At 59.8% G+C, this 55,806-nt stretch carries 53 protein-coding genes (2 of these 53 running past the window's edge); 25 read left to right on the top strand and 28 right to left on the bottom strand.

The features are described from left to right. Positions 1-745 carry the 3' portion of a uroporphyrinogen-III C-methyltransferase gene (gene cobA, locus HDF15_RS11985; protein WP_184255987.1) on the top strand. 59 nt of this gene lie to the left of the window's left edge, so only the last 745 of its 804 coding nucleotides appear in the window; the start codon falls outside the window, past its left edge; it ends in the stop codon at positions 743-745. A gap of 209 nt (positions 746-954) precedes the next feature. Here the strand turns inward: cobA and HDF15_RS11980 are convergent, their stop codons facing one another. Further along, the gene (locus HDF15_RS11980) at positions 955-2,847 is read right to left on the bottom strand and encodes a M61 family metallopeptidase (RefSeq protein ID WP_184255802.1); all 1,893 of its coding nucleotides are present in this window, start codon (positions 2,845-2,847) and stop codon (positions 955-957) included. An 88-nt stretch (positions 2,848-2,935) separates the two neighbouring features. Beyond that, positions 2,936-3,496, bottom strand: coding sequence for a glutathione peroxidase (locus tag HDF15_RS11975; RefSeq protein WP_184255800.1), 561 nt, complete (start codon positions 3,494-3,496; stop codon positions 2,936-2,938). Positions 3,497-3,683: 187 nt separating this feature from the next. Between HDF15_RS11975 and HDF15_RS11970 the strand changes: the two genes are divergently transcribed. Together HDF15_RS11970 and HDF15_RS11965 are read left to right on the top strand one after the other, a co-directional pair. Then, entirely contained in the window at positions 3,684-5,582 is a 1,899-nt protein-coding gene (locus HDF15_RS11970) for an APC family permease (RefSeq protein WP_184255798.1), read from the top strand. Positions 5,583-5,616: 34 nt separating this feature from the next. After that, positions 5,617-6,384, top strand: a complete 768-nt coding sequence (locus HDF15_RS11965) for a DNA polymerase beta superfamily protein (protein ID WP_184255796.1) — start codon at positions 5,617-5,619, stop codon at positions 6,382-6,384. A 395-nt stretch (positions 6,385-6,779) separates the two neighbouring features. Here the strand turns inward: HDF15_RS11965 and HDF15_RS11960 are convergent, their stop codons facing one another. The 3 genes from HDF15_RS11960 to HDF15_RS11950 are packed head-to-tail and all read right to left on the bottom strand — an operon-like array spanning position 6,780 to position 9,514. Next, a complete protein-coding gene (locus tag HDF15_RS11960; RefSeq protein WP_184255794.1) occupies positions 6,780-7,979 on the bottom strand; it encodes a cysteine desulfurase family protein in 1,200 nt (399 codons plus the stop codon). Positions 7,980-7,988: 9 nt separating this feature from the next. Next, positions 7,989-8,621: a hypothetical protein gene (locus HDF15_RS11955; protein WP_184255792.1), complete on the bottom strand. Its 633-nt coding sequence runs from the start codon at positions 8,619-8,621 to the stop codon at positions 7,989-7,991. Positions 8,622-8,653: 32 nt separating this feature from the next. Beyond that, the gene (locus HDF15_RS11950) at positions 8,654-9,514 is read right to left on the bottom strand and encodes a hypothetical protein (RefSeq protein ID WP_184255790.1); all 861 of its coding nucleotides are present in this window, start codon (positions 9,512-9,514) and stop codon (positions 8,654-8,656) included. Positions 9,515-9,682: 168 nt separating this feature from the next. On the opposite strand from HDF15_RS11950, the gene HDF15_RS11945 reads away from it, so the two are divergent. After that, positions 9,683-10,279, top strand: coding sequence for a DinB family protein (locus HDF15_RS11945; RefSeq protein ID WP_184255788.1), 597 nt, complete (start codon positions 9,683-9,685; stop codon positions 10,277-10,279). Between the two features lie 88 nt (positions 10,280-10,367). Here HDF15_RS11945 and HDF15_RS11940 read toward each other — a convergent pair whose 3' ends face one another. Then, positions 10,368-11,534 carry a citrate synthase gene (locus HDF15_RS11940; RefSeq protein WP_184255786.1) on the bottom strand — a complete coding sequence of 389 codons (1,167 nt, stop codon included), beginning with the start codon at positions 11,532-11,534 and terminating at the stop codon, positions 10,368-10,370. 103 nt (positions 11,535-11,637) lie between these two features. After that, positions 11,638-12,630 carry an FAD-binding oxidoreductase gene (locus HDF15_RS11935; protein WP_184255784.1) on the bottom strand — a complete coding sequence of 331 codons (993 nt, stop codon included), beginning with the start codon at positions 12,628-12,630 and terminating at the stop codon, positions 11,638-11,640. Positions 12,631-12,723: 93 nt separating this feature from the next. Between HDF15_RS11935 and HDF15_RS11930 the strand changes: the two genes are divergently transcribed. After that, positions 12,724-13,569, top strand: coding sequence for a hypothetical protein (locus HDF15_RS11930; RefSeq protein ID WP_184255782.1), 846 nt, complete (start codon positions 12,724-12,726; stop codon positions 13,567-13,569). Between the two features lie 120 nt (positions 13,570-13,689). Here the strand turns inward: HDF15_RS11930 and HDF15_RS11925 are convergent, their stop codons facing one another. The 4 genes from HDF15_RS11925 to HDF15_RS11910 all read right to left on the bottom strand — a co-directional run bounded on the left by HDF15_RS11925 (position 13,690) and on the right by HDF15_RS11910 (position 17,521). Continuing rightward, entirely contained in the window at positions 13,690-14,265 is a 576-nt protein-coding gene (locus HDF15_RS11925) for a hypothetical protein (protein ID WP_014265937.1), read from the bottom strand. A gap of 157 nt (positions 14,266-14,422) precedes the next feature. Beyond that, on the bottom strand, positions 14,423-16,261 hold the full coding sequence (locus tag HDF15_RS11920) for a PHP domain-containing protein (protein WP_184255780.1): 1,839 nt from the start codon (positions 16,259-16,261) through the stop codon (positions 14,423-14,425). A 140-nt stretch (positions 16,262-16,401) separates the two neighbouring features. Continuing rightward, the gene (locus tag HDF15_RS11915; protein WP_044178653.1) at positions 16,402-16,617 is read right to left on the bottom strand and encodes a cold shock domain-containing protein; all 216 of its coding nucleotides are present in this window, start codon (positions 16,615-16,617) and stop codon (positions 16,402-16,404) included. Positions 16,618-16,855: 238 nt separating this feature from the next. Further along, positions 16,856-17,521, bottom strand: a complete 666-nt coding sequence (locus HDF15_RS11910) for an NUDIX hydrolase (RefSeq protein WP_260331023.1) — start codon at positions 17,519-17,521, stop codon at positions 16,856-16,858. A 167-nt stretch (positions 17,522-17,688) separates the two neighbouring features. On the opposite strand from HDF15_RS11910, the gene bshC reads away from it, so the two are divergent. From bshC to HDF15_RS11890, 4 genes are all read left to right on the top strand, one after another. After that, positions 17,689-19,335: a bacillithiol biosynthesis cysteine-adding enzyme BshC gene (gene bshC, locus HDF15_RS11905; protein WP_184255776.1), complete on the top strand. Its 1,647-nt coding sequence runs from the start codon at positions 17,689-17,691 to the stop codon at positions 19,333-19,335. 193 nt (positions 19,336-19,528) lie between these two features. Beyond that, positions 19,529-19,753 (top strand): superinfection immunity protein, encoded by a 225-nt coding sequence (locus HDF15_RS11900; RefSeq protein WP_014265932.1) that lies wholly within the window; start codon positions 19,529-19,531, stop codon positions 19,751-19,753. 23 nt (positions 19,754-19,776) lie between these two features. Then, the gene (locus tag HDF15_RS11895) at positions 19,777-20,085 is read left to right on the top strand and encodes a hypothetical protein (RefSeq protein WP_184255774.1); all 309 of its coding nucleotides are present in this window, start codon (positions 19,777-19,779) and stop codon (positions 20,083-20,085) included. 50 nt (positions 20,086-20,135) lie between these two features. Continuing rightward, complete coding sequence (locus tag HDF15_RS11890) at positions 20,136-20,810, top strand: hypothetical protein (RefSeq protein WP_184255772.1); 675 nt, start codon at positions 20,136-20,138, stop codon at positions 20,808-20,810. 337 nt (positions 20,811-21,147) lie between these two features. Here the strand turns inward: HDF15_RS11890 and HDF15_RS11885 are convergent, their stop codons facing one another. Further along, positions 21,148-22,128: a phospholipase D-like domain-containing protein gene (locus HDF15_RS11885; protein WP_184255770.1), complete on the bottom strand. Its 981-nt coding sequence runs from the start codon at positions 22,126-22,128 to the stop codon at positions 21,148-21,150. Positions 22,129-22,275: 147 nt separating this feature from the next. Between HDF15_RS11885 and HDF15_RS11880 the strand changes: the two genes are divergently transcribed. Continuing rightward, entirely contained in the window at positions 22,276-24,102 is a 1,827-nt protein-coding gene (locus HDF15_RS11880) for an ABC-F family ATP-binding cassette domain-containing protein (protein ID WP_184255768.1), read from the top strand. A 311-nt stretch (positions 24,103-24,413) separates the two neighbouring features. Here HDF15_RS11880 and HDF15_RS11875 read toward each other — a convergent pair whose 3' ends face one another. Further along, a complete protein-coding gene (locus tag HDF15_RS11875) occupies positions 24,414-25,190 on the bottom strand; it encodes an enoyl-ACP reductase (protein WP_184255766.1) in 777 nt (258 codons plus the stop codon). 290 nt (positions 25,191-25,480) lie between these two features. Between HDF15_RS11875 and HDF15_RS11870 the strand changes: the two genes are divergently transcribed. Next, on the top strand, positions 25,481-27,796 hold the full coding sequence (locus tag HDF15_RS11870) for an isoamylase (RefSeq protein WP_184255764.1): 2,316 nt from the start codon (positions 25,481-25,483) through the stop codon (positions 27,794-27,796). Between the two features lie 272 nt (positions 27,797-28,068). Here the strand turns inward: HDF15_RS11870 and HDF15_RS11865 are convergent, their stop codons facing one another. The 4 genes from HDF15_RS11865 to HDF15_RS11850 form a co-directional block, all read right to left on the bottom strand. Then, a complete protein-coding gene (locus HDF15_RS11865; RefSeq protein WP_184255762.1) occupies positions 28,069-28,455 on the bottom strand; it encodes an EVE domain-containing protein in 387 nt (128 codons plus the stop codon). Positions 28,456-28,612: 157 nt separating this feature from the next. Continuing rightward, the gene (gene murI / locus HDF15_RS11860; protein ID WP_184255760.1) at positions 28,613-29,416 is read right to left on the bottom strand and encodes a glutamate racemase; all 804 of its coding nucleotides are present in this window, start codon (positions 29,414-29,416) and stop codon (positions 28,613-28,615) included. Positions 29,417-29,428: 12 nt separating this feature from the next. Continuing rightward, positions 29,429-30,106, bottom strand: coding sequence for a GerMN domain-containing protein (locus HDF15_RS11855; protein ID WP_184255758.1), 678 nt, complete (start codon positions 30,104-30,106; stop codon positions 29,429-29,431). After that, positions 30,103-30,912, bottom strand: a complete 810-nt coding sequence (locus tag HDF15_RS11850) for an N-acetylmuramoyl-L-alanine amidase (protein ID WP_184255756.1) — start codon at positions 30,910-30,912, stop codon at positions 30,103-30,105. The genes HDF15_RS11855 and HDF15_RS11850 overlap by 4 nt, the downstream gene beginning before the upstream one ends. Positions 30,913-31,014: 102 nt before the next feature. On the opposite strand from HDF15_RS11850, the gene ruvC reads away from it, so the two are divergent. Then, on the top strand, positions 31,015-31,518 hold the full coding sequence (gene ruvC, locus HDF15_RS11845) for a crossover junction endodeoxyribonuclease RuvC (protein ID WP_184255754.1): 504 nt from the start codon (positions 31,015-31,017) through the stop codon (positions 31,516-31,518). A gap of 226 nt (positions 31,519-31,744) precedes the next feature. Here the strand turns inward: ruvC and rsmA are convergent, their stop codons facing one another. The 3 genes from rsmA to HDF15_RS11830 are packed head-to-tail and all read right to left on the bottom strand — an operon-like array spanning position 31,745 to position 35,633. Then, entirely contained in the window at positions 31,745-32,620 is an 876-nt protein-coding gene (gene rsmA, locus HDF15_RS11840) for a 16S rRNA (adenine(1518)-N(6)/adenine(1519)-N(6))-dimethyltransferase RsmA (protein ID WP_184255752.1), read from the bottom strand. A 2-nt stretch (positions 32,621-32,622) separates the two neighbouring features. Continuing rightward, positions 32,623-33,987 (bottom strand): APC family permease, encoded by a 1,365-nt coding sequence (locus HDF15_RS11835; protein WP_184255750.1) that lies wholly within the window; start codon positions 33,985-33,987, stop codon positions 32,623-32,625. 44 nt (positions 33,988-34,031) lie between these two features. Further along, on the bottom strand, positions 34,032-35,633 hold the full coding sequence (locus HDF15_RS11830) for a glycosyltransferase family 39 protein (RefSeq protein WP_184255748.1): 1,602 nt from the start codon (positions 35,631-35,633) through the stop codon (positions 34,032-34,034). A gap of 120 nt (positions 35,634-35,753) precedes the next feature. On the opposite strand from HDF15_RS11830, the gene HDF15_RS11825 reads away from it, so the two are divergent. Beyond that, entirely contained in the window at positions 35,754-36,656 is a 903-nt protein-coding gene (locus HDF15_RS11825) for a neutral zinc metallopeptidase (RefSeq protein ID WP_184255746.1), read from the top strand. A 1-nt stretch (position 36,657) separates the two neighbouring features. Here the strand turns inward: HDF15_RS11825 and bla are convergent, their stop codons facing one another. Continuing rightward, complete coding sequence (gene bla / locus HDF15_RS11820; RefSeq protein WP_184255744.1) at positions 36,658-37,539, bottom strand: class A beta-lactamase; 882 nt, start codon at positions 37,537-37,539, stop codon at positions 36,658-36,660. A 172-nt stretch (positions 37,540-37,711) separates the two neighbouring features. On the opposite strand from bla, the gene HDF15_RS11815 reads away from it, so the two are divergent. After that, positions 37,712-37,933: a hypothetical protein gene (locus tag HDF15_RS11815; RefSeq protein ID WP_184255742.1), complete on the top strand. Its 222-nt coding sequence runs from the start codon at positions 37,712-37,714 to the stop codon at positions 37,931-37,933. Here HDF15_RS11815 and HDF15_RS11810 read toward each other — a convergent pair. The 3 genes from HDF15_RS11810 to HDF15_RS11800 form a co-directional block, all read right to left on the bottom strand. Next, complete coding sequence (locus HDF15_RS11810) at positions 37,911-38,498, bottom strand: hypothetical protein (protein ID WP_184255740.1); 588 nt, start codon at positions 38,496-38,498, stop codon at positions 37,911-37,913. The genes HDF15_RS11815 and HDF15_RS11810 overlap by 23 nt on opposite strands. Before the next feature lie 10 nt (positions 38,499-38,508). Further along, a complete protein-coding gene (uvrC, locus tag HDF15_RS11805; RefSeq protein WP_184255738.1) occupies positions 38,509-40,587 on the bottom strand; it encodes an excinuclease ABC subunit UvrC in 2,079 nt (692 codons plus the stop codon). An 83-nt stretch (positions 40,588-40,670) separates the two neighbouring features. Beyond that, positions 40,671-40,886, bottom strand: coding sequence for a DUF3311 domain-containing protein (locus tag HDF15_RS11800; RefSeq protein WP_184255736.1), 216 nt, complete (start codon positions 40,884-40,886; stop codon positions 40,671-40,673). Between the two features lie 7 nt (positions 40,887-40,893). On the opposite strand from HDF15_RS11800, the gene mazG reads away from it, so the two are divergent. The 3 genes from mazG to menC are packed head-to-tail and all read left to right on the top strand — an operon-like array spanning position 40,894 to position 43,694. Then, positions 40,894-41,778, top strand: a complete 885-nt coding sequence (mazG, locus tag HDF15_RS11795; protein ID WP_184255985.1) for a nucleoside triphosphate pyrophosphohydrolase — start codon at positions 40,894-40,896, stop codon at positions 41,776-41,778. Between the two features lie 20 nt (positions 41,779-41,798). Beyond that, positions 41,799-42,563: a GNAT family N-acetyltransferase gene (locus tag HDF15_RS11790; protein WP_311733085.1), complete on the top strand. Its 765-nt coding sequence runs from the start codon at positions 41,799-41,801 to the stop codon at positions 42,561-42,563. Between the two features lie 27 nt (positions 42,564-42,590). Then, complete coding sequence (menC, locus tag HDF15_RS11785; protein WP_184255732.1) at positions 42,591-43,694, top strand: o-succinylbenzoate synthase; 1,104 nt, start codon at positions 42,591-42,593, stop codon at positions 43,692-43,694. Between the two features lie 8 nt (positions 43,695-43,702). Here the strand turns inward: menC and HDF15_RS11780 are convergent, their stop codons facing one another. Continuing rightward, positions 43,703-44,620, bottom strand: coding sequence for a hypothetical protein (locus HDF15_RS11780; protein WP_184255730.1), 918 nt, complete (start codon positions 44,618-44,620; stop codon positions 43,703-43,705). A gap of 229 nt (positions 44,621-44,849) precedes the next feature. Between HDF15_RS11780 and HDF15_RS11775 the strand changes: the two genes are divergently transcribed. Then, positions 44,850-45,497 (top strand): class I SAM-dependent methyltransferase, encoded by a 648-nt coding sequence (locus HDF15_RS11775; RefSeq protein ID WP_184255729.1) that lies wholly within the window; start codon positions 44,850-44,852, stop codon positions 45,495-45,497. Between the two features lie 329 nt (positions 45,498-45,826). Here the strand turns inward: HDF15_RS11775 and HDF15_RS11770 are convergent, their stop codons facing one another. Then, positions 45,827-46,168 carry a hypothetical protein gene (locus tag HDF15_RS11770; RefSeq protein WP_184255728.1) on the bottom strand — a complete coding sequence of 114 codons (342 nt, stop codon included), beginning with the start codon at positions 46,166-46,168 and terminating at the stop codon, positions 45,827-45,829. A 250-nt stretch (positions 46,169-46,418) separates the two neighbouring features. On the opposite strand from HDF15_RS11770, the gene lnt reads away from it, so the two are divergent. From lnt to HDF15_RS11750, 4 genes are all read left to right on the top strand, one after another. Then, positions 46,419-48,017, top strand: a complete 1,599-nt coding sequence (gene lnt, locus HDF15_RS11765; protein ID WP_221314395.1) for an apolipoprotein N-acyltransferase — start codon at positions 46,419-46,421, stop codon at positions 48,015-48,017. 5 nt (positions 48,018-48,022) lie between these two features. Continuing rightward, a protein-coding gene (gene prfB, locus HDF15_RS11760; protein ID WP_184255726.1) for a peptide chain release factor 2 occupies positions 48,023-49,157 on the top strand; the annotation gives its coding sequence in 2 pieces (ribosomal slippage) (positions 48,023-48,091 and positions 48,093-49,157; 1,134 coding nt in all). 375 nt (positions 49,158-49,532) lie between these two features. Next, positions 49,533-49,724, top strand: coding sequence for a hypothetical protein (locus tag HDF15_RS11755; RefSeq protein ID WP_184255725.1), 192 nt, complete (start codon positions 49,533-49,535; stop codon positions 49,722-49,724). Between the two features lie 4 nt (positions 49,725-49,728). Beyond that, the gene (locus tag HDF15_RS11750; protein ID WP_184255724.1) at positions 49,729-50,451 is read left to right on the top strand and encodes a sterol desaturase family protein; all 723 of its coding nucleotides are present in this window, start codon (positions 49,729-49,731) and stop codon (positions 50,449-50,451) included. Positions 50,452-50,566: 115 nt separating this feature from the next. Here the strand turns inward: HDF15_RS11750 and HDF15_RS11745 are convergent, their stop codons facing one another. Beyond that, a complete protein-coding gene (locus HDF15_RS11745; RefSeq protein WP_184255723.1) occupies positions 50,567-51,235 on the bottom strand; it encodes a YdcF family protein in 669 nt (222 codons plus the stop codon). Between the two features lie 56 nt (positions 51,236-51,291). After that, positions 51,292-51,936 (bottom strand): L-threonylcarbamoyladenylate synthase, encoded by a 645-nt coding sequence (locus HDF15_RS11740; RefSeq protein ID WP_184255721.1) that lies wholly within the window; start codon positions 51,934-51,936, stop codon positions 51,292-51,294. Positions 51,937-52,034: 98 nt separating this feature from the next. Here HDF15_RS11740 and HDF15_RS11735 point away from each other — a divergent pair, with 98 nt between their 5' ends. The 3 genes from HDF15_RS11735 to HDF15_RS11725 all read left to right on the top strand — a co-directional run. Further along, positions 52,035-52,865: an RNA methyltransferase gene (locus HDF15_RS11735; RefSeq protein ID WP_184255719.1), complete on the top strand. Its 831-nt coding sequence runs from the start codon at positions 52,035-52,037 to the stop codon at positions 52,863-52,865. Then, the gene (locus tag HDF15_RS11730) at positions 52,865-54,208 is read left to right on the top strand and encodes a replication-associated recombination protein A (protein ID WP_184255717.1); all 1,344 of its coding nucleotides are present in this window, start codon (positions 52,865-52,867) and stop codon (positions 54,206-54,208) included. Before HDF15_RS11735 ends, HDF15_RS11730 begins: the two co-directional genes overlap by 1 nt. A 231-nt stretch (positions 54,209-54,439) precedes the next feature. Further along, positions 54,440-55,806, top strand: partial view of a Tex family protein gene (locus HDF15_RS11725; RefSeq protein ID WP_184255715.1) — the 5' portion only. It continues 892 nt past the right edge of the window; 1,367 of the gene's 2,259 nt are visible here — the first part of the coding sequence; it begins with the start codon at positions 54,440-54,442; the stop codon falls past the right edge of the window.

Raw genomic sequence — 55,806 nt, 5'->3', positions numbered from 1 at the left:
GCTTTTGACGCTGCGTGCGCTGCGACTGCTGGAGTCGGCAGATGTCGTCTTCCACGACGACCTTGTGCCGGATGAGGTGCTGGCGTTGGTTCATCGCCATGCGTTGATTACCAGTGTCGGCAAGCGTTGCGGACGGCCGCGCATTACGCAGGCGGGGATTCATGCGCTGATGATCGACTCCGCGAAGGCGGGGCAATCCGTGGTGCGGCTGAAGAGTGGCGACCCGCTGGTCTTTGGGCGTGCGGGAGAAGAGATTGCGGCGCTGCGGTCGGCGGGGATTCCTTTTGAGGTGGTGCCCGGCGTGACTGCGGCGTTTGCTGCGGGGGCCGCGCTATCGCTGCCGCTTACGGATCGCAAGAGTGCGTCCAAGCTGATCTTCTGCACCGGGCATCATGCGGCGGACAAGACGGAGGCTACGCCGATCTGGGCGGGGCCGCTGCCGGAGGACGCTACTCTGGTTCTCTACATGCCGGGTCGGGATACCGAACGGATCGCGCGGGAGCTTGCTGCCGCGGGTGTTTCGGGGAATACGCCGTGCTGTGCGATCTCGCAGGCGGCGACGCCGCGGCAGAGCTATGCTGCGTGCAGGCTGTCGGAATTGGCCGGGCTTACCTGTGGGCCTGCGCCGTTGCTGTTGCTGATTGGGCGGGCGATGGAGTCGTTGCTGGATTCGGGTGATGTGGGTGAGGCGGCGGATGGGGTGATCGCCGAGGCTGTGAGGGGCGTTGTGTCGGCGGGGGAGTAGGCTTCTTGCGCGCGTCGAAAGAACGGCCCGGGGCTAAAGCCCAATTCTTGCCTGGCTTTTATTCCGTAGCCTAAAGGCTACGGCTCCCTCTGACTCCGTGACGCTGAAGCGTCACGGAACGCGCTTCGCGCAGCCAGATGACGTGCGAAAGGGTGAGAGAGCATTAGCTCTCGCACCCTTTTCTTGTGCCTTGTTGTTCTTACAGGTTGTTACTTGCTGGCGGCATCGCCGGCAGGTGCTTTGGTTAGCGGCGAGGTGATCTCGTCGAGGTAGTCCTTTGTGCCGTCGACGCGGACCATCGCCGGGAAGCGTTCGCCGTCGTGGTAATCGACGTCGATCGGTTTGATGTAGCTCTCGGTCTGCATCAGGAAGTGGATCGGTTCCGTATTGGACTTGGCGGCTACGAGCGCCTCGTGCAGGCTGTCCGTGCTGAGGACGTGGCCGTTGACGGCGATCAGCTTCTGGCCGGGGGCCAGCTTGGCTTTGTCCGCGGGGCCTCCCCAGCGTACGTCGTAGATTACGCCTTCAGCATTCAGGCGCAGACCCAGCGAGTACCAGACATTGGGCCCTGAGAAGCGGCGGTTGCCGGCTCCCATGTGCTCCGTGTCGGAGGGGTGATCCTGGTAGACGATCTTGTAGCCGCCGCGCTCGATGCCGGCGAAGTCGGCGTGCTCGTTGGTCAGGTCGACATGTTCGTGCAGGAAGCCTGCCCAGTCGAACTTCACCACCTCGTTCAGGTCGGCGATGATCTCGGCCCGGTTGTAGGTCACGATCAGAGGACCGGTGTTGCCGCCCTTTGCGAGGAAGAGGTGGAAGAAGTCGGTGAGAGACTTCTGGTCGTTGGTAAGTTCGCGGATCTTCGTATCGGCGTCGAGCCAGAGCAGCTCGCCTTCCTGATAGTAGTCCTGTCCACGGCGCCAGTTGGACCATACGGGACTGTTGCTGCGCAGGACGCTGGCGGCGAGTGCGGTGTCGTCGGTAGAGCGCCAGTTGCGGCCGCTCTTGTAGTCGAGCGAGGCGGCCGAGGCGGCCAGGTTGTCGCGGTACTGTGCCTGGGATTTGAGGCCGGAACGTGCGGCGAGCACATTGCCCATGTACTGCGTCATACCCTCATAGACCCAGAGCAGCTCGCCGACTTCCGGGGCGGAGAAGTTGGTCTGGTAGAGCTTGTCGGGGCGACGATACTTGCCGTTCCAGGAGTGGGTGAACTCGTGGGCGAGCAGATCGGCATCCCCTGCTTGATGGTGTGCGTCGGAGTAGGCGAGCTCGTCGACTCCGTTGTCGGAGGACTGGCCGTGCTCCAGTCCCTCACCGCCGGCGACGTCGGAGAGCGTCAGCAGGAAGTGGTAGACGTTGTAGTGGCGTGAGTTGTAGGCAACTCCGGCCTCGCGGACGAGGTTGGAGACCTCCTGCAGGAACTCGGGGCGCAGGTTGGAGTCGTTGGGCTCGTCGGAGACGACGTCGAGGTAGTGCTTCGGCGTGACCTCGGGGGCGAGTGCGAACTCGTGGAAGTACTCACCCGCGATCACGGGGGAGTCTTCCAGCTGCTCTACCGTGGTGGCGTGGAACTCCGTGGTACCGCCGGCCTTGGCGTTGGGGTCGTAGTTACCGGTGGGCTGCAGTGCCGTACCGATGCCCCATCCGGCCGGGACGGTGACGCTGGGCTGAATGGCGATCTTGGCTACGGGAAGGTTGGCGGGGTAGAGCAGCAGCTTCTCCCACTCGAGGACGGCGATCTTGTCCGAGGCGCGAGCCAGCACGATGCAGTCGAGATGGGCGTGGAGGCTTGTCACTCCGGCGGGAATATCGAGATGGAACGCGTAGAGATCGACGTCATCGCGACGCCACTGCAGGGTCTTGCCGTTGGCGGTGAAGACGACGCCGGTGATGTCCTCGACCGGGCCGGTGGGGCGATGGTTGCCGGGAATCCACTGGGGGGTGGTGAGCGTGAGGTGTCCGGGCTTGACCGGGAGGTCAATCTCCGCGTGATAGAGCTTGCGTGGGGCTTCGGTAAGGTCGGCGGTGATACGGATGGGTGTCTGCGAGAACGCGGGCAGCATTACAGCGAAGACAGACGCAAAGAGCAAGGTCCTGGTGAGCATGGTGCAGGTGATCCTCTCTGAAGCAACAAATTTTCAGTGTTACTCAGAAGACGTAACTTGAGCACTCTGGGACGCAGCCTCCCCTGTCCTAATTGGACAGGGCTTGTTCGATAGCGCTGACGATGCGGGGATCGCTGGGGAGCATGTCGGGGGCAAAGCGGGCGATGACGGTGCCGTCGCGGCCTACGACAAACTTTTCGAAGTTCCAGAGGACGGCGGGCAGCGGTGCGGGCTCGGGGAGGCCCTGGGACTTGAGGTAACCGGAGATATTGCCGCGGAAGCCTGCGTCGTTGACGACATGCTCGGGTGCGGCCGAGGTAAGTTCGGCGTAGAGCGGGTGCTGGTCCGGGCCGGTGACGGTGATCTTGGCAAACACGGGGAAGGTGACGGGATAGTCAAGCGAGCAGAACTTGGCGATCTCCTGGTTGGAGCCGGGTTCCTGGCCTGCGAAGTCGTTGGCGGGGAAGCCGAGGATGACGAAACCCTGGTCCTTGAACTGCTGATAGAGGTTTTCGAGATCGGTGTACTGGGGGGTGAGTCCGCAGCGGGAGGCAACGTTGACGATCAGCAGGGCCTTGCCGGAGAAGTCGGCGAGGGTGGTGGGGGAGCCGGAGAGGGTCGTGAGCGGGAGGTCGTAGAGAGTCGGCATAGATAGGATTATCGCCGAACCGCTCGAAGGTTCAAAAAGACCTGGGTTTTGAAGAGAGTTGGGGGCTGCTGCGGGGCGGTCTGCAGAATAAAAGCCGATAAAAACTGTTCCCGTATGCAAGCGGTTTGACAACCTAGCGTAGGATATTTATCGGTGCGCCCTGCGGGTGCCCGAGGTTTAGCGAGGCATGAGCATTTTTGATGTTCTATTTGGAAAACCGATAGCGACCAGTGCCGAACACGACGAGCACATTGGCGTAGCGGCAGGAGTCCCGATCTTCGGGCTGGATGGACTTACCAGTGCAGCATATGGACCGGAAGCGGCCATGACCCTTCTGATTCCCCTGGGGTTCTACGGCGTCTACCACTATCTGCTGCCAATCTTTGCATGCATCCTGACCCTGTTGACGATTCTTTATCTCAGCTACCGGCAGACGATCCAGGCCTACCCCAATGGTGGCGGCTCGTTTACCGTTGCCAGTGAGAACCTGGGCGATCACGCGGGGTTATTTGCGGCTGCGGCTCTGATGATCGACTACATCCTGACGGCTGCGGTGGGCATTTCGGCCGGTGTAACGGCTTTGGTGAGCGCGGCTGAAGGCACGAAATACGGTCCGACGTTGCACCACTACCAACTGCTGATGTGTTTAACGATCCTGGCGGGGATTGCAATTGTTAATATGCGCGGTGTTAAGGAGACGGGCGCCGTCTTTATGACGCCAACATTCTTGTTTGTGGGGACGCTGCTTACGACCATCGGCGTGGGGGTGTATCACGCGCTGGCATCGGGTGGCCATCCACTGGCGCTGAGTGCGCCGCCGCCTCCGGTATCTAATCCGCTGCGTACGCTGACACCGCTGTTGATGATGTGGCTGCTGATGAAGGCGTTTTCCAACGGATGCGCGGCCATGACAGGCGTTGAGGCCGTGTCGAATGGTGTGACGGCGTTCAAGGAGCCGCGTGCGAAGAACGCCAATCACACGCTGACGGTAATTATCGGCATTCTGATCATCCTGCTGTTCGGGCTTTCGTTTGTAGCGCGAGCGTATCACGTGACGGCGATGGACCCGGATGCGACCAACTACCAGAGCGTGCTATCGATCGAAGTGGCGGCTGTGTTTGGGCGCGGGTGGTTCTACTTTTTGACGATGGGCGGCGTACTGGCGGCGCTGTCCTTCAGCGCCAACACGGCGTTTGCCGACTTTCCGCGTATGGCACGGGCGATTGCAGGAAAGGATTACCTGCCGCATGTGTTCCTGCTTAAGGGGCGCAGGCTGCTTTTCTCCCATGGCATCTACGCTCTGACCGGATTTACCGCGCTGATTCTTATTCTGTTCAGGGGCGTGACGGACAGACTGATTCCTCTCTATGCTATCGGCGCTTTTCTGGCGTTTACGCTGAGCCAGGCGGGCATGGTGAAGCACTGGCACAAGACGCTGGACGCTCCTCACCGGCATGTGAAGATGTTCGTCAATGGATTGGGTGCGGTGGCGACGGGAATTTCGCTCTGCATCATCCTGGTGACGAAGTTCATGTACGGCGCCTGGGTAACGGCTTTGCTGGTGCCTTTCCTGATCGGTCTCATGCTGATGGTAAAGCGGCACTATTCACGCGTGAAGCGCGAGACGGAAGATCCGACTCCGTTACGGCTCACGGGTCTGGAACCTCCTATCGTCGTGATCCCGATGGCACGGTGGGACAAGATCACGGAGAAGGCCATGCGCTTCGGCATGCTGATGAGCCCGATCGTGAAGGTCGTCCATGTGGATAGCGACGATTCGGATGCCCTGGGCTGTGTGTGGGACCAGATGGTGATCAAGCCGGTGCGCGAACACAATATGGCCGAGCCGGAGTTGATTACGGTGAAGAGCAGCTATCGCACGATCCTGTCTCCGCTGATGGACTATGTGCTGAAGCTGGAAGACGAGAACCCCGGACGCAAGATTGCGGTATTGCTGCCGGAGCTTGTCGTGCGGCATTGGTGGGAGAACCTGCTGCATAACCAGCGCGTGCAGTTGCTGAAGCTGATGCTGTTGCTGAAGGGCAATCAGCGGATTGTTGTGGTGAATATTCCGTGGTATCTGTGAGGTTGTGATGCTTGCGGGACGTCTGATGGAGGAGGTGCGTCGATCGGGATTCGACGCGCTCGAAGAGATCGTGCACCTCTTTATCGGCGGCTCGGAGCTACATGGCGCCAAGGTTGGCGCCACGGACGACCTTGATATCTATGGGGTATTTATTGAGCCGCCGAATGTGGCGCTTGGACTCAATCCCAGGGACCACTTTGTCTGGTCGACGGCGAGCGATGAACGCCGCAATGGACCTGAAGATGTTGACATTACCTTGTACTCGTTGCGACGGTGGGCGGAGCTGGCGGCGAAGGGCAATGCGACGGCGTTGCATTTTATCTTTGCTGACGCAACGGCTGTGAGTGATGTGTCGTGGTCACTTGTGCAGGGTCGTCGAGAGCTCTTTCTGTCGAAGCAGTCCGCGGAGCAGTTTCTCGGTTTTGCAAGCAATCAACTGCAGAGGATTACCGGCGAGAAGGGGCATGGCGCTAAAGGCCAGCGGCCGGAGTATATCGGCAGGTTCGGTTACGATACGAAGGCCGCCATGCATTGCCTGCGCCTGTACTTTGAGTGCATCGAGTTGATGGAGAAGGGAACCATCACATTGCCTCGCCCGGAAAAAGATCTGCTGATTGAAGTGAGAAGCGGTGCATGGACGTTGGAGAGGCTTCTCGAAGAGGCGCATTCGCTGCATCAGATTGCGGAACTGGCGGCAGAGAGATCTCATCTGCCAGCGATGGTCGATGCGTCTGCGATCTCAAGCCTGATTGCGGAGGTTCATTTGAGGCAGTGGGGGATGAGAGCGAGCGGCAATCGGTGAGAGACCGAGGGTGAAGATTCGAGCTTCCGTGGCGCGACCGATGAGTCGGGCTTTCAGCCCTCTACGTCTTTTTTGCCTGTAACCCAGGGCTACGCCCTGGGCTGGGATGAAGCGGGCCGTTAACCCTTACTGGTGGCTTCGGCTTTAGGGCTTGCAGGTGCGGGCGAAGAACGGGAGGAAGCAGGTTCCTCGGCTGCGCCTCGGAATGACAACCAGAAGAGCAAGAGCAAGAGCAAGAGCAAGAGCAAGAGCCAAAGCCAAAGCCAAAGCCAGAGCCAGAGCCAAAGCCAGAGCCAAAGCAGATTCCCCGCGGGAATGACAACTAGAACAGCAACAGCAACAGCAACAGCAACAGCCAAAGCCAAAGCCAAAGCCAAAGCCATTGCAACGCTGGCTTAGCTGAGTGAGCGCAGGCGTGCGACTACCGCTGGAATGATCTCGAGGGCGCGGTCGATCTCTTCGGCGGCGGTGAGGCGGGAGAGAGAGAGGCGCAGGCTGGAGCGGGCTTCCGCGGGGCTGAGGCCCATCGCCAGCAGGACGTGCGAGGGTTCTGTGGCCCCGGACTGGCAGGCTGCGCCGAAGCTCGCGGCGATGCCCTGGATGTCCAGCGCGATGAGCAGAGCTTCGGCGTCGACGCCGGTGATGCGCAAGTTGGTAGTGTTCGGGACGCGCGGTGCGCCTGAGGCGTTGAGGTATGCGTTGGGGATTGCGTTGAGCAGGCCTTGTTCGAGACGGTCGCGGAGGGTGGTGAGACTCGTGGGGTTCGGGGTTTCCGCTGCGAGGGTCGAGTTACGAGAGTCGAGTTGCGAGTTGAGCCACTCGTGGGCTAGCTCGGCGGCGCGGCCGAGACCGACGATGCCGGGGACGTTTTCTGTGCCGGCGCGGCGCTGGCGTTCGTGAGGGCCGCCGTGGAAGAGCGGTGCGAGCTGGACTCCCTTGCGCACGAAGAGGACGCCGGTGCCTTGCGGGGCGTACATCTTGTGGCCGGAGAGCGAGAGGAGGTCGACGTTCTTGAACTCGCCGGAGAGATCGAGGGGCAGCTTGGCAGCGGCTTGTACGGCGTCCGTGTGGACGAGTGTGCCGTGGGCCTTCGCGATGCGGGCGAGTTTGCCGACGGGCTGGACGGCGCCGGTCTCGTTGTTCGCCAGCATGATGGAGACGAGTTTGGTGTGCGGCTTCAGCGCGGCTTCGAGCGCGGAGGGGTCGATGACGCCATCGCGTGAGGGGGCGAGATAGGTTACTTCGATGCCGCGCCGTTCGAGCGATTCAGCGGTGTAGAGCACGGCATGGTGCTCGATGTTCGAGGTGATGAGGTGTGCAGGCTCGCCGGAGTCGAGATAGGGCTGCAGGACGCCCGAGAGCGCGAGGTTGTCACTCTCGGTGCCACCGGAGGTGAAGATGATCTCCTTCGAGGTGCAGTGGAGGAGCTTGGCGATAGCGCCGCGAGCGTGCTCTACGGCAGAACGCGTGCGCTGGCCGGACTGGTGCGCGGAGCTGGGGTTTCCGAAGCTCTCCAACCAGAAGGGGCGCATCGCCTCGACGATTTCGGGAAGGACTGGCGTTGTTGCGTTGGCGTCGAGATAGATGCGCTGCATGACTTGATTCTATTTCGGCGGAGTGGCGGCTGCACTGGCGACGCTGGCGGCGTCGAGTGTGAGCGGGCTTTGCAGCGTCATCTGAAACTGCCAGCCGGCGGCGATGAGAATCTTGGGCGGCTTCGAGCTGCTGTTGTGCGAAAAGAGGCGAGCGAAGAAGCCCTTGGGTTTGGGCGCAGGTGCAGGAGCCGCCGGCTGCATCGCGATCTCGCTTGGAGTCAGGGGAGCGACGATGCTGCTGGGAGAGAAGCCGGAAGCATCCGTGGCGTCCAGGTCTGAGGTGTAGCCGTTGGCGAAGACCAGACGCGTGAAGTGAATCTGGACGAAGGGCTGGCCCGTCTTCTTCGCCCTTTTGATGATGGCGGTGATCTGTCCTTCGGCGAGGGTTCCGACGGGGAGGGCAATCTGGTCGCCTACCGTGACCGGAAAGGCGATCGAGGCCGTAACGGTGTCGCCGGCCTTCATCCCCTTTTTCGCAATCGGGGTGACGAGCGTGAGCGGCGCGACGATCCCGGTGGGAATCGTGAGGCTGGATGAGGCTGCAGGCGATGTGTTGACTGCGGTCTGTTGTGCGGTAGCGGCCGGCAGGGCCAGGAGGAAGAGATTGGCGATCAGGAGTAAGGTGCGGAAGCGAAGCTGCATGATGGAGTCCCTTCGAGCTTCTGGTGCGGCGGTTATTTCTTGACGGTGATGGATGAAGAGGTAGCTCGGGTGTGGGCAGAATGGTCCGCAACACTGGAGATCACCACCGGCGGATCAGGACACACGGTTGGAGGAGTAGGCGGCGTCGGCGGTGTGGCGGGCATGCCTGGAATGACGGTATCGGGGGTTGCAGGAATGCCGGGGATCACGGTGTCGGGTGCTCCATCGGCGCCGGGGATGGTGATATCCGGCGTGCCGGGATTGCCGGGAATCGTGACATCGGGTGTGCCCGGAGAGCCCGGGTCGCCTGGGTAGCCGGGGCTGGGACGGCACAAGGTAGCCGGAACGAAGTCTCCTGGGGTGGGAGCCTGGGCGAGCGAGATGGCTTGAGTAATCTCGGTTGCGTTCAGGGCGAGGGATGACCGAAGCGGCATGGTGATCTGCGCGCCGTTATCGAGCAGGAGATCGTTGTTCGTACTGACCTTCACGGTTACAAGAGCACGGATCGATGGCTTCGTCAGAACGATCGTGTAGCCATTGGGGAAGATGATCTTGTCGAACTGCAGATGGAAGAGTGCCTGATTCGATTTCCTGACCGGGTTGGTGAAGGACGTGATGGTGCCTTCGACAAAGGTGCCGTAGGGAATGACCGTCTGGTTCCCGACGCTGACGGGAACAACCGTTTCAGCGTAGAAGAGGTCGCCGGGTTTGGCGCTGGCGGCCCAGACAGGGCGTGTAAGCTCCATCCCTATTTGGGTTCCAGCGGGGATGAGGAGGGTGGGCGCGGCATTCGAGGTCTGTGATGGGATGGGTGTGCTCTGCGGCGGCGCTGCGAAGCTGCTTTGAGCGGAGAGAAGAGTGGCAGTGAACATCAGTGAGAGTGCGAGACGCATAGAGTCCACCTGTAGGGAAAGTGCTTGTGTTGGAGTAGAGATGCCAACGCCCTACGCTCTGCTAGAACACGGACAGCCTGTAGTTGTTGCGTGAGATAAGCGCAAGTCTAACGGAGCATTTGTTAGCATGGTGTCGCTCCAAGAGCAGAATTTAACCGAGGTGAAGAGATGCAAGTAAGGATGATTGTGGCAGGAATTGTTCTGGGCACGTGTTGCCTGAGAGCGACGGCGCAGATGCCCATGGGATCGGCGGCAAAATCCGTTATCGGCGCGAAGGCGGAGCCCTCCAAGGCCCTGGATGACATGCTGAACCTTCTTGAAGATGAACTGATGGGAGCGGTGAAGGCGATGCCGGCGGAGAAGTATAGCTTTGCACCGAGTGCGGCGATCTTCGCTCCTTCCCAGACCGTAAAGTTCGATACGGTGCGTACGTTTGCGCAGCAGGCGACGCATCTGGCTCAAGCGAATTACTACTTCTACAGCACGGTAAGCGGTATGAAGCCGGAAGTCGACGTGAAGGCCATCGGCGAGATGACGAAGAAGGACGATATCGTCGCTGCACTGGCTGCGTCGTTTGTGTTCGCGCACAAGGCGCTCGCTACGATCACTCCGGAGAATGCGTTTGTAACGATCAAGGGCGCTGATGGGATGCAGACCCGCGCAACGGTAGCGGCCTTCGGAGTCGCACACGGATACGACCACTACGGGCAGATCGTGGAGTACCTGCGGATGAACGGGATCGTGCCGCCAGCAAGCGCGAAGTAAGACAGAGTGTAGAGAGTAGAGGATAGAGCGTAGAGAAAAAGGTGCTGCCTTCTCTACGCTCTATCCTCTATTGGTCTACGCTCTGCTTTTATGCGCTGGGCTTTGGTGGGTAGGGCTTGGTCTGTGAGCTGCGCTGTTCCATGGGGACGTAGGGTGCAGGCCACGCGGGGCCGGTGTAGTCGGCACGCGGACGGATGAGGCGGTTGTCGTCGTGCTGCTCGATCACGTGGGCGCACCAGCCGGAGATACGGCTGATGGCGAAGATCGGCGTGAAGAGATCGATGTCGATGCCCAGCGTCGTATAGGTGCTGGCGGAGTAGAAGTCGACGTTGGCGTTGAGCTTCTTCTCTTCCTTGATGAAGAGTTCGATCTGGCGCGACATCGTGTACCACTTGGGATTGGCGTCCTTGCCCAGGTCTTCGGACATCTTGCGAAGGTGCGTGGCGCGCGGGTCTTCGGTGGTGTAGACGCGGTGGCCGAAGCCGGAGATCTTCTCCTTGTTCGCCAGCATCTTGCGGACGTGCTCGACTGGATCTTCGCCGGCCTTGTCGATGTCGTAGAGCAGGTGCATCACGGCTTCATTCGCTCCGCCGTGCAGAGGTCCCTTGAGCGCGCCGATGGCGCCCGTAATGGCGGAGTGCAGATCGGACAAGGTGGCTGCGATCACGCGCGCGGCAAAGGTGCTGGCGTTGAGCTCGTGATCGGCGTGCAGGATCAGGGCGACATCGAGCGCCCTGATGGCCGTCTCGGAGGGCTTTTCGCCGTTGAGCATCCAGAGGAAGTTGGCTGCGTGAGAGAGCGAGGTGTCGGGTTTGACGATCTCCTTGCCCTTGCGGATGCGGTCGAAGATGGCAACGATCATCGCGATCTGTGCGGTCAGGCGAAAGCTCTTGCGGATGTTCGCGGTGTGCAGCGTGGACTTCTCATCGGCATCGTAGATGGAGAGCAGCGAGACCGTGGTGCGCAGGACTTCCATGGGAGAGGCCGTTTTGGGGACGTTGCGCAGGAAGGCGATCACGTCGTCGGGAATCTGGCGTGCGGCGGCGAGCTGGTGCGAGAAGTCGTTGAGCTCGGCAGCGGTTGGGAGTGCGCCGTTCCACAGGAGATAGGTGATCTCTTCAAAGCTGGACTTCTCCGCGAGCTCGTGGATGTCGATTCCGCGGTAGGAGAGGATGCCTTTGTCTCCATCGATAAAGCAGATGGAAGATTCATTGGCGACGACGTCTTGTAGACCTTTGGGTGCGGCGGTGGACATGAGAACGCTCTCCGAGCGGGAATTCAACAGCGTCACTGATTATCAAACCGCGTGGATTCGCTTGTCACGGAGGATGAGCGAATATCGGTAGTTGTGTTCGATTTTATCTATTGACTAAGCGAGAGGCCGCGAAGGGCGCGAGATCTATCGCAGGAGATTTGCCTTCGATGAGGTCGGCCATGACGGCTGCTGTTGCCGGAGCAAGCAGAATGCCGTTGCGGAAGTGGCCGATCGCAAGGAACTGGCAGGGTGTGTGGGCGTCGAGGATCGGGAGGCTGTCGGTGGTGGCTGGGCGCAGTCCTGCCCAGGCCTCCACCTGTGGGGCTGTGGCCTCATCGGCAAGCGAGGGAAGAAGCTGTGCGGCCAATGAGCGAAGGTGGTCGAGGCTCTCTGGATGGAGGGCCGTGTCGAAGCCGGCGTCTTCAAGGGTGGCTCCGATCAGTGCTGTTCCGGCTTGCGGGCCCTGGGTGCGCGGCACGATGTAGATGTGCTCGGTGCGGTGGACCTCGCGCAGTGGAAGTGTGGCAGGGAGCTGTACGCGAAGCATCTGGCCCTTGACGGGACGTACCTGCAGGCGAGCCCACGCGCCCTGGGTGTGGATGAGCTTCGCGGGAGAGAGTTCGCCGTTGCTCTCTACACGCAGCAGGCTTTGATGGGTCTCGGTGATGGAGAGAAGTTCGGTGTGCTCGCGAAGATCGATGGAGGTCGCGCGGACTGCCTCAAGCAGCGCGGGGGCGAGTTGACGTGGATCGAGTGAGTGCTCCACGAGCCTTTGGGTACTGCCGTCGGGCATGTACTGGATCGTTGTGTCGGTCTGGAAGGGGACCGCGAGGCCGGAGAGCGATTCGATTCGCTGCAGGAACGCTGGATACAGTGAGCGGCTGAGTTGGGAGAGCGGTAATAGCGCAGGAGGGTTATGCGGATCGTCTACCGCGAGCATGCCGGCGGCGGCGGTGGAGGCGTGCTGGAGTGCTGTAGATCGTTCCAGCACAGTCACTTGTGCTCCTCGAAAGTGGAGCTCGAGAGCGAGCGAAAGACCGATGATTCCGGCTCCGGCAATTAGAATGTCAGGGCTTGGCAGCGAATTCGCGTTCATTGGCATCCAACTGTGGTTGTAGCGCGTCCATACTCTCCCAAGCGTTGAGATAGAGAGACTTAGGACATAAGCGCGGGAAAAAAGGAGCGTCGAATGAACGATAACGATCGCGAGTACGTTGTAACGCCGTCTGTGCCGGGCTGGCTGACGGGCATAGCTGTTGCAGGTATTTTACTGGCTCTGGGAGCGCTTGCCTGGAGCTTCTCCCTACAGGCCACTTTAAAGGGCGAACAACAGAAATTGGATGCTTCCAGTCAGCAGAACACCGCTTTGTCGCAACGGCTGGATGAGACCAACGAACGGATGCGTGCGCAGGCCCAGACCCTGGGACAGAGCGTAGGCCTGACGCAAAAGCAATTGGAGGACAAGTCCAACGAGTTGATTGCGGCCCAACGAACGGTGACGGCTACAACCGCGCGGTTGCAGAGAGAACAGAATGCGACTTCCAAGCAGATAGGCGCTGTGCAGACAGATGTCTCGTCTGTGAAGTCTGATGTTGGCGGCGTGAAGACCGATGTTGCGACGACGCAGGCTGATCTCGCGCAGACCAAGACGCAGTTGACGCGAGTGATGGGTGATTCCGGTGTGATGAGCGGCTTGATTGCGACCAATCATGACGAGCTGGAAGAGCTGAAGCATCGTGGCGATCGTAATTACTATGAGTTCACGCTGCACAAGGGTGCTCCCGCACAGAACGTCGGAACCATCAAGGTGCAGTTGAAGAAGGTCGACCAGAAGCGCTCCAAGTACACGCTGGCAGTGAACTCGGATGACAGGAACATCGACAAGAAGGACAAGAACCTCGACGAACCCGTGCAGTTTTATTCAGGCAAGACGCCTGCGCTGTTCGAGATCGTCGTAAACAACATCAGCAAGAACGAGGTAACGGGTTATCTGAGCACGCCGAAGAGTGCGCCTGTTCCGATCTCTGTTCCCTAGCTTTTGAGAGGTTGCAAGGAACGCCGCGTATCCATTGGATGCGCGGCGTTTTTGCGTTTGCAGCTTTACGGCGGTACTAAAGTACCGCCCTTTCAAAGCCAGACACTTGCTCAAAGGTTCCTAGGGGATGGTGATGGTCTGCGGCGCTTGATGGGCGAGATTGACGGTGACGATTGCCGACTTGCGGGCCTTCCAGTCTGCTTCCGTCAGGCCGGGGAAGTGCAGCAGGACGGTGCCTTCGGCAGAGCCTCCGGGAGCGATCTGGGTCTGGCCATCGAGTGGTTGCGACATCATCGGCGTGAGGGCGGGGAAGCTCTCTTCGATGCGTGCAAGATCCGCGGCGCTGGGCGAGGTGGTGTCGAGCGTTTCGTCCTTTGGAGACGTATAGGTTGCGGTTATGGTGGTGATGAAGAGCGGGAGACGCAGCTTGTCGTCGATGTGCAGGGTCGCGACGACGTAGAGGTCGTTTTCGATGTGTGCGCTCTGGCCGATGACGTGCATGCCGCTGTTGCTGTCTTCGGCTTTGAAGGCTGTCTGTGCAGCGTAGAGCTGAACCTTGGGGACGCTGAGTTCGGCTGTCTTGCGGGGGTTGAGGTAGTAGACGGCGCCCGCGATGATGGCGAGAACGATCACTGCGATCAGGATTGACTTTGCGGGACTGCTGCTTTCTGCGGGGCCAAGGTTGAGGTCGGACATGGTGTGAACAGGATAGCGTGCCGGTGGTTTTTGTCGCCGCTGCGGTTCGTGCTTCGGCTTGAGGCCCCGTGGTGATTCCAGATGCGGGGGTCCTTCGGCTACGCCTCAGGATGACGACGAAAAACAAACAACGGCAACGACAAAAGCAGCTGCGAAATCAGGGCCGGGGCCGGAGGGTGGAGAGGAACTGGTCGACTGGCTGGGTGTTGATGAGGTCCTGCGCGGTCAGCCAGGCGCGACGGAGTTGTACGATGCCGTGGTCGATCTGGTCGAGGTCCGCGATGGAATGCGCGTCGGTGTTCACGATCAGCTTGCAGCCCAGCTCTTTGGCCTGGCGCAGGTGGAGGTCGGAGAGGTCCGAGCGTGCGGGTGCGGCGTTGTGTTCGACGGCGACGCCGAGCCGGGCGGCGACCGGAAGCAGTTGCGCGAGGTCGATCTTGTAGGGTTCGCGTTGCAGGACCTTGCGGCCGGTGGGGTGGCCGAGGATCTGCACATAGGGGTTCTCGGTGGCGCGAAGGACGCGGGCGGTCATCTCCTCCTGCGTCTGGTTGAAGCCGGAGTGGACGCTGGCAATCACGATGTCGAGTTGTGCGAGCGTCGCGTCTTCGAGGTCGAGGGTGCCGTCGAGCAGGATGTCGACTTCGACGCCGGTGAGGATGCGGAAGGAAATCGTGGGCTCCGTGGCATTTGGCTCTTTGTCCTTCAGGCGCCGTTCGTAGCGTGCCCACTGCGGGCCACGCCGGGCGACGAACTCCTCGGCAAGCTCGGCGGAGATCTCGCGAATGCGTTTGGCATGGGCGAGGGCTCGGGTGTCGTCCATGCCGTTGGTCATGGCGAGGTTCTTCGAGTGGTCGGTGATGGCGATGTACTCGAGGCCGCGTTCGATGGCGGCCTCCGCCATCTCGCGGATGCTGTTGCCGCCGTCGGACTCGGTGGTGTGCATATGCAGATCGCCGCGAAGATCGGAGCGGACGATGAGGTGGGGGAGCGTATGTTTCTCCGCGGCTTCCAGCTCGCCGCAGTTCTCGCGCAGCTCGGGTGCGATGTAGTCGAGGTCGAGCGCGTTGTAGATCTCCTGCTCGCTGGCAGCGGCGACGATGACGTTGTCTTCGAGTCTGAGCAGGGCGTATTCGCTGAGCGTGAGGCCGCGCTTAATGGCCCGCTGGCGCAGCGCGACGTTGTGATGCTTGGAGCCGGTGAAGTATTGCAGTGCGGCGCCGTAGCTGGCCCGCGGTAGCAGACGAACGTCGACCTGCAGGCCGTTGCGTAACGTGAAGCTGACCTTGTTCTGGCCCTTGGCGAGCAGCTTGTCGATGAGAGGCAAGCTGGCAACGTGCTCGACGGCTGCGGCTACGACATCGGCCTCGCAGGCCGGGCCGGTGACGAGCAGGTCGAGATCGCCGCAGGTCTCGCGACCGCGACGCAGACTGCCGGCGGGGGTGATGGTGTCGATGCCGGGGAACTGGCGAATGAGTTCGCTGATGCGTTCGGCGTGCTCGCGTGCGACGTCGATGCGGAAGCGCGAGGCGTTGCGGCGATGGTCTTCGATGCCCTTGATCAGCTTGTCGGTAAACTTCTGGCCCATGCGCGGCAGGGTGAGCAGGTCGCCGCGTTTAGCGGCTGCTTCGAGGGCGTCGATATCGGCGATCTGCAGCGCGGAGTGGAGCATCGCAACCGTCTTGGGGCCCATGCCGGGGAGGCGCAGGAGTTCGAGCATGGTGGGGCGATACTTCTGCAGCAGTTCTTCGCGCAGGGGCATGCTGCCGGTGGCGACCAGGTCGCGGATGTTCTGAGCCATGCCTTTGCCGATGCCGGGAATGGCGAGCAGGGCTTTGGGGTCGGCGTCGGGAGTCGCCAGGGTGGCGAGACGCGTGGTCTGCTGCTCGACGGCCTCTGCGGCGCGGCGGTAGGAGCGGACGCGAAAGGGGTCGGCTGCATCGATTTCAAGCAGCGCGGCGGTTTCATCGAGCAGACGGGCGAGAGTGATGTTGTCCATAGGTGATCCAAAGGCCCGGGGGCAGCATCGATTGTAGATGCCTACACCCGGGCCTCTGAAGTTACGGATAGATTGTGTGTGAAAAGCCTCGGAAAGTGGGCGGAGAACGAGAAGCTCAACGAGGTTTTAGACGCGACACGTTATATAGCCTTTGTGCGAACAACCTGGTCCGCTTGCGGACCTTTTGTTCCCTGGATGACGTCGAATTCAACCTCATCGCCTTCTTTCAGGCTCTTATAACCGTCAAGCTGGATGGCGCTGTAGTGGACAAACACATCCGGACCGCTATCCCGTGCTAAAAACCCAAAACCCTTTGCATTGTTAAACCACTTAACCGTGCCCTTGTACTGTGCCATGAGGCCCTTCCCAAAAACGGAAAATGGGCTCCCCGCGTGAGCGGAAAGCTCGTACTGGTTTATATGCAAAACCGGGCCTTTGGGATGCCTGACTGGAGGTTGGGGTTTTATTTCTAACTGATGGGAAACAGGACGTTTCGGATATCGGGCAAGTAATGTTTCGTGGTTTTCAATGTGAGGTGTGCGGATAGATCACGTGCTCGATATCCGCACACCTCTGCAGCAGTTTTTCTGCAGCTTATGCCTGCTGGGTGCGGCGCAGGGAGTCGTAGAACAGGACGCCGACCAACGTTTTGCCGTCGAGGATCTTGCCGTCGTGGATCAGGCGCAGGACCTCGGAGAGCGGAGTCATGTGGATCTCGATCCGTTCGTCGTCTTCGGGGGTCGCTTCGCCGAGCGTGAGGTCTTCCGCCAGCAGGATGTTCATGGCCTCGGACAGAAACCCAGGGCTGGCAAAGTAGCGGACGTACTTCGACCAGCGCCTGGCGCGGTAGCCGGTCTCTTCGATGAGCTCGCGCTTGCCTGCGGGGATGGGCTTTTCACCCAGCTCGATGCGTCCGGCCGGAAGCTCCAGGAGGAACTGGCCTGCGGCGTGGCGATACTGGCGGATGAGCAGAATGCTGGGATCGGCGGGGTTGGTCCTGGTGTCGACCGCGAGCACGACCACCGAGCCGTTGTGGCGGATGACGTCGCGCTTGGCGCGAACACCGCCTGGTTCTGCGACATCGTCGGCGGTGATGGAAAAGATTCTGCCCTTATACACAACCTTCGACGAGAGCGTGCGGCCCTTGCCGGAGAGTTTGAGGGGCTTGGCCGGTTTTGGCGATGCCGGCTTGGAGGAAGCCGCAAGAGGCTTCTTTGCAGGGGTTTTCTTCTTTGTGGAGGGTGTCTTTGTCGGTGCCATGACCGTACAGTACATGAAAGAACATGAGGATAGAGTGTAGGGGGTAGAGTGTAGAGGCAAAATCTGTTTTCTCTACGCTCTATCCTCTACGCTCTACCCTCTGCATTTTGCATCGGTATGCCCTGTTCTGCCATCCAAACAAGATCAGGATGAGAGACTGTAACTGAATGAACGTTGAGTGCCACGACCTCTCGACACTACCGGGAACGACCGCGCTGTTCCGCGACTACGCGGACATGCGCTCGTCCGCGCATGCTGCCGCTCTGCGGCGGTGGTATCCGTCCGACCCCTTCACGATGGACTGGGCGAAGAGCTCGCCGGAACTGGAGGCCGCGCATCGGGGACGGCTGGCCGATGCCCTGCTAAGGCAGTCCGACGGCTTTGACGCGAGCGGCGCGGTGCTGGCGAATATCGAACGATTACGGAATGGCGCAGCGGCGGTCGTTACCGGGCAGCAGGTTGCGCTGTTCGGCGGACCACTGCTGACGCTGCTGAAGGCCGCGACGGCCATCAGGAAGGCCCAGGACGCGACGAAGGCCAGTGGACGGGATCATGTTCCAGTGTTCTGGCTGGCGAGCGAGGACCACGATCTGGCGGAAGTCGATCAGGTGACGTTGCTCTCGAAGACTGAGACGGAGACGCTGCGGCTGGGACTGCGGGCGGAACGTCCGGTGCCGGTGGGCGGTCTGCGGGTCGATGGCGGCAATGAAGAGGGACGGCTGCGGTTGGAGGCTGAGCTGGATCGTGCCAGCGAGCTTTTGGGATGGGCTCCGGTCTGTGAGCTGCTGCGGGCCTGTTATGCGCCCAATGCCCATCTGGCGGGTGCGTTCGGGCGGCTGATCAGCAAGATCTTTGCCGCACAGGGCCTGATCGTCATGGATGCCTCGATACGCGAATTTCATGCGCTGGGCGCGCCTGTGCTGCGTGAGGCGATTGCGCATGCTGAAGAGATTGAAGACGCTCTGCTGAAGCGGAGCGAGGAGCTTGTGAGCGGTGGGTATCATGCCCAGGTGCTTGTGGCTCGGGGACATTCGTTGTTGTTCCTGCTGGACGCGGAGACGGGTGCACGGTTACCGTTACGCCGGCTTGGCGAAGGCCAGTGGAAGGCCGGTTCGCAGAGTTACTCCACCGAAGACCTGTTCGCGATTCTTGAGAATGAACCGGAGCGTTTGAGTCCCAATGCGTTGCTGCGGCCGGTGTTTCAGGATCGCATTCTGCCGACGGCGGCCTATATCGGCGGTCCGGCGGAGATTGCTTACTTCGCGCAGTCGGCGGTGGTGTACGAGAAGATTCTGGGGCGCGTGACGCCGGTATTGCCGCGGCTTTCGGCGACACTCATCGAGCCTGCGATTGCTACGGCGATGGCGACGCATGAGGTCTCGTTGGCGCAGATGTTCGAGGCCAAGACGGTGGATGCGCTCGCGCTGCGGCTGGGGGCTCGGGCGATGCCGATTGAAGGCAAGCGCAAGATTGCGGCTGTGGGCAATGCGATGGATATCGAGTTGACCGCGCTGACCGAGTACATGAGCGCGATGAGTGCGGACCTGGCCCGTGCGGCAGGGGTTTCGGCCAGCAAGATGCGCTACCAGATGAATCGTCTGCGGCGGATGGCGGCGGCGTTCGAGGTGCAGAAGGAAGCGTCTCTCAAGAAGCATGCGACGGCTATGATGTTGAATCTGTTCCCGGATGGGCATTTGCAGGAACGGCTGCTGGGTGGGGTCTGGTTTGTGGCTCGGTATGGAGATGCGCTGCCGGAGTTGCTGGTGGAGCATGCCGGGCAGGAGTGTCCGGGGCATCGGGTGATCTACCTGTAGGGTTTTGTAGATTGCTGGTCTGGGCAGCGTGCTTTTCCTCTGGAATCGTACAAAATGCGGGGGTCCTTCGCGTACCGCTCAGGATGACGGCGAAAAACAGGCAACGGCAACGACTTCGCTGTACGATCTGCTGATGCTGGATGGAACTACAATCGTTGGGAATACGTAACAGCTTCCAGAGAGGTTTTACGTCATGCACGTTCTTTTCGCGTTGTGCCTTCTTCCGTTTGGAGCCATTCACTTTCTTCCCACGATCGTCGCGGCGTTGCGCGGTTCGCGGAGCGTTGTCGGTATCTTTCTGCTGAACCTGTTTCTCGGCTGGACGGTGATCGGATGGATCGTCGCCCTGATTTGGGCGTTCCGCAGCGAGCCCAAGTATGTCTACGCTTATTCGCCGATGCAGCCGCGCCGGTTCTAAAATGTCCATCGAGGTGTTTTGCGATGGGACTAAGCGATCAGGCGTTTGAAGTGACGTGTCCGGACTGCAGTGGAATCTTGAAGATCGATCCGGTGACGCGCTCGGTGATTGCGCATACCTCGGCCCAGCGCAAGAAGACGTTCGAGGACTTCGGCGCGGCGGCCAAGGCGCTGAAGGAGTCGGATGCCCGCCGGGAGTCGCTCTTCGCGCATTCGGTGCAGGCGGAGAAGAACAAGGACGACCTGATGGCGAAGCGGTTTGCCGAGGCTGTGAAGAAGGCCAAGGAGTCGCCTCTGGGCGAGAGGCCGATGCGGGATTTCGATCTGGAGTAGTACAGGTACCGGGCCACGCTGGATTCTTCTCGACGAAAGAGTGAGGATTGATGAGCGAGGAATCGAAGAGGCCTGAAGAGGGCGAGTCGACGCTGTCCAAGGAAGCGCCGCCGGCGTGGGAGACGGTCGCAACCCCGGCGTACCAGCCTCCAGTGCGACCACAGGCACCACCATCGGCTGCTGGAGCCTATCCGCAGGGCTATCCGGTTGTGCCGGGATATCCAACGGCATCTGGATATCCAACGGCGCCAGGCTATCCTCCCGCACCGGGCTATTCGCCGCAGCAAGGGGCAGGTTATCCACCGCAAGGCTACCCGCCACCGCCTTCGCCACCTCCGCCCTCGGGGCAGGGCGGCTATCGGCCTGTCTATGGTGGAGGGCCAAGCGCCACGCCTGGTGCGAGCTACGGTGCACCCGTGTATGGCACGGGCTACCCTCCGAATTATCCCCCTCCTTCGGGAGGCTATAACGGCCCGCCGCCGCCCTATGGGCAGCCAGGATATCCGCCTCCGCCGGTCAACAATTACTCGTCGGGGAGCGCCGCGGCCGAGATACTGGCCGTCGCAGCGTTAATGTCGGGGCGGCGTCGCATACGGCGGCATCTGATCATCTGGCCGCTCCTGTTTCTGGTGATCGTAGCGCTGACTCTTCTGCACGGCTGCATGAGGTTCCTGCATCTCGCCGACAGCAACCAGCCGGAGATCAGGGTGATGTATAAAGCCTGACCCTCTACGACCTGACCTGGCCGTGTTCGCCATAGCTCAAAGCGCAAACCCTGACGTTTCAGCACAGCGCGAAGCGCGTTCCCTGATGCTGAAGCATCAGGGAGACGGAGGGAGCCGTAGCCTTTAGGCTACGGAATCAAGGGCAGGCGAGAATCGGGCTTTAGCCCCGGGCCTTTTGTTCGCAGCTGAAAGAAGGCCCGGGCCTAAAGGCCACATCTTCGCTAAGCCTCTAATTCCGTAGCCTGAAGGCTACGGCTCCCTCCGTCCCGCGACGCTAAAGCGTCACGGTTTGCGCTTCGCGCTATGGGGTAACGCTGGTTCTTCAACGAAGTAACGGCTAGGTCGTGGTCCAGGCTGTGCCGCCCGTGAAGTCGCTGGTGAGCACGGTGTTGAAGGTTTCGAGGATGGAGGCTGTGGCCATCGTCAGGCCCAGCTCGCGATTCTTCGTGAGGGAGGCGACGGAGAAGTTCTCCGAGCCGACGAAGATCTTTTCCGCGCCGCTAACACCGTAGTCGGCGAGGATGACCTTGGCGTGGATGTAGAGCGTCGTGGAGGTGTCCTTGTAGGTGCGGATCTGTACGCCGGCCTTGTTGAGGGCGTTGAACTCGCTCTCGTACTCGTTGTCGTCGTTGGTCATGATGACCTTTACGACGACGCCGCGCTTGGCTGCGTTCTCCAGAGCGGTGACGATGGTGGAGTCGCTCATCTCTTCATTTTCGACGGTCAGGCTTTGGGTTGCACCATTGATGATGGCCACGAGATCGGTGCTGGAATCGGTCGGGCTCCAGATGAGGCTGTAGGCCGTGCTGGGGGTGACGGTGGCGTTGGTGAAGTCGGCGTTGAAGACCTTCTCGATGGCGGCGACGTTGGTCTGGTTGGTGTCGATGACGGCGAAGTCGCGGGTGGTCGAGTAGTACTCACTGGTGAGGTTTGCCGTGAGGATCATCGAAGAGTCGCCGTCGACGGTGATGGTCTTCTGGTGGGTCGCGGAGTAGGTGGGGTTCGCCCAGTGGACCGAAACGCCGTTTTCGTTGAGGTAGTTATAGGCCGTGGTGTTGCTGCTCTTCTCAAGATTCTGGTCGAGAATGACGCGGACGGTGACACCCTTCTTGGCGAGCGCGGCGAGATCTTTCTCTGCCGTCGTGTCGACGAGCTCGTACATGGTCATGTCGAGCGTCCTGGTGGCGGTGTTGATGAAGTTGTAGATCGGCGTAAAGCCCTGGTCGGGTTCGGTGATGATCGTCTGGGAGTGGGCTGCGCTGGTTAGGAGGGTGGCGGCGAGGGAGAGCAGGACGATGCGGAAAGGCGTGTACTTCACAGGAGCCTCGATTCTGGTTGGTGAAACCTGAAACTGCGAGCAGGGTAGAGCCTGTGTTTGGGACTGTCCAATGAATTTTCGTCGTTGTGGATAACGGTTTCGTCACGGAAAAGTAATACAGGTGCGGCGACCGGTAAACTGGTAGATATGCCGCCGATTTTGAATGCTCAGGGCGTGTCGAAACGCTTTGGCGCGACGCCCCTCTTTGAAAAGATCTCTTTTGCCGTAAACGACGGCGACCGCATTGGGCTGATTGGGCCGAATGGGGCTGGTAAGTCTACCCTGCTTGCTGTGCTGGCGGGGGATATAGAACCCGACACAGGCGAACTGGCCGTGCGCAAGCGCGCGCGTGTGGGTTATGTGCGGCAGATCTCCGAGTTTGCCAAGGGCGCGACCGTGCGCAGCGTGGTGGAAAAGGCGCTGCAGCGTGCGCATGTGCCGGAAAATGAGCACGAACAGCGGCTGCGCGAGACGCTGGGGCGCGCCGGGTTTGCCGACGATGGAGCGGACAGCCATGTGCGCATGGACGCCGAGGCCGCGAGCCTGAGCGGTGGCTGGAAGAAGCGCCTGGCGATCGCCGAGGCCATGGTGACGCAGCCCGATGTGCTGTTGCTCGATGAGCCGACAAACCATCTTGATCTCGAAGGAATTGAGTGGCTGGAGGCTATGCTGCGCGCGGCGAACTTTGCCAGCGTGGTGGTCACGCATGACCGCTACTTTCTGGAGAATGCCGCTAGCGAGGTTGTTGAACTGAGCCGGGTGTATGCGGAGGGTGTGCTGCGGGTGCGCGGGACGTACTCCAAGTTCCTGGAGGGCCGCGAGCAGTACATGGAGTCGCAGACGAAGATGCAGGAGGGCCTGCGGAACCGGGTGAAGACGGAGATCGATTGGCTGCGGCGTGGACCGAAGGCGCGTGCGACCAAGGCCAAGGCCCGGATCGACAACGCCCATGAGCTGATCGGCAAGCTGGCCGAGGTGGATGCGCGGACGCGCACGTCGTCGGCGGGCATCGAGTTTGCGGCGACCGACCGGCAGACCAAGCGGCTCATCGAGATGGAAGGTGTTTCGATTACGCTGGGCGGACGCGAGATCGTCGGCGGTGTGAACTTCGGCCTGACCAACGGGATGAAGCTTGGGCTCGTGGGCCCGAACGGTAGCGGCAAGACGACGATTCTGCGTGCGATGTCGGGTGAGTTGCCGGCGAGTGCCGGGACGGTGAAGCGGGCGAATGCACTGCGCATCGTTTACTTTTCTCAGATGCGTGAGATTGACCCTTCGTTGACGCTGCGGCGGTCGCTTGCGCCGGACTCCGATTCGGTGGTCTACCAGGACCGCGTGGTACATGTGGCGAGCTATGCGGCGAAGTTCCTGTTTTCGGGCGACCAGTTGAATCAGCCGGTCGATCGACTGAGCGGCGGTGAGCGGGCGCGCGTGTTGATTGCGCGGCTGATGCTGCAGCCTGCCGATGTCCTGATGCTCGACGAGCCTACGAACGATCTCGATATTCCTACGCTGGAGATTCTGGAAGAGTCGTTGCTGGAGTTCACGGGGGCGCTGGTGCTGGTGACGCACGATCGCTACATGCTGGATCGTGTATCGAATACGGTGCTGGGCCTGGATGGCAAGGGACGGTCGAGGATCTTTGCCGACTACTCGCAGTGGGAAGAGTGGAAGGAACAGGAAGAAGGGAACAGCAAACAGGAGACAGCGAGTGCTCCGGAGAAGCGTGGGGGCGGGGCTTCGGGGGGGAAGAAGAAGCTCTCGTACCTGGAGCAGCGCGAGTTCGATGGGATCGAGGCGCGGGTGGATGCTGCCGATGCTCGTATGGCGGCGGCGCATGATCGTTTGGCTGAGCCGGCAGTGGCTACCGATGCTGCCGCGCTTACGGCGGCGTTAGCGGAGATGGAAGCCGCGCAGGCCGAGCACGATACGGTGTATGAGCGGTGGGCGGAGCTGACGGAGAAGCTGGGGTAAGGGCTCCGTTGCCGTTGTTCTTCTAGTTGTCATTCTGAGCGAAGTGAGGAACCTGCTTTCTCCCGCTTTTTGCCTGTGTCAGCACAGGTGAAAAGCGGGGGAAAGCAGGTTCTTTTGCTTGCGTTTCTTCGGGGTACGAACGAAGAACGGGAGGAAGCAGGTTCCTCGGCTGCGCCTCGGAATGACAACCAGAAAAGCAAGAACAACGACAAAAGCAGAAGCAGAAGCAGAAGCAGAAGCAGATTCCCTGCGGGAATGACAACTAGAACTGCAAAGGCAAAAGCAACGGCCAAAGCCCACGGCAAGAGCTCTTAGATTCCGGTGATGTTGAAGCCGCAATCCACGTAGGTGATCTCGCCCGTAATGCCGCTGGCGAGGTCGCTGGAGAGGAACAACGCTGTGTTGCCTACCTCGGCTTGTTCAACGTTGCGATGCAGAGGAGCACGCTGGGTAACGGCGTCCAGGATGGTGTTGAAGTCGCCGATGCCGCGTGCGGCCAGGGTTTTGATCGGGCCGGCGGAGACGGCGTTTACGCGGATGCCCTTGTTGCCGAGTGAGGCGGCGAGGTAGCGTACCGTGGCTTCGAGCGCGGCCTTGGCGACGCCCATTACGTTGTAGTTCGGGAAGACCTTCTCGCTGCCGTAGTAGGTGAGCGTCAGGATCGAGCCGCCTTCGGTCATCAGCGGGGCTGCGCTGCGCGCGATGGCGATCAGGGAGTAGACGCTGACATCGTGTGCGATGCGGAAGTCTTCGCGCTTGGTCTCGAGGAAGTCGTTCTTGATGGCGTCCGCGGGGGCGAAGGCTACCGAGTGGATGACGGTGTGGATGGCCGGGAAGGCGGCTTTGATCTCTGCAAAGGCGTTGTCGATCTCTTCATCCCGCGAGACATCGCACTGGATGGTGCGGCCGGTGCCGGTCTGGCCGAGGCTCTCGATCAGCTCGTCGGCTTCCTTCTTCAACCGCTCCGACTGGTAGCCCAGAACGAGGGTGGCTCCGGCGGCGGCGAGCTTTTCGGCGATGGCATAGGCGATGCTGCGTTTGTTGGCGAGGCCGAAGACGACGGCCACTTTACCCTTCATGTCGATCATGTATTGCTAACTCCTTGATGAACTTATCCGACGCTAAGGATAGCAGTTTGGCGGACTGAGAGCAGCGTTCGGAGTCTGCTGCAGGAGGAGGGGAGGCTCCTCCTGCCTGTTACCTTGAGCCGTACACCGAGCGGTAAACAAGCTGCAAGTGCTTGAACACAGGGAATTTGCCTGTTGATGAAAAAAAGAGCCATAAAAGGGAGCGAAAAGATTGCGCTGATGCGGGCCGTTCTTCCAGTGTGTGCGGCGTGGTTGAAGTCCCCACCACATGCTTACGGAGATAGACAAAAATGAAATGTCCGAAGATTTTCGTGACCCTGGCGCTGGCCTGCGCCAGCCTCGCCGTTCTGATGACGCCCGCTCATGCGGCGATCAATAGTATGAGCCTCGGTGCAAGCTATAACTCGTCCCAGACTGACATTACCTTTCGCGTCTACTCCTCTCAGGCTACCCGCATGGTGCTCTATCTTTATTCCGCTGGGTACGGGGTCCAGGAGTCCGCTACCTATGTTCTAAGCGTGGCAGGCAGTGGCGTCTGGGCGGTGACGGTACCGGTCTCCGCGATTCAGTCCGCCGGGATTACCGGGACGGTCTATTACGGCTATCGCGCCTGGGGACCGAACTGGCCCTACAGTACGAGCTGGACGAAAGGGTCTTCGGCGGGTTTTGTATCGGATGTCGATGCGAACGGCAACCGCTTCAATCCGAATAAGCTGCTGCTGGACCCCTATGCGCTGGAGATCAGCCAGGACCCGCTCAATGCTTCGAACCAGAACGGCAATATCTTCGCGTCGGGATCTTTGTACCGGACGATGGATAGCGGAACCTATGCTTCCAAGGGCGTTGTGTTGGCGGCCAGCGGACAGAGCACCGGCACCAAGCCGACGCGTGCGCAGAAGGACGATGTCCTCTATGAGGTGAATGTCCGGGGACTGACCAAGCAGGACCCCAGCATCGCGACGGCTTACCAGGGCACCTATTATGGCGCCGGGCTCAAGGCGAGCTATCTGGCGAGCCTTGGTGTTACCGCGGTTGAGTTTCTGCCTGTGCAGGAGACGCAGAATGACGAGAATGATGTCGTTCCGAACTCGGATGTAGACCAGAACTACTGGGGATATTCGACTGAGGACTTCTTTGCTCCGGATCGTCGCTATGCCTACAACAAGGCTCCGGGCGGACCGACTGCCGAGTTTCAGGCGATGGTGCAGACCTTCCACAATGCGGGCATCAAGGTGTACATGGATGTGGTCTACAACCACACGGCTGAAGGTGGCACCTGGAGCAACACGGACCCAACCACCGCGACGATTCTTTCCTGGCGTGGACTGGATAACACGACCTACTACGAGCTCAGCGCGGGCAATCAGTTTTACTACGACAACACTGGAGTTGGCGGCAATTACAACACCTACAACACCGTGGCTCAGAACCTGATCGTCGATTCGCTGGCCTACTGGACGAACACGATGGGCGTGGACGGCTTCCGCTTCGACCTTGCTTCGGTTCTGGCCAATAGCTGTCTGAATGGGGCTGCCGAAGCTGCGGCTCCGAACTGCCCGAGTGGAGGCTATAACTTCGACGCGCAGGACTCGAACGTCGCGGTCAATCGCATTCTGCGGGAGTTGACGGTGCGCCCGGCGGCGGGAGGCAGTGGCGTCGATCTCTTTGCCGAGCCCTGGGCGATCGGAGGCAACTCTTATCAGCTTGGGGGCTTTCCAGTGGGTTGGTCGGAGTGGAATGGAGTATTCAGGGATAGTATGCGTCAGGCACAGAACGAGCTTGGCAATATGACGATCTCCATCGGTCAGGATGCGAATGACTTTTCGGGCTCTTCCAACTTGTTTCAGGCCAGCGGCCGTGCGCCCTGGAACTCTACAAATTTTATTGATATCCACGATGGCTTGACGCTGAAGGATGTCTACTCCTGCAACGGCTCCAGCAATAGCCAGGCGTGGCCCTACGGGCCATCCGATGGCGGCACCAGCACGAACTACAGTTGGGACCAGGGAGGGGCGGCGGCAGATCAACGCCGTGCTGCGCGCACGGGTATGGCGTTCGAGATGTTATCGGCTGGAACGCCGCTGATGCAGGGCGGCGATGAGTATCTGCGGACGCTGCAGTGCAATAACAATGCCTATAATCTCGACTCGCCCGCTAATTGGCTGAACTATAGCTGGAGCAGCGACCAGTCGAACTTCTACAACTTTGCGCAGAGGAGTATTGCGTTTCGCAAGGCGCATCCGGCGTTGCGGCCGGCGACCTGGTACAGCTCCAGCCAGCTTGTCTGGTATGAGCCGAGCGGCGCGGTGGCTGATACGAGTTACTGGGACAACACCAGCAACAATGCGATTGCCTATACGGTCAACGGTTCTTCTTTTGGCGATGCCAACTCGATGTACATCGCCTTCAATGGGTGGTCAGGCAGCGTGAACTTCACGTTGCCTACGCCTCCCACCGGAACGAACTGGTATCGGGTGACGGATACGTGCGATTGGAACGATGGGGCGAATACGTTTGTTGCTCCGGGGAGTGAAACGCTGATTGGTGGGGGAGGGACTACGTATGGGCAGTGTGGGCAGTCGTTGTTGTTGCTGATAGCGAAGTAGGTTGGAGCGCGAAGTGCAAACCGCGACGTTTTAGCGTCGCGGGGCGGAGGGTAAGGGAGGCAACTTAAGCCCGAGCTCTCTTTCGGCTGCGGACAAAAGGCCCAGGGCTAAAGCCCAATTCTTGCCTGGCTTTTTATTCCGTAGCCTAAAGGCTACGGCTCCTCCGTCTCCCTGACGCTAAAGCGTCAGGGAATGCGCTTCGCGCTGTGTTGAAAGGGCCATCATTCTTCAATTAACTGAAAGACTTCAGGACTCTAGCTAGGCTCGGAATACTAACCGTGGACGAGCCAGTCGAACTGCTCGTCGCTGAGGGGAACCACCGATAGCCGGAACTGGCGGAACATGATGGAGCCGTGGAAGACGGAGGCGTCGCGGATCTCGGCGAGAGGCTTCTCGCGCTTCAGGCGCTTGCCTGCTTTCAGGCGAACGATGGGGATCTTGGGGTTGTCCGGGTCGGTGGTGACGGAGACGACCTTGGCTGTGCCTACCGCGGCCTTGCCGACGTTCGAGTGATAGATGATGCAATCTTCGCCGCGCTTCATGTTGCGCAGCGTGATCAGGGCTTGCGGATTCTTGATGCCGTCCCAGACGGTCTCGCCGTCGCGCAGCAGGTCGTCGAAGGAGTACTTATCGGGTTCGGATTTGAGGAGGTAGGGCATAAAGCAGAGTGTAGAGGATAGAGCGTAGAGGAATGAAATTGCGTCTAGAGCAAATCTCCTGTTACTGGGAAGTTGAATCGGGCGTGCAGTACCGTTTTTCTGGGGAAAAACGGACATAAGTGTCGTGGCTTCGCTATACATCTACAGGAGATTTGCTTTAGCCACCGAGATCGAGGTGTTGTACCTGGTCGATGGGGTGCTGGAGAAACAGGCTGCCGAGGCGTTGGAACTTTTCGACGGAGTCTGTGGCGAAACACTCGAAGCTGGCAGCGTTGGTATTGGAAGGGGCAGCGGCAGGGAAGTGCGTTTCGACCTCTGCGGCTGTGGCCTGGGCGGAGTCGATGACGACGGCGTGTGAGCCTAATTCGCGGAGCGTCGTCTCGACGAGAGAGGCCAGCAGGGGATAGTGCGTGCAGCCGAGGAGTACTGCCTTCGGAGAGCAGGTCGCGAGAGCTTCTTTGAGGTAGATGTGGAGGACATCGCGGGTGACGGGATGATCGATCCAACCCTCCTCTACCAGGGGCACCAGCAGCGGGCAGGCTTTCTCTGTGGCGCGAAGGCCGAGCGCTTCGCAGTGCTGCAGATAGGCGTGCGATTGGACTGTTGCGGTGGTGGCAAGGACGAGAACTTCCGCGCTGGGATGCTGGAGATTCGCTGCGCGCACGACGGGCTCGATCACGCCGACGACAGGAACTGCGACGGCGGCACGGATCTCGGGGAGCGCCAGCGCCGTGGCGGTGTTGCAGGCGATGACCAGGAGATCGGAGCCGCGCTCTTCAAGAAAGCGGGCGCTCTCTACAGCGTAACGGGCGATGGTGGCCTGCGACTTGGAGCCGTAGGGCAGACGTGCTGTGTCGCCGAGATAGACGTAGTGCGCGCCGGGAACGAGCGGCAGGAGTGCACGCAGGACCGTGAGGCCGCCGAAGCCGGAGTCGAAGACACCGATGATGGGAGAAGGCATAGGAGACAAGACTCAGGGTTCGGTAGTGGGTTGGGCCTGCACCGTGGTGTCCCTGGACGGATAGGTGCGCAGCAGGTCGGCATGGCCCGCGAGCGTCTCGCGCGGCTGGCCATCGACCAGGAAGCGGATCTGCTCGATCTGCGGGAGGTTGGTGTGTAGCGTGCCGATGATGGAGAGCAGGGTCAGAGATTCAACCTCAACGCCGGAGGGATGCGCGTTGACGAAGGTGCTGCGGAGGTTGATGACGGCGAGTTCGCCGCCGGGGGTCTGCGGTTGCAGCGCGTTCGGGTCGGTGGAGGCGATCAGAGCAGAGGTGTTCGCTGAATGACCGACCAGGGGCAGGGGCAGGAGAAAGACATCGTCGACGGCTGCCCCTGATTGCAGGGGGTGTGTCGAGCCGGGCAACGAGTACTCGGCGATGAGATGCTCCAGCAGAGCGCGCGCCCGCGCGGTTACTTCACCGGGCAGGGCGATGGGGCGCGTGGTCGCAGTGATGGAGCCGTCGGCATCGTTGGCGAGGTCGAGCGTGACGGACTCGGTGGTGGAGTAGGGGGCGTCGAGGGGCGTGGCGTCGGCGAGCGCGACGATACGGTCGCGGGCATGCTGCCGTTCGCCGAAGAGCAAGGCTCCCATGGCGAGGATGCAACCGACGAGGCTCCAGAAGACAATGCGCTGGTGGCGGGAGATCATGGCTGCGCTCCTGTCTCCGGGGCTGACGCGGGAGTTTGCACTGCGGGCAGCCGCTGTGGCGGCTGTGCCTGGTTCTGCCAGAAGACCAGGGCTGCCGCGATGGCCCGGGCTACCTGCTGCTGGTAGCCGTCATCTGTGAGTGTGGAGTTATCGCTGCCTTTCGGGGCGAGTTCCACGACGAGCGCGGGGCAGGCGAACGAATCGACCGGGCGCACGGAGGCGCGGCTGAAGACCAGAGGTACGTGGGCTCGGGTGAGTGCCATCCCGAGTTGCTTTTGCAGATTCTGGCTCTGCGTGACCCAGGCGGCCTGCGCGGTCAGCCACGGAGTTTCATTGACCTCATAAGGGATGGGGTCGAGCTCCGAACGGTAGAGGTGGACTCCCCGGCCTGCGGCGGTTGCGTGCAGCAGCAGGCAGGCCGCGGGATGGGCGCGGTTGGCGATCCCGGCGCGGTCGTCGAGCGTGAGCGGCGTGGGGGTGTCGGCCTGGGTGGCGGCGTCGCTGTCGCGGGTCATGACGACGGTAAAGCCGCGGGCGGCGAGCAGGGAGCGCAGCTTGAACGCGAGAGACAGCGTGATGTCCTTTTCGAGGAGGGTATCGCTGATGCGCGAGCCGCTGTCGGCGCCTCCGTGCGCCGGGTCGAGAAGGATGGTGGTGCGGTTGAACGGACTGGGAGGAAGCGGGGCCGGAGGCTTCGGGTGGTTTGGCGCTGGAGAGGCCTGCGCGGGCGAGGCCGCGGTCTGCGCCAGGCAGGGGAGTGTCGCGAGTGCCAGGAGGCAGATAACCGATTTTTGAGCGAGGTTCAAGGTTGCGGTAGCTTTCGTCAGTCCATGCTGCGATGGGTCTGATTGTATCGGGTTTGATGCGCGGGCTGAGCTCTATGGGTGCTTCGGCATTAGACTCAGGGAATGCGGGTGTTCGGCGTCGATTGCGGAACGGAGTTTACGGGCTACGGTGTCGTCGAGGTCGATGACTCGGCTCGCACGCCAAAACTGCGGTATCTGTGCGCGGGTGCGGTGAAGCTGAGCAAGAAGGACTCGACGGCGGTGCGGCTCGCGCAGGTGTACTCCGAGTTGATCGCGTTGATGCAGCTCTGGCAGCCGGAGATGGTGGCGATTGAGGAAGTCTTTTTTTCCGCCAACGCGAAGAGCGCGCTGAAGCTCGGCCAGGTGCGCGGGGTGGCCATGCTGGCTGCCGCGAACTGCGGGTTGACGGTAGCGGAGTATGCTCCGCTGTCGATCAAGAGCGCGGTTGTCGGCTATGGGCTGGCGGCCAAGGAGCAGGTGCAGTTCATGGTGGCGCGGCTGCTGGAGCTCGATGAGGCTCCGAAGCCCGCGGATGCGGCGGATGCGCTGGCGATTGCGATCTGTCATATCCATCATGCGCAGACGGCGGAGATGGTGCGGCGGTAAGAGCTCATAGGCAATTGTCTTTGCCTTTCTGGTTGTCATTCCGAGCGTAGCTGCTGTCTCCCGCTTTTTGCTTGTGCTGGCACAAACGTTGTGCGTCAACTCAAGCCAGGCGCCAGTTCTAGCCCATATTTCTGGGCGATACGGACGAAGAGCGGGAGGGAGCAGGTTCGCTCGCTACGCTCGGAATGACAACCAGAAAGGCAAAGACAAAAGCAAAAGCTGAAGCTCAGAGAGACTCGGTTGCGTTCGTTGAGAGTGCTCGATAGAGCTCGGCCATTGCTTCCAATGGAACGGCTTCAGAGCGGGCCTGCGCTGGAATGCTTGCGGGCCAGACTGACGTGAGTTGCGCGGAACTGTATCCGGCGACACGCAGGTTGTTGGCGAGTGTCTTGCGCTTTTGCGCGAAGGTGGAGCGCAGGAAGGTGTTGAAGCCTTCGGGTTCGACGCCCAGTTCCGTGAAGCGTGGAGCGAAGTCCAGGCGCAGGACGGTGGAGTAGACGTCCGGTGGCGGTGAGAAGGCGTTTGGCGGCAGCGTGAAGAGATTCGTTACGTGGGCGTGGAGCTGGGTGAAGGCGGAGAGCGCGCCGTAGTCGCTGGAGCCGGGAGCGGAGGCGATGCGTTCGGCTACCTCGCGCTGCATCATCAACACGGCGCGGGCCAGGATGCCCTTGCGCGCGGCGATGAAGAGGTGCAGCAGGATGTCCGAGGTGATGTAGTAGGGGAGGTTGCCGATGACGTCCAGGGTGCTGGGTGGGTTTGGTTGAGCAGAGAGCGATGAGGGGTTTAGCGAAGAGGGTTCTGCTTCGAGATTCGAGTTTTGAGATTCGAGTTGCGAGAGGTCGGTTTGCAGGATGTCGGCGTTGTGGATGGTGACGTGGGGGTCGTTGCGGAAACGGAAGGCCAGCTCGCGGGCAAGTGCGGGGTCGAACTCGATGCAGTGAAGGCGGGCGCAGCGCGGGGCGAGCAGATCGGTGATGGCTCCGTGGCCGGGGCCAATCTCGACGACGGTGCGGGCGCGGGTGTCGCCGAGCGATTCGGAGATGCGGAGGCAGGCGCTCTCGTCGACGAGGAAGTTCTGGCCTAGTTTGGGTTTCTTAGACATGGTTATTTGTGGCGTTGAAAGTAGAGGTGCACCGGGATGCCGCAGAGGATCACGGCGGCTCCGGCGATGGAGTTGAATGGCTGATCGATGAAGCTGAAGACCAGCAGGATGGCTGCTGCAAGGATAAATAACGCCGGAACAACAGGATAGCCTGTAACGCGATAGGGCCGCGGTGTATCGGGTTCGCGATGGCGAAAGACGAAGACTGTGGCGGCGGTGAGCGCGTAGAAAAGCCACTCGGAGAAGATCGCCAGCGAGAACAGGGCTTGAAATCTGCCGACGGCGAGCAGCAGAAGAGAGCTCAGGACAGCCTGCAACATGAGGCTGGCAGCGGGTGTACGGAAGCGCGGATGGATGGCTGCCAGGGGACTGGGGAAGAGGCCATCGCGGGCTGCGGCGAAGGGGACGCGCGCGCCTGAGAGTGAGCTTCCGACGAACGTTGCGCAGATGCTGACGGCCATTCCGATGGAGACCAGAGCGGCTCCGGCGTTACCGGCTACCAGGCGGAGAGCATCGGCTGCAGGACGGTCGGAGAGGGCGATAGCTGCGGCGGGCAGCACGTACTGAATGGCTGCGTTGGTGAGCATGTAGAGTCCACCCACGATGGCTACGCCGCCGACCAGAGCCAGTGGCAGGGAGCGTTGCGGCTGCTTTACCTCGCCGGCCATCTGCGAGACGTCGGACCAGCCGTCGTAGGCCCAGAGCGCAGCGATGAGCGCGATCATGAAGCCGCTGAAGCCTCCGCGCGCGCCGTGGAAGGTCGTTGTGTAGTTATGCCATGAGCCGTGCTGGAGGCTTGCGAAACAGAAGCCTGCGATGACGACGATCATCAGCACCTTGAGCCAGGTGAGCGCCGTCTGTACGTTTGCAGAGTTGCGGGTGCTGACGATGTTGAGTGCAGTAATCAGCCAGGTTGCGACGATGGCGAAGACCTGGCTCCAGAGCAGGTGCGCGAAGGCGGGACGTGTGAGGAATGCGAAGAGAGAGAAGGTTCCGAGCACACGCATCAGTCCGGCTGCGATCGTAGCGATCGATGCGGGTTTGGCGATGAGCGTCCATGTCCAGGTGTAGAGGAACGCGGTGAGGTCGCCGTAGGCATCGCGCAGAAAGGCGTACTCGCCGCCGACGCGGGGCTTCATGGCGGCGACTTCGGCGTAGCTCATGGCTCCGAAGAGGGAGAGCAGGCCTCCGGCGATCCACACGGTATAGACCATGCGCGAACTGCCGACGGCGGCCATCATCTCGCGCGGAACCAGGAAGATGCCCGAGCCGATGATGATGCCGACGACGATCGCCGTAGCGTGGGTGGCGGTGAGGACACGCGGGAGTTCGGTCGCCGAAGGGGCTGTTGCGGCCTCGGAGGTCATGGGTGGGAGAGTATCAGAAGGCGTGCCGCGCCCTGAAAGGACGATTAAAAATAGAACTTCATCTCTTCCCAATCAAAGGGCGGCGCGCCTGGCTTCCTGTTCCGGAGGAGATAGATATTCCTGTGCTCGAAGGGCATGGCGAGTGGGTGATCTATGCGTCCGACGATCGTGACGTCCTCGAATCTATGTGCCAGTTGCTCGGGTGTGGTGTCGCTAACGGCAATGAGCAGTTGCCCCGTGCAACCATGCGGGCCCCACATCCAGTAATTGTTATGAGGGCTGATGGCAGGGGGAAGCGTTGGCTCCTCCTGCTTGCCGAGAAAATCAATGGCTCCGGCTTCACCATAGTTGTCGCCGAAGAGGCAGACGGTCTTTTGATCCGTGGGGGAGAGGGAACGATAGGTTCGCACCACGGCATCGACCTCCTGTTGCCAGCCGAAGCGATCTGCATAGAGCTGTGGCAGCGGGCCGGTTTCGGCGCTCTCCAGTTTGTCGGCGTGGAGGTGCATCGTCGTGGTGTAACGAATCCATGTGTCGGGTGCAAGGACGGGAATCGCCATGGGCAGGATAAGAATGCCGGTGATCAGCAGTAAGGTTTCGTAGAGAGGAATGGCGAGCGGAGATCGAAAACTCCGGGATGCAAAGTAGCGCTCCCAGGCGATGCCTCCTGCTGCAAATAACGCGGGATAGATCGGCACGACGTAGTAGTCCTTGGCGTGCATGAGCATGAGCAAGGCAAAAAAGATGACTGCGGTGAAGCCGAGCCAGCGGCAGTTGGGGAGAGATCGGCTCCTTAGCAGGGCGATGAGGCCGGGAATCCAAAGGAAGACCGTGAGCGGATGCATGGTCGAGATCTGGGTTCCGAAGAAGGCGAGTGGCCCGAGGATGGGAGTCTTGTGTCCAACCTTGCCGTTGTGAAGGAACTCCAGGAGAGGCCAGTGATAGTGGGCCTGCCAGAGAACATTGGGGGCGACGATCACGAACATGAGGACGATGCCGAGCGCGGCCTGCCATGTGAAGAGGAGGCGGCGCTGCGGAGTGAAGAGCAGTCCAAGACCGAGTGAGATGAGGACGAAGACCATGGAGGGCTTGTTGAGCAAGCCGAGGCCCGCGGAGATGCCGAGCACGATCCACCAGGTACGCTGCGAATGTCCCCGCAGCATCATCACGATGGCGAGAATGCAGGTGGCCCAGAACATCGGCTCGAACGAGTTCATCGAGAGGAAGCTGTCGATAGCGAGGTAGCACGGCGCGACGAGAATGCCGAGCATCGCGAGGCCCTGGGCGGAACGCCGTCCGCCGAGCGCCCAGGTGAGCAGGCCCGTGAGAAAGACCGCGACCGCACCCGCCAGAGCCGAAAGGATGCGAATGGCAAAGAGTGAGTCCCCGAAGAGGAGCTCTCCGAGCCGGGCCTGTACTGCGACGATAGGGCCTTGATCGACATAGCCCCAGGCAAGATGCCGGCCACAGACGATGTAGTAGAACTCATCGCGGAAGTAGCTGTAGCCGAGGTGCTGTGTCCATAGCGTCAGCGCAAAATGGAGCAGCAGTTTGATGGCAGCAAAGATTGCTGCAAGGCGCAGGGCTTCACGGAATGTGGGATCGGCGGGGCGGACGATGGTTGTGTCGGTCGTTGTGTTGGTCATAGGGAGCCAGGTTTTGCTTTGGACAAGAGTACGCCAGCAAATGCCACAAAGTTCCAGTACATTGGTTTCCAGCTACGCATGACATTCTAAGGGGCAAAGACCCAGGGGAGCGAAGAGACGATGGAGTGGACGCCAGGAGGAATGAGCAGCGATATTGAGGACCGCCGGGACGATTCGGGGGGCGGCGGAGGCGGTGGTGGGTTTGGCTTTGGAGGCGGCGGTGGAGGGATCGGAATCGTCGGTTTCCTCATTCTGCTGGTGATAAGCCTGGTGACCGGCCGCAACTTCCTGGGATCATTTCTGCATGGGGGCGGTAGCGGTATGCCGCCGACACAGCAGATGCAGCCGACGCAGCCTGTGGCGCCGCAGACGCGGGCTGCAGGAGATCGCGACGCTCACCTGATCTCGTTTGTGCTCGACGATGTGCAGAAGACGTGGACGGGGATCTTCCAGAAGGAAGGGAAGCCGTATCGGCATGCGAAGCTGGTGCTCTTCCGCGGGGCAACTTATTCCGGCTGTGGCACCGCGAAGGCTGCGACCGGGCCCTTTTACTGCCCGGCGGATGAGAAGGTTTATATCGACCTCGGGTTCTGGAACGACCTGAAGCGTTTTGGCGGAAGCACGGCGGAGTTTGCGCAGTCGTATGTGATCGCGCATGAACTTGGGCATCACATTCAGAAGCTGCTGGGAACAGAGGCCAAGGTGCAGCGTCTTACGCAGCAGGAGCCGAGCCAGCGCGGACATCTTTCGGTGGACACGGAGCTGCAGGCGGACTGCTATGCGGGAGTCTGGGCGCACTCGGCGCAGCAGCGTGGGATTGTGCAGAACGGCGATATTGCCGCGGCGCTAAGTGCGGCTGCTGCTGTAGGTGATGACCATCTGCAGAAGATGAGCGGACGCGCGGTGAGCCCGGAGAGTTGGACGCATGGATCGAGCGCACAGCGAGAGAAGTGGTTCAATGCCGGGCTGAACAGTGGCGACCCGGCTAGCTGCAATACGTTCGGCGGTGGAACGGCGGAGTAGTTCAGCGGGTTGTGAGAGCGCTGTCGTAGATGGCTTTGGCGATGCGTGCGATGACGGCGTCGCGGGTGGCTTCGTCTGCGTGGGCGTCTGTGACGAAGATGGCGACGGCAAGGCGCTGGCCGTTGGGCAGCGTGATGAGGCCCAGGTCGTTGGTCGCGGGCGCGAAGCCGTTGTGTTCGCCGGAGGTTCCTGTTTTGTGTGCGACCAGCGTTCCTGCGGGCAGCAATCCCTTGATGCGGTGAGGGCCGGTTGAGGACTCAGTCATCCAGCGGTTGAGCAACACGGTGTGCTCCGCGCTGAGGGGTGAGTGGTCCGCCAGCATACGCAGGAGGGCGACCATCGCGGCGGGCTCTGCGTCGTTGCGATATTGTGCCTGGAAGTCGTCGTGCAGGCCGCGCTCGCTGTCGCGAACATGGATGGCGGGCAGGCCGAGTTTGTTCATCGACTCTTGTACTATCTGTGGGCCACCGAGGATGCGGAGCAGGATGTCGGAAGCGGTGTTGTCGGACTGTCCGACCGAGAGTTGCAGCAGGCTATGCAGGGGGACGTCAACGTTGGCCTCGGGATGCGCATCCTGCAGCGGGCTATAGGTGCCGGGGTAACGGTCCGAAGGTAGAAAACGGATGGGTTGATCGAGTGTCAGCTTGCCGCGTTCTACCTGCTGCAGGACCGCAACGGCGAGGGGTAGCTTGAAGGTCGACTGCATCGGTGGGTGGCCGTGCGGGTTCAGATTGCAATCGATGGCGATGCCGGGAAGAGAGCAGGCGACGAAGACTTGCCCGCGTGCGTCTGTGGCTATCGTTGCAAGTTGCTGGTGGAGCGGTGTCTGGGCGATGAGGGGAGTGGCAAGAGTGAAGAGAGCGAGGAGCGATAGCGGGCGCATGTCGTCAACGTACTGCAAGGATGCAAGGGAGGCCAGTAACTAGAGCGAGACGTTGCTGCGGATTTGTTGTTGAATCCGTGCCTTTGAGTAGGGATTTGGTTTGTAGGCTGATGGTAGTTTGTTTGCATCGCCTTTAATGAGGGCTAAAATGAGCATGGGAAGGACTATGGGGATGAACATTGGAATGGATGAAGCCGAAGCATCTGTTCGTGCCGATAAAGCCATAGCTACACTTCTTCAGTTCGTTGGAAACATGAAGGATGTAATAGCTTCTCGTGGTGGAACAAAGGGGTACATTCGCTGGGTACGGGGTTATGATGAATCTCCATTGTCCAACGATCAGCTGACGCAGCGGGCGGTTTATTCCCTGTTCAAAAATGAACGTTCCCTGTAGCAGTTACGAGGGCTATCTCTATTCCGGCTCTTGCTGCTCGGCTCCTCATTTTCGTGGCTAATGACCTAGTGGTAAGCGTATCGGGTACAACTGCAATATGTCTTTCGTGACCGGGGTCGCGGCTCATTAGCTGGCCGATGACTTCACACAATCCTTTTCGTAAATGCGAAGTTTGACCGGCATGTTTTGTGTTGGTAATCCCACCTTTGCATTCAGCTACTACCTGTTTCTCGTTTAGCAGCGCCGTTACATCTCCTAGCCCCGGTCGCGGAGACACCGTAAGTAGATGAAGATCGCGTTTGTAGCATCCACCATAGTTTGTTGATCCGGTAGATGAGACCATAACGAAACCTTTTGCATGCAATGTCTGCAAGAGGTCGTGCCTTTTAACATGTTCCCCATCAGGGTGAATAGTGACTTCAGAAGCGCCTTCGTCAAACAGATACATGGCGAAGGCAATCATGATCGCGGCCTCGGTGAAATGATGCTCTACACCATCATCGCAAAACTTGCTGCGCTTTTCTGGTGCATCCCGGCTATCGATGTAAATGCTTTCGTGTCGCATGATTTCCACTCTAGAGGATGTTGAGTGTAGGAAGAGATTCAGGCACTTCTTCGATGAAGTAGCGCCTGATCTTTTCTGCAGTCGCCTTATTTACGACGGAGAGCAACGTATCGGGATTCTTCTCGGCGGCCTGTTTGAGTGCGCGGACGGAGCCGAAGTGCTCCAGCAGGCGTTGGCGTGTGATCGCACCTACGCCCGGGATATCGTCGATTTCGCTGGTGCGGTCGCGCATCTGGCGGCGCTTGCGGTGATAGGTGACGGCGAAGCGGTGGCTCTCGTCGCGGATCTTCTGGATGACATGCAGCACGGGGCTGCGGCGATCCAGGACGACGGGATCGTCCTCCTGGCCGTGGACGTAGATGATCTCTTCGCGCTTGGCGATGGAGGCGAGCGGCTGCGTGGTAAGGCCGATCTCGGTGAGAGCTTCTGCGGCGGCGTGCAGTTGGCCCAGGCCGCCGTCGATGAGGATGAGGGAGGGAAGAGGCTCCTTGTTTTCGTTCAGTCGTTTATAGCGGCGATGGATGATCTCGCGCATGGAGGCGAAGTCATCGACGCCGGTGACAGTCTTGACCTGGAACTTGCGGTAGTCCGCCTTCTTCATCACGCCCTTCTCCCAGACGACCATGGAAGCGACAGTCTCCGCGCCCTGGATGTGCGAGATGTCGAAGCACTCGATGCGCTCGGGGGGCTCGGCCAGGGTGAGGGCTTCCTGCAGGGCCTCCTGCATGTTCTTGATGCTGGGCTGCAGGACGCGGAAGCGCTGGTCGTAGGACTGCTTTGCGTTCTGGCAGACGAGATCGACGAGAGAACGCTTGTCTCCGCGCTGCGGTGCGGCGATCTCGATCTTGTGCCCGGTGCGCTCGCGGAGGATCTCGGCGAGCAGGACGCGGTCCGGGAAGTCTACCGGGACGTAGATGTGCTTGGGGACGTAGCCCTGGTCGAGGTAGAGCTGTTTCAGCAGCGCCGAGAAGAAGGCGGCTGGGGAGAAGGTGCTTTGAGAGGGGCTTCCAGCAGCGAGTTGTGAGTAGCGAGTAGCGAGTGTGGGTTCGTCGCAGGCTTCGGCGACCTCGCCATGCGGCTGGTCGGCTTCAAAGGGGGAGGCGACGATTGAGTGCTCTTCGGCAATGGTGCTGTCTTCGGAGATTTCTGGTGCTGGTACAGAGGGATCGGGTTCGAGTTCGGGTTCCACGTCTTCGCCGCGGAGAGAGGCGGGAAGGTCGAGTTCGGGTAGGTCCTCCCAGAAGAGATCGCGGCGGTCGACGATCTTGCCTGCGCGCATGTGGAAGAGATTGACGGCGAGCATGTCGTTCTCGAAGTGGAAGCCGAAGACGTCGGCGTCCTCGTCGTCGGTGGAGGCGATTCGCTGGCGGTCCTGGGCCTGGCTGACGGTGATGAGCTGGTCGCGCAGCCGTGCGGCGAGCTCGAACTGCATGTTCTCGGCGGCGGCGGTCATGCGCTCGGTCAGGCGGGCTTCGAGTTCGCTGGGCTTGCCTTCGAGGAAGAGCTGCACGTCGCGAATGGCCTGCCGGTACTCTTCGGTGGAGACGAAGCCTTCGACACAGGGGCCGAGGCAGCGCTTGATGTAGTACTGCAGGCAGGCGCGCGGGTGATAACGGTTGAGATCGACCTTGCAACTCGGGATGAGGAAGCTGCGATGGATGACGTCGACGAGCCGGTGGGCGAGGTTGCCGGGAAAGTAGGGGCCGAAGTAGGCGGAGCCGTCTTTGCGGAGCTTGCGTGTGACGAAGACCTTAGGGTGGCGGTCGGTGAGCGTCAGCTTGATGTAGGGGTAGGTCTTGTCGTCGCGCAGCAGGATGTTGAAGCGTGGCTTGCGCTGCTTGATGAGGTTGTTTTCGAGTGCCAGGGCCTCGCGCTCGTTGGCGACGAGGATGTATTCGATGTCCACGGCCTCGCGCATGAGCGAGCCGGTCTTGGCGCTGGCGAGCTGGTTGGCCTCGAGGAAGTAGCTGCGCACCCGGGCGCGCAGGTTCTTCGCCTTGCCGACGTAGATGACCTCGCCTTCGGCGTTCTTGTAGAGATAGCAGCCCGCGCCGGTGGGCAGCGTCCGAATTTTTTCGAAGAGATCCATGGACTATGACAAGTTTAGAGCGTCGCGCGGTGATTCGTGCGCAATCTCATTGGACGCTCGACAGCAGCGAAGGATGCGCGGGCCTAGCGCGACTTGAACTGGCGGTAGACGAGATAGAGCAGAAAAGACGTCAGCAAAACCCACGCGAACTGGTACCAGTAGAAGAACGGAAAGCCGAAGAGCGTGGGCGTAGCGCGGGCATAGAGCTTCGGAAAGCAGAGTCCGAGGTAGGGGAGCGCCAGCAATACGGCAACCCACCAGGCGGTGCGTTTAGCCTTTTGCGGGGTGGGAAGGGACATGGGCAGGATGCTATCACTTTGTCCCGGCTCAAGTAAGCTGGAATATGTGGATGAGTTGAAGCCTATTGGCGGAGAAGAGACCCTGACGGAGACGGCTGCTGCTCTGCAGCGGGCCGCCGCGATTATGGCGCGGTTGCGCGGACCGGACGGATGTCCCTGGGACCGTGAGCAGACCTTCGACACGATCAAGCGGCACACGCTGGAGGAGACTTACGAGGTCTTCGACGCGATTGAGCGGCGTGCCTGGCCTGATTTGAAGGATGAGCTTGGAGACCTGCTGCTCCAGGTGCTGTTCTATGCGCAGATGGCGAGCGAGGCGGGGCACTTCGATCTGCGCGATGTGGCTGAGAACCTGAATGCGAAATTGATCCGCCGGCATCCGCATATCTTTCCTCCGAAAGACGGGGGTGCTGTCGAAGCTGCGGACTCCAATGCGGTGTTGCGCAACTGGGAGCAGATCAAGCTCGAAGAGAAGAAGGCCAAGCCGGCGGCTGAATCGATGCTCGATGATGTTCCACGTTCGATGCCTGCGACGCTGGAGGCGAGCAAGCTGGGTTCCAAGGCTGCGAAGGTGGGGTTCGACTGGCCGGATAGCTCGGGGCTGTTCGCGAAGATGGACGAGGAGATCGCGGAGTTGATGGTCGAGGTCGAGGCGAACCATCGCGAGAACGTCGAAGCTGAGTTTGGCGACCTGTTGTTTACGGCGATGAACCTGGCACGGCATCTGAAGGTGGATGCGGAGTCGGCGTTGCGGCGCAGCAATGCGAAGTTTCGCGCACGCTTTGCGGCGATGGAGCGTGAGGCCGGTGGGGCTGTCGTGCTGGAAGCCATGCAGCCGGAAGAGTTAGAGCGGCTGTGGGCCCAGGCCAAGGCCGCTGAGACGAAAGCATAGGAGACGAAGGATTGGACGGAGTGAAACAGCCAGGAGCACGGATTCATATTGAATCCCTCACGGAGTTGGCGCAGTTCGACCGCTGTGTAGAGTTGCAGCTTGCGGTTTGGGGTTACAGCGACGGTGACCTGATTCCGCGCCGCATGTTTTTGATCGCTTCGCGTATTGGCGGCCAGGTGTTGGGAGCGTTCGACGGCGATCGCATCGTGGGCTTTGCGATGGGACTGCCGGCGTATCGCAATGGCCATCCCTATCTGCACTCGCACATGGTGGGGGTGCTGGCAGAGTATCGCAACGCGGGGATCGGGCGGCAGCTCAAGCTTGCCCAGCGGGAAGATGCCCTGGCGCGTGGCTTTGAGTTGATGGAGTGGACCTTCGATCCGCTGGAGATCAAGAACGCGCACCTGAATATCTCGAAGCTGGGCGCTATCTCGCGACGCTATCAGCGCGACTTCTATGGCCCTTCCAGCTCGCCCCTGCAAGGGGGACTGCCCACGGACCGCGTCTATGCGGAGTGGTGGCTGCGTTCAGAGCGCGTGACGCGTGTCCTGGCGGGAGAAGCGCCGGTGATAAAGGCTACCGAGCATGTGGAGGTTCCGGCTGAGATCTACGCCTGGAAGGCCTCGACTAGCGAGCGCGATGCTGCGCGTGAGGTCCAGTCGCACAATGCAGAGGCGCTGGAGTCGGCCTTTGCACGGGGGCTGTCCGTGCTCGGATATGAGCGCACTCCAAAAGGCGATGGCCGGTTTTTGCTGGGTGTCTGGAACGAACAGCATCTGTATTGAGCGGTTGGATTTGCAGGAGAGAAGACGATGAAGATTGACGCGATTCATATGCGCGAGGTGAACATGCCCCTCGCTTTTCCATTTGAGACCAGCTTTGGAGTCACGACGGGCCGCCGCATTCTGCTGATTGAGATCGAAGCCGAAGGGCTTAGCGCCTGGGGCGAGTGTGTGGCGGGAGAGCATCCCTACTTCAGCGATGAGATGGTCGATACGGCCTGGCACATCACTGAAACGGAGCTTGCGCCGCGACTGCTGAACCAGGAGATCTCCGGCGGACGCGACTGTCCGGCGTTGTTCGAGCAGGTGCGCGGCCATCGCATGGCCAAGGCGGCGCTCGAGAACGCGGTATGGGAGCTCGACGCGCTGCGGCAGGGCATTCCCCTGGCGAAGCTGCTGGGAGGCACGCAGGCGACGATTCCCTGTGGCGTGTCGATCGGGATACAGCCTACGCCTGAGAAGCTGATGGAGAAGATCGAGACCGAGGTCGCGGCGGGCTATCAGCGCATCAAGCTGAAGTGCAAGCCGGGCTGGGACGACAAGATCTTTGAGATGGTGCGCAAGCGCTGGCCCGATATTTTGTTGAGCTGCGATGCGAACTCGGCATACCGGCTCGGCGATGCCGAACAGATTGCCGCCTGGGATCGGTTCAACCTGCTGATGATCGAGCAACCGCTCTGGTATGACGACTTCTACTTTCATGCGACCCTACAGAAGCAAATTCAGACAAAGATTTGTTTGGACGAGTGCATTCGCAACGGCCGCGATGCGCGTGCAGCGCTCGAACTTGGCAGCGGAAAGATCATCAATGTCAAGGTGGGTCGTGTCGGCGGATTTACGGAAGCGATCGCCGTGCATGATGTGGCCCAGGAGTTTGGTGTTCCGGTGTGGTGTGGGGGCATGCTGGAGACAGGGATCGGCCGCGCGCACAATATTGCGCTCTCCTCGCTGCCGAATTTCTTATTGCCGGGAGATGTGTCTGCTTCGAAGCGTTACTGGGCGCAGGACATTATCGAGCCGGAGGTAACGGTGAGCGCGAAGGGCGAGATCACTGTGCCAACGACGCCAGGCCGCGGGTTTGAGATTCAGCGCGATCGCATCGAAGCCATTACCGTGCGGTGGCGCAGCTTGTAGGCGTTGTTCTACTTCAGGGGAATGGGCATCGCCAGCAGGATGTGAATGGCATCCTGATAGGAGATCTGCGCTGGTAGCTGACGGAAGTTTGTATTCGTCATCAGCGTGTTTTCGGGTACGGTCTTGACCAGTACGCGAAAGACCAGATGTTCATCCAGATGCGAGTAGACCCAGCGGCCGTTGCCGGCATCAGCCTGCTCGAACTCCACGGTGCCGCCCGGATGGATGCTGCCGAGTATCCCCCAGCCAAAGTCGACGGTATGGAGAACATGCGCCTCGCCACGCGTTAGCTGGTGCGTCCTCTCGTCGATCCAGAACCGGCCCGCAAGGCCTGTAAGTGCGCTGGAGAGGATGGTTGGTGGCTTGAACTTGGGGTCAGGCTGAAAGTCGATCACAATCTGCCGCGAGGTTGCGTTCTGAGGTTGCGGCTGTCCGGGGACATAGGTAAAGGTCATGGCCTGCGGGATCAGCCGAACCAGGCTAAGAACGTCGGAGCGTGTGCCGGAGTCACGCCTGTGGTGCTTGATGAAGTCGGCTGGAGAGGCTAGCGCGTCCGCCAGCCTCTGGCGCTCGCCGGTGTCTTCGCTGGCGGTGATGGGTTGTCCATTCCGCTCGATCAGTCGCGCAACGGCGCCCTCCCGGCTTTCGATGATCTCACGCGTGGTGTCGCCTTTGGCGTCGACCTTGCGCTGACGATAGCGTAGCGGGAAGGTGCCGTCAGCTTCGATGATGTGCTGCTCATTGGCTGCTGCCTGCTCGATCCAGAACCGTGGTGGCTCAGAAGGAAGCGCTACGGAGGTCTGATTTTGTGCGAACGCCCGGGTAGCTATGCCGGAAAGGCAAGCAGGGAGAGTTGCGCTGCAAAATAGAAGCAAAATTGCTGCAAAGCTTCCGGATTCCACCTGCGGCAATGAAAGTCGTGTCAAAAATCTCAATCTGCAGAAGCCTCGCTGTAAAGCTTAGACGCATAAGTTTGGGCAGAAGACGATTGTACTTCCGCATTTGCTTGGGTATAGTTCGGCTCAGTGCTACTGTAACCCTTAGGGGATAGCGGTCACGCCATAAAGTTTAATGAAACGACGGGGCTTGTGAAAGGCACTGTTACGCTGACGGAAGGAAAAGCCTGAGAGTCTTTTCGACTCTGGAAAGCTAGCCATGTTTGACCTCTTCAAAAAAGGTAAGGACTCCGGTGGTAATGGGACTGGAGAAAGTTCAACTCGTCATTCTCGAGGCTGGAACGATATTCTCACGCTTATGAAGGCGAGTGAAGCTCTGCGGGTACTCGACTTCGGCGCGACCTCGCCGGCCAATATCAACTATCTGACTTCTCTGGGACATAGCGTTTATATGTCGAACATCGTGCAGGATGCGGCGCGGCCGGAATGGTTGAAGCCGGCTGAGCCCGACGCGAAGAAGGGAAGCCAGCCGGAGTTCGATACGGACGCCTTTGTCGCCGCCAACCTCGATTTTTCGCAGCGAGACTTCGATGTCATTCTTCTCTGGGATACCGCAAACTACCTGCCACCACAGTTGGTTCCGGCTTTATTTCAGAGGCTGCGCCAGGTACTTCGTCCGGATGGCAGCCTGCTGGCTTTCTTTCATGGCCGTCTTGACGGGCCAGGGACTGCCTTTTCCCGCTATCAGCTCACGGATAGCGAGAACCTGATCGTGCTGAATTCAGGGAATTTTCCGGTGCAGGCGGTCTATCAAACCCGCCAGATCGAGAAGTTTCTGGAGGGATACAGCAGAGTGCGCTTCTTTCTGGGGAAGGATAATGTGCGCGAAGTGATTGCAATCCATTAGTAATGGATTGCAATGTGTCCAGAATCAGTGGCCGCGCGATCCTTTCGTTTTTCTTGTCCTCCAGGGAAATTCATCTCCGGAGCTAGTACGTACTCAGCGCTGAAGCTGCGCTGTAATCTGGGCTGAACGAGAACAAATACAAACTCAGGGCTGAAGGCCTGATCGATCTCACAGATCAGGCCTCCAGCCCTATAGTTTTCGCGGACATCGATTTTTAGCCCTGGTGGCCATAAGGTTGGAGATAGCGCCAATGCTACAAAGAGAGAATGGAACCCTGAGCCTTCAGGGTTCCATTCTCTCTTTGTAGTTCCAAGTCTGTCTGGTAAAGACTACTTCTTTGCGGTTTCCTTGCGGCGCTCAGCCCAGCGGCGCTTCATGGCTTCGGCGATGCGCTTGCGGCCTTCGGGGCTCAGCTTGCGCTTGCCTGCGCTCTTGGCGGCCTTTGCGGCAACGGGCTTGGGTGCTGCTACCTGCGCGACCTTGGCGGCTCCGGGCTTGGGAGCATTTTTGCTGCCCTTGGGACGGCCACGTCCCGACTTCTTGGCGAGAGCGGTGGAGGCTACGCTGGAGGTAGCGGTGCTTGTCCCGGCGCCTGCCGTAAGGGCAGAGCGAATATGTTGCAGTCGTGCTATCTCAGCGTCCAGCTCCGACACAATGCGATTGAAGTCCATTTTGAAATCTCCATTCATTCTTTCTAATTCCATCGTATCTGTTGCTAGACATAACTGCGATGGACTTACACCATATAATCTTCGATTCTACAATTGCAATCGATAAATTACGATCTTCTTTCTGTTTTGACGTATGAGATAACGCTAAGGCGCATATAAGTTGGTTCTTATTTCGCCTCTTCTTCGTGCAGGTAAGCCGTAATAATCCCGTGACAGTCTGCTCGTACTCTGAGTGCTAGACTCGAAACCGATGCGGACTATCCCTCTACGTCTCTGGACACTCGCGATTCTATCGTCGTTACTGCAGGTGCTGCCGTTTCCGATTTCAGGACCTGTACCTTCCTGGCGTAGAGTTTTTTGCTGGTTTTGCCTGGTGCCTTTACTCATGGCGCTGCTGGGTAAAGATACTCATGGAAATCGCTTGAAACCCGCTCAAACAGCGCTTCTCGGCTATATCTGTGGCTTCTTCTGGTACATGGGAAATTGCTATTGGGTCTACCGGACCATGCATCTTTACGGTGGCATTCCCAGTGTCGCGGCGTTCGGAATTCTGGTCTTATTTTCGTTATATGTCGGTCTCTATCACGGACTTTTTAGCTGGCTGGTGGGCCTCCTTCATCGCAAATTCTCGCCACAGACAGTACTTTGGATCGTGCCGTTCGTATGGGTGGGCGTGGAATTTGCCAGGGCTCGCATCACGGGATTTCCCTGGGATCTGTTGGGTTATACCCAGGTCGACAATCTTACGGTTACCCGTTTAGCCCCGTGGACAGGCGTCTTCGGGCTGTCCTTTGTGATTGTGCTGGTCAATATTCTCTGGGTATCTAGAATCTTCCCCAGGCAGGGTAAAAATTCTTACGCCGGACCAATATTCGCAGCCGTGTTAACGATTGTGACAACATTGGTCGCGGGACATGGGTCGCCGTCAGCCAGTTCAGAGGCGACAGCGCGAGCCGTTTTATTGCAGGAGAACCTCGGCATCGGAGCGGAAGCACCTGCGACTCCAGAGACGGAACCGCAGATGTTAGCCTCCTTTACGGATCTAAGTCTGCATCCTCAATTCACTCTGGGCATTCATGGTGGGACGGCGAATTCTTCTTCAACGCCGGATATGATTGCCTGGCCTGAGGCTCCAACAGCGTTTAGGGATGGCGATCCTTATTTTCTGCAGGCCATGGGCGAGGTAGCCAGACGCTCCGGTACTTCGGTGATTGTGAACGATATAAGCCTGGCGCCGCGCGATAGCGATGGGCTCGGGCATGTCTATAACTCTTCGACGTTCTTTGCTGCCGACGGAAGCCGTGCCGGGCGCTACGACAAGATGCATCTTGTGCCCTTTGGGGAATACACGCCTTACAAGCCGTTATTTTTCTTCGTGGGTCATCTGCTTGACGATCTGTTGTTCGTGCCCGGATTGCAGCGGAGTTTATTCGAGACCAGGGGCAAAAAATATGGTGTCTTCATCTGTTATGAATCGATCTTTGGTGACGATATCCGTCGCTTTGTAGATGATGGCTCGCAGGTGCTGGTGAATATCTCGGACGATGGCTGGTACGGCGATACGAGCGCTCCATGGGAGCATCTGGACATGGTTCGGATGCGCGCCATTGAAAATAACCGGTGGGTTTTACGCGCGACCAATACCGGACTTACGGCTGCGATTGATCCCTATGGCCGTATTACCGCGAGTATGCCACGCCATATCCGGGGCTCGATCGAGGTCGCTTTTGGCTATCGGGAAGAGCTGACTTTCTATACCAGGCATGGCGATTGGTTTGCCTGGATATGTGCCCTGGTAAGCGCCGCGATGCTGGCCATGAGTTTTATGGGGCGAAGAGCAGTAAACTAGTTCTTATGTTGAATGATCTTGAATTTGCTTACTCCCCGGTCCGTGAGAAAGTGCGCGACCTGCGGGAGTATCTTTGACTCGTCCCGCCTCAAAAAAGAGCTTGCCGTTATAGAAGAAAAGATCGCCGACCCGGCGGTCTGGGCTGATGCTGCGAGATCGCAGCCGTTGATGCGCGAGCGGAAGCGGCTTGAATCGCAACTGGCCGACGATGCGGAGCTGGCACGCCGCGGCGAGGACATAGACGCTTATTTTGACCTGATGCGTGAGGGCGAAGCCTCGGTTGAACCGGATCTCAAGCGTGAGATTGATTCCCTGGTAGCTTTCTCCGAAGCTCTGGAATCGCGGACCATGCTCTCGGAAGAGAACGATTCCCTGAATGCCATTATTACGGTACATCCAGGAGCTGGAGGAACCGAGAGCCAGGACTGGGCTGAGATGCTGATGCGCATGTATCTGCGCTGGGCGGAGCGGCAGGGCTTCAAGACCGAGATTAACGAACTGCAGGATGGGGATGAAGCGGGCATCAAGTCCGCGACCTTTACCATTACGGGCGACTTTGCCTTCGGCTTAATTGCGGGTGAGACGGGGGTACATCGGCTGGTACGTATTTCTCCGTTCGATCAGGCCAAGCGCCGCCATACGAGCTTTGCCAGCGTCTTTGTCTCGCCTGAGATCGACGATTCCATCGTGATCGACATCAAGCCTGACGATCTGCGTATCGATACTTATCGCTCGGGTGGTAAGGGCGGCCAGCACGTCAATACGACGGACTCAGCCGTGCGCATCACGCATCTTCCGACGGGTATTGTTGCAGGCTGCCAGAATGAGCGCTCCCAGCATAAGAACAAAGAGAGAGCGATGAAGATGCTGCGGTCACGCCTCTATGAGTACGAACTCGATAAAAAGAAGGCTGTCAGCCGCAAGCTGGAAGACTCAAAGCTGGAAATTAACTTCGGCTCGCAGATTCGCAGCTATGTGTTGCAGCCGTATCGCATCGCCAAGGACCTGCGGACACGCGTAGAGGTCGGTGATGTCGATCGGGTGCTGGATGGCGAGCTTGAGCCTTTTATTCGGGGCTATCTCAAGATGCGTCGCGAGGGCGGCGTACCGGCGGCGGTGGCGGACGACGATCTGGGGTGACAGATGTCATTCGACACTGACCCATCGCTGAGAAAAGTATTCAGCTTCTCTCCACGATGGGTCAGTGTCGTAAGCGTCGCGGGAGGAATATCGTGTCCCCTGCATTTACGACTAAACTCGACTGTGACATGGATGTACCCAAGGCTCAGATCTGAGTCATCTTCCAGGTCGCGTGGAAGTCGGTGGCCTTTGTTTTTGAATTTGCATTTTTGGTTGTCATTCCGAGCGTAGCGAGGAACCTGCTGTCTCCCGTTCTTCGCTCGTATCGCCCAGGAACACGTGAGCTGAAACGCAGAACAGGTTTGAACAAACACACAACGCTTGTGGTCGTACTGACAAAAAGCGGGAGACAGCAGGTTCCTCGCTGCGCTCGGAATGACAACCAGAAAAGCAAAAGCAAAAGCAAAAGCAAAAGCAAAAGCAAAGGCAAAGGCAAAGGCAACAGCAACAGCAACAGCAACAGCAAAAGCAAAAGCAACTGCCTCTCTGCACGATTCGGGGAGGATTCTAAGTGTCCAGGTGCGGCGTTTAAGCTTTGCAGGCAGTAGGGTCGATTCCGTAGGATGAGCCTATGGTGAAGACTCTGTATGACTGGTTTTATCTCCAAAGTCCGGCGTCATGGGTGCTCTTTAGCGTCGTGAGTAATTTGGGGATTGCCATCGCGAGTATCACGGGTTGCTGGCTGCTTGGCTACTGTTTCCGCAAGCGAACGGTCTTTGCTGCGCCACAGCCGCTCATCGCGCATGATATCTATCTTGCAATCGGCTGTGTTCTGTTGAATGCGGGCGTATCTATCGCCGGGTGGTTTCTATGGAAGGCCGGATGGATTCATATCACCTTTCCGTCGTGGCCCAGAATGGTGTTCGATGTCGTGCTGCTGTTGTTCTATATGGATGCGGGGATGTATGTGACTCATCGTATCGTTCATCATCCGGGGATCTTCAAGATCGTTCATAAGACGCACCACACGCATGAGTCGATGAATCCGATCAGCCTGTTTGTATTGAATCCGTTTGAAGTGATCGGATTTGGCGCATTGCTTCTCTCCGCGCTTTTGCTTTTTCACCTATCGGCTGTGGCGATCCTGGTTTATCTGAGCCTGAATATTCTTTGGGGGACTTTGGGACATGCCGGCGTGGAACCTTTTCCTGCAAAGTGGATGCGGAACCCTCTGATACAGCAGGTAGGAACCAGCTCCTTTCATGCACGGCATCATGCCGATCTTCGGTATAACTTTGGTTTTTATACGACCATCTGGGATCGGGTCTTTGGGACGTTGCAGAGGGAGAATTAGAGCGCGGAAGAGATCGCCGGGGTTGCTGGGGCAACGGGAAGCAGATTCCCTGCGGGAATGACAACAAGAAAGACAAAAGCAAAAGAGAAGGCAAACTCGCTCAGGACTCGGGAGGCTAGTCCGCTCTGCCGTTCAGCCAGCGATGCATCCAGCTGGCGTGCAGGCCGAACCGCAGGGCCGTGTAGCTGAGCATCTCGTGCATGATGCGTTGGGCCTCGTCCAGTTCGTCGATGTGTCCGAGTGGGGCACGGGGCGAGGTGTAGACCTGCAATCCCGCGCGGCGGCAGAGCAGCGCGATGCGAAACAGGTGCGTTCCGTCGCTTACGACGACGATGTGGCGAAAGTGCTCTCGTTCTGCGATCAGGGCAAGCTTCTCTACCTGTTGCTCGGTATCGAAGGATTCCGTCTCGGCGATGATCTTGTCATAGGGCACGCCGTTGGCGAGCAGGTAGTCGCGTCCTACGCCGCCCTCGGTGTTGCCGGAGTCCTTGTCGCCTCCTCCGCCCAGCGTGACAACCACGGGGGCGATGCCGCGCTGATACAGCGCCACGGCTTTGTCCAGGCGTGCGTGGAGCACGGGGGAGGGGCGTCCGGCATACTCCGCGGCGCCGAATACGGCGATCGCATCGGCGGTCTGCGCGTTGTCTATGTCAGCGGTGAACCTGATCTCACGATAGACCCAGCCGAACCAGGCGACAGCCACCAGCAGCAGGATCAAGAGAAGCCAGCGCAGGAATCTCCGACCGGCGGGGCTCTTCGTCTCGGGACTGTTCGCGTTCGTCATGGTAGGGAAGTTCTAGTATGCCGCGAGACGGCTTCAGAAGCCAATGGACGGGGTCCTCATTGTTGCAAGGCGAGCGCAATCTCGTGGGTCGGGATGGCGCCCTCACGGAGGATCATCCAGGAGTTTCCGCCGCCGCTCAGGTCGACGATGGTGGTGGCCATCGAACGGGCGGTGGGACCTCCGTCGACGATCAGCGGGATCTTGTCACCGAACTGGTCGCGCACGCAACCGGCATAGGAGCACTCCGGCAGGCCGCGCAGGTTGGCGGAGGTCGCCGTGATGGGAAGCCCCAGCTTGGCCACGACCGCGCGGCAGATGGGGGCCTCCGGAACGCGTAGCGCGACGTTGCCGGTGTTGGCTGTCACGCGCAACGGCAGCTTGCTGCCAGCCTTCACGATGATGGTGAGGGGGCCGGGCCAGAAGCGCTCGGCGAGGCGGTCGAACGCAGTGTCGATGCCGCGAGCCAGTTCGTAGGCCTGTGCGACGTCGGCGATCAGCAGCGACAGTGGTTTGTGCCGGGCGCGCGACTTGAGGTCGTAGATGCGGTCGACGGCGCGAAGATTTACGGGATCGACGGCGAGGCCATAGAAGGTGTCGGTGGGCAGCGCAACGACTTCGCCGCTGTTAAGGTGCTGCACGACGCGGTCGATGTGTGCGGATTCCGGTTCGTCAGGATGGATGCGGAGAATTTCAGCCGTCACGATGGGTCCCTTGTTTTCCGTGGAGAGCGTCTTTGCCCTGTCTTCGCTTATAGCACGACGGCACGTGAAGATGAACCAAGGATACACTTGGAATCGCGATGACCTTGCCGCCACCCATTACAAGCCGTACGAATGCCCGCGTAAAAGCTCTGCGCGCGGCGTGCAGCGGAAAGTCTTCTTTGCCTGGCGAGCTCCTCGGAGTTGAAGGGGAGAACCTCATCGGCGAGGCGCTGCGGTCGGGGGTCGTCTTCGACACGGTGTATGTTCGCGAGGGAAGCGAAGGCGCGCTGGATCGCCCATCGCTGAAGGGGTTGCAGGCCGAGAGCTGGGCCGTGTTGAGCAAGGATGTCTTCGAGAGCGCGGTGGATACCGCTTCGCCGCAGGGAATCGCGGCGACCTTCAGGATTACGCAGCCTCTGTCTCTGGAGGCGCCAAAAAAATCTGAGGTGTGCCTCGTGCTGGAAGATATTCAGGACCCCGGTAACTTTGGTACTTTGATTCGTTCCGCTGAGGCCTTTTCTGTTAGCCGGGTGTATGTGACGCCGGGGACAGTCAATCAATGGAACCCCAAGGCTATGCGCGCTTCTGCTGGGTCGGTGTTTCGCATGCCCGTCGTGCGTGGACCTTTGAGTGAGATCAAAGCTGCGCTTGGGGCAGAGGGCGTTCGGCTTTATGCTGCTGTGGCTCGTTCGTCCGGAGCGACGCCCGTGATGCAGGCGAGGCTTCTGGCGCCCTGTGCGCTCATGATCGGCAATGAAGGGGCTGGATTGTCGGCGGCCGCGCTGGAATTGGCGGATGAGCAGGTGCATATTCCTTGCTCCGTTGAGTCGTTGAATGCGGCGATCGCCGGATCGACGCTGATGTATGAATCGTTCCGGCAGAACCTCCATGAGGCCTCCGGGCGCATCCATCTAAGCAAGGGATTGTGATGAGCCTCTTCGATACAGGATTACCGGAACGAAGTGCCCAGCGAGTGGTGAAGACCGCACCGCTGGCTGAGCGCATGCGTCCGCGCTCGCTGGATGAGTTTTTCGGTCAACAGCATCTGCTGGGACCGGGCATGCCGCTGCGGTTGCAGATTGAGCGCGACGACTCGGCTTCGCTGCTGTTCTGGGGGCCTCCGGGTGTCGGCAAGACGACGCTGGCGAAGATTATTGCGAGGGAGACGCAGGCCAGCTTCATCGAGTTTTCAGCGGTGCTCTCGGGCATCAAAGAGATCAAGCAGGTGATGGTCGAGGCTGAGAAGGCTGCGGAGTTCGGCTCGCGCACCATCCTGTTTGTGGACGAGATTCATCGCTTCAACAAGGCGCAGCAGGACGCGTTCCTGCCCTATGTCGAACGCGGAACGATTCGCCTCATCGGAGCGACGACGGAGAACCCTTCGTTCGAGATCAATGCAGCGCTGCTGTCACGCTGCCGCGTTTATACGCTGCGCGCCCTGGGGCAGGATGAGGTGGTGGCGCTGTTGCAGCGGGCCTTGCAGGACGGAGAGCGGGGTCTGGGCGCGTTGCAGCTTGAGGTTGAAGAAGGGGCGCTGGAGGCGATTGCGTCTTACTCGAGCGGCGATGCTCGCAACGCTCTCAATGCGCTCGAAGTTGGGGCGAAGCTGGCGGAGGGTCGCGGCGAAAAACTGTTGACCAGGGCGCTTGCGGCGGAGGCTCTGCAGCAGCGTGTGCTGTTGTATGACAAGAAGGGCGAGCAGCACTACGACATTATCTCGGCGCTGCATAAGAGCGTGCGCAACTCGGATGCGGATGCGGCGCTTTACTGGCTGGGGCGGATGCTATTTGCGGGCGAAGATCCGATGTACGTCGCGCGGCGCGTGGTTCGCATGGCCGTTGAGGATATTGGCCTGGCTGCTCCTGAAGCGTTGAACCTGTGCCTCTCGGCGCGCGATGCGATGCACTTTCTGGGGTCTCCCGAGGGGGAGCTCGCACTGGCGCAGGCGGTGGTGTATCTGGCGCTGGCGCCTAAGTCGAACGCGGTCTATACGGCGTTTGGGGCGGTGCGTTCGGATATTGAGTCGCGTCCTGCGGAGCCGGTGCCGTTGCACCTGCGGAATGCTCCGACGAAGCTGATGAAAGAGCTGGATTATGGCAAGGACTATCAGTACGCGCACGATGTTGAGGGGCGTGTCGCTGATATGGAGTGTCTGCCGCCGTCGCTGGCTAATCGCCGGTACTATCAGCCCACACAGGAGGGGCGTGAGAAGCTGCTCTCGCAGCGGATGGATGAGATTGCTCGGATACGGGAAGCGAAGCGGGCGAAGTAGCTGCGTGGTGGTTCCTCTGCTGCTGAGGTGGCGCAAAATGCGGGGGTCCTTCAGCTACGCTTCAGGATGACGACGAAAAACAAACAACGGCAAAAACACACAACGACGAAACATGCAAAGGCATAAAACAGGCAACAGCCATCGATGCGGCTGCTGGTATGTTGTGCAGGCATTGGCTTTGACGGATAGGCCGGGTTTTCCTCGCTCCGACTCGATACCATAGGGGTGAACATGGCTGCCCTCACATCGCTTGACCCCCAGATTCTCCTTCACATCGCGCAAACTCTCAACCTGCCTCTGCACGGCGTTCTCGCCGTCATGTCGCTGTTGGACGAAGGCTCGACTGTCCCCTTTATCGCCCGCTACCGCAAGGAAGCGACAGGCAACCTCGACGAGGTCCAGATTCGGGACACGGAGGAGAAGCTCGCTTATTTCCGCGAGCTTGTTTCGCGCAGGGAAACGATTCTTGCCTCTATCGCGGAGCAGGGAAAGCTTACCGACGATCTGAAGGCCCGTATTGCCGCGACATTGGACCGGAGCGAACTGGAAGATCTGTATCTGCCCTATCGGCCGAAGCGCCGCACCAAGGCGACGATCGCTCGTGAGAAGGGATTGGAGCCGCTGGGGCAGTACATCTGGGCGCAGACGCCTGCGGCTGAGGGCTTGATGGAATTGGCGCAGTCGCTCGTCGATCCTGAGAAAGAAGTGGCTACCGTGGAGGACGCGCTCGAAGGCGCGCGCCACATCGTGGCGGAACTCATCAGCGAAGATGCGGCGGTTCGCAAGGCGGCGCGTCACCTGATGTTCGAAGAGGGCCTGATCGTCAGCCGCAAGAGCTTCGATGCGAAGGACGAGCAGGAAAAGTTCAAGATGTACTACGAGTATCGCGAGCCCGTGAAGACGATTCCCTCGCACCGTATGCTCGCGGTGCGACGTGGCGAAGCGGAGAGTGTCCTGTACTGGCTCATCGAGCTGGAAGAGCCGCGCATCATGGGGGTGCTGCGCTCCAGCATTCTGCGTGCGGAAGGGGACTGGACAACCCAGCTCAATCTCGCCATTGAGGATTGCTGGAAGCGGCTGCTCAATGCGTCGATCCAGGGTGAGCTTCGACTGGAGTTGAAGCGTCGCTCCGATACGGATGCGATCCAGGTCTTCCGTGAGAATCTGCAGCACCTTCTGCTGGCGGCGCCGGCTGGTCCTATCGGAGTGCTGGGCATCGACCCCGGCCTGCGTACCGGGTGCAAGATCGCGATTGTGGATGAGACGGGCAAGTTCCTGGCGCATGATGTGATCTATCCCCACACCGGCAGAACGACCGAGGCCACGCAGAAGCTGGCGGCGCTGGTGGCGAAGCATAATGTTCGCGCCATCGCTATTGGGAACGGCACGGCTTCCCGTGAGACCGATGCTTTTGTTCGCGACTTTTTTCAGGAGAAGAAGATCGACGGCATCTTCCGGGTGACGGTCTCGGAGTCCGGGGCGAGTATCTACTCCGCCTCCGATATCGCGCGGCAGGAGTTCCCGGATCTGGACCTTACCGTTCGTGGAGCGATCTCCATCGCGCGGCGGCTGCAGGATCCGCTCTCCGAACTGGTGAA

This window comes from Granulicella mallensis (assembly GCF_014203225.1).
Taxonomy (GTDB): domain Bacteria; phylum Acidobacteriota; class Terriglobia; order Terriglobales; family Acidobacteriaceae; genus Granulicella; species Granulicella mallensis_A.
This window is presented reverse-complemented; position numbering and strand designations above follow the sequence as displayed.

Excerpts from the sequence above, each read along its gene's own strand:
- HDF15_RS11955 (WP_184255792.1), bottom strand. The coding sequence starts at position 8,621 with ATGCAGCTTCGCTTCCGCACCTTACTCCTGATCGCCAATCTCTTCCTC.
- HDF15_RS11830 (WP_184255748.1), bottom strand. The coding sequence starts at position 35,633 with ATGACCAACACAACGACCGACACAACCATCGTCCGCCCCGCCGATCCC.
- HDF15_RS11935 (WP_184255784.1), bottom strand. The coding sequence starts at position 12,630 with ATGAACGCGAATTCGCTGCCAAGCCCTGACATTCTAATTGCCGGAGCC.
- HDF15_RS11875 (WP_184255766.1), bottom strand. The coding sequence starts at position 25,190 with ATGATCGACATGAAGGGTAAAGTGGCCGTCGTCTTCGGCCTCGCCAAC.
- HDF15_RS11950 (WP_184255790.1), bottom strand. The coding sequence starts at position 9,514 with ATGCGTCTCGCACTCTCACTGATGTTCACTGCCACTCTTCTCTCCGCT.
- HDF15_RS11750 (WP_184255724.1), top strand. The coding sequence starts at position 49,729 with ATGGTGAAGACTCTGTATGACTGGTTTTATCTCCAAAGTCCGGCGTCA.
- HDF15_RS11975 (WP_184255800.1), bottom strand. The coding sequence starts at position 3,496 with ATGCCGACTCTCTACGACCTCCCGCTCACGACCCTCTCCGGCTCCCCC.
- HDF15_RS11770 (WP_184255728.1), bottom strand. The coding sequence starts at position 46,168 with ATGGACTTCAATCGCATTGTGTCGGAGCTGGACGCTGAGATAGCACGA.
- HDF15_RS11835 (WP_184255750.1), bottom strand. The coding sequence starts at position 33,987 with ATGACCTCCGAGGCCGCAACAGCCCCTTCGGCGACCGAACTCCCGCGT.
- HDF15_RS11925 (WP_014265937.1), bottom strand. The coding sequence starts at position 14,265 with ATGTCCGACCTCAACCTTGGCCCCGCAGAAAGCAGCAGTCCCGCAAAG.
- uvrC (WP_184255738.1), bottom strand. The coding sequence starts at position 40,587 with ATGGATCTCTTCGAAAAAATTCGGACGCTGCCCACCGGCGCGGGCTGC.
- HDF15_RS11910 (WP_260331023.1), bottom strand. The coding sequence starts at position 17,521 with ATGGCACCGACAAAGACACCCTCCACAAAGAAGAAAACCCCTGCAAAG.
- HDF15_RS11915 (WP_044178653.1), bottom strand. The coding sequence starts at position 16,617 with ATGGCACAGTACAAGGGCACGGTTAAGTGGTTTAACAATGCAAAGGGT.
- HDF15_RS11810 (WP_184255740.1), bottom strand. The coding sequence starts at position 38,498 with ATGCGACACGAAAGCATTTACATCGATAGCCGGGATGCACCAGAAAAG.
- HDF15_RS11745 (WP_184255723.1), bottom strand. The coding sequence starts at position 51,235 with ATGACGAACGCGAACAGTCCCGAGACGAAGAGCCCCGCCGGTCGGAGA.
- HDF15_RS11900 (WP_014265932.1), top strand. The coding sequence starts at position 19,529 with ATGCACGTTCTTTTCGCGTTGTGCCTTCTTCCGTTTGGAGCCATTCAC.
- bshC (WP_184255776.1), top strand. The coding sequence starts at position 17,689 with ATGAACGTTGAGTGCCACGACCTCTCGACACTACCGGGAACGACCGCG.
- HDF15_RS11960 (WP_184255794.1), bottom strand. The coding sequence starts at position 7,979 with ATGCAGCGCATCTATCTCGACGCCAACGCAACAACGCCAGTCCTTCCC.
- HDF15_RS11825 (WP_184255746.1), top strand. The coding sequence starts at position 35,754 with ATGGAGTGGACGCCAGGAGGAATGAGCAGCGATATTGAGGACCGCCGG.
- HDF15_RS11890 (WP_184255772.1), top strand. The coding sequence starts at position 20,136 with ATGAGCGAGGAATCGAAGAGGCCTGAAGAGGGCGAGTCGACGCTGTCC.
- rsmA (WP_184255752.1), bottom strand. The coding sequence starts at position 32,620 with ATGTCTAAGAAACCCAAACTAGGCCAGAACTTCCTCGTCGACGAGAGC.
- HDF15_RS11970 (WP_184255798.1), top strand. The coding sequence starts at position 3,684 with ATGAGCATTTTTGATGTTCTATTTGGAAAACCGATAGCGACCAGTGCC.
- HDF15_RS11855 (WP_184255758.1), bottom strand. The coding sequence starts at position 30,106 with ATGATCTCCCGCCACCAGCGCATTGTCTTCTGGAGCCTCGTCGGTTGC.
- HDF15_RS11870 (WP_184255764.1), top strand. The coding sequence starts at position 25,481 with ATGAAATGTCCGAAGATTTTCGTGACCCTGGCGCTGGCCTGCGCCAGC.
- HDF15_RS11735 (WP_184255719.1), top strand. The coding sequence starts at position 52,035 with ATGACCTTGCCGCCACCCATTACAAGCCGTACGAATGCCCGCGTAAAA.
- HDF15_RS11815 (WP_184255742.1), top strand. The coding sequence starts at position 37,712 with ATGAACATTGGAATGGATGAAGCCGAAGCATCTGTTCGTGCCGATAAA.
- menC (WP_184255732.1), top strand. The coding sequence starts at position 42,591 with ATGAAGATTGACGCGATTCATATGCGCGAGGTGAACATGCCCCTCGCT.
- ruvC (WP_184255754.1), top strand. The coding sequence starts at position 31,015 with ATGCGGGTGTTCGGCGTCGATTGCGGAACGGAGTTTACGGGCTACGGT.
- HDF15_RS11880 (WP_184255768.1), top strand. The coding sequence starts at position 22,276 with ATGCCGCCGATTTTGAATGCTCAGGGCGTGTCGAAACGCTTTGGCGCG.
- HDF15_RS11940 (WP_184255786.1), bottom strand. The coding sequence starts at position 11,534 with ATGTCCACCGCCGCACCCAAAGGTCTACAAGACGTCGTCGCCAATGAA.
- HDF15_RS11920 (WP_184255780.1), bottom strand. The coding sequence starts at position 16,261 with ATGGACAACATCACTCTCGCCCGTCTGCTCGATGAAACCGCCGCGCTG.
- HDF15_RS11865 (WP_184255762.1), bottom strand. The coding sequence starts at position 28,455 with ATGCCCTACCTCCTCAAATCCGAACCCGATAAGTACTCCTTCGACGAC.
- bla (WP_184255744.1), bottom strand. The coding sequence starts at position 37,539 with ATGCGCCCGCTATCGCTCCTCGCTCTCTTCACTCTTGCCACTCCCCTC.
- HDF15_RS11800 (WP_184255736.1), bottom strand. The coding sequence starts at position 40,886 with ATGTCCCTTCCCACCCCGCAAAAGGCTAAACGCACCGCCTGGTGGGTT.
- HDF15_RS11895 (WP_184255774.1), top strand. The coding sequence starts at position 19,777 with ATGGGACTAAGCGATCAGGCGTTTGAAGTGACGTGTCCGGACTGCAGT.
- murI (WP_184255760.1), bottom strand. The coding sequence starts at position 29,416 with ATGCCTTCTCCCATCATCGGTGTCTTCGACTCCGGCTTCGGCGGCCTC.
- HDF15_RS11730 (WP_184255717.1), top strand. The coding sequence starts at position 52,865 with ATGAGCCTCTTCGATACAGGATTACCGGAACGAAGTGCCCAGCGAGTG.
- HDF15_RS11775 (WP_184255729.1), top strand. The coding sequence starts at position 44,850 with ATGTTTGACCTCTTCAAAAAAGGTAAGGACTCCGGTGGTAATGGGACT.
- mazG (WP_184255985.1), top strand. The coding sequence starts at position 40,894 with ATGCTATCACTTTGTCCCGGCTCAAGTAAGCTGGAATATGTGGATGAG.
- HDF15_RS11980 (WP_184255802.1), bottom strand. The coding sequence starts at position 2,847 with ATGCTCACCAGGACCTTGCTCTTTGCGTCTGTCTTCGCTGTAATGCTG.
- HDF15_RS11930 (WP_184255782.1), top strand. The coding sequence starts at position 12,724 with ATGAACGATAACGATCGCGAGTACGTTGTAACGCCGTCTGTGCCGGGC.
- lnt (WP_221314395.1), top strand. The coding sequence starts at position 46,419 with ATGCGGACTATCCCTCTACGTCTCTGGACACTCGCGATTCTATCGTCG.
- HDF15_RS11945 (WP_184255788.1), top strand. The coding sequence starts at position 9,683 with ATGCAAGTAAGGATGATTGTGGCAGGAATTGTTCTGGGCACGTGTTGC.
- HDF15_RS11755 (WP_184255725.1), top strand. The coding sequence starts at position 49,533 with ATGACAACCAGAAAAGCAAAAGCAAAAGCAAAAGCAAAAGCAAAAGCA.